Raw genomic sequence first — 55,377 nt, 5'->3', positions numbered from 1 at the left:
CAGGTTGAGCAGATCAAAGGGGTAACGGGGGGGAGCTCAGGCTTATGGGCTGCCCGCAGAGACCTGTGATTCCAATGAGAGCCTGGCACCGGTGACGCTCAGACCGCCCTGCAAGCTGATGCCGTTCTTGGCGGCAAGACCTCAGCCATCTTACCGCGATTTCTGCAGGTGTTTTGCTGCAGATGAAGATGCCGATCGGCCCTCGCAGCCGGTGAATTCTGAGACTGCACCTGCCAGTCAGCCCTCGGCACCAAGCTTTTCCAGTCGCATATATTTCGATTTTTTCGCATCTATTTCGAAAACCTACACCAGCTGCCTGTCGGCTCCCGAGCGGTCGAAAGTCAGCTAGCAGAGTGCGACCTCTCTGTTGCTAGCTCCCAGATTCGAGTTTTTTGCGTCCTCGTGGATCAATGAGTAGGACATTTGAGGTTGGCAGTTGGCGCTCCAATTCCGCAATACGATCATATAGCTCGAGAATGGTGGCGTCGGCCTCACTAAGTAGGCTGGCTAGGTGGTCACGCTGCTGCGTGATTTCCTCGATCCGATCTCGAAGCCCACGATTTCTTCTGCGGGCTAATAAGCTGACCTGACGTACTGACGGCGGTCGCTGCTCCGCGTGTCCTTCTACGTATTTTTGGATTTCAGCGATCAGTAAGGGGAAGCGAGCTTTTTTCAATGCAGATGAATCGCTGCCGGCCTCCTTCGCAACGTTGTTCTGGCTCACAGGCGTTCCCTTTGGCAGTCGTTCGGGGTTGTTGCTCTTCAGCCGTTCGAACGCTGCGCGATACTGCTCGCCGGCACTCATTCTCTTGGCCGGATCAGCGGGTTCATGCTTGCCGGACGACATGGCGATAGTTCTCCACACTACGTTTCTGGGCTTCCAACGAAGTCCTTAGCGGACTGCCTACCTCGGCAGCGGCTAGGCGCTCATCCAATACCGCCTCTAACACTTCGACTTCGTCGAGTTGCTCGGGGTCATACAGCACGTCTGCACAGGGTTTGGTTTCTCCGGGGGAGTCGCCCCCTCCGCAGCGAGCGATATTGTCGATGCCACCATAGGGACAAGGGACTCGGCTCGTGCAGATGCCCAACAAAATCGGCCGATGAGTGAGTGCTCCCTTCTTAGCCAGACTGATCGCTTTCTTGGCATCCAGAGCTGAGATCAGACGGACTATCTCTGATTTCCGTCTCTCACCGTGTGGGCTGACAAACCGGTTGCTCGTCAGCTGTTGCAGTTGCCTGCCCAACGTCTCGTACATAGTGCGGACATAGTAGGTATGGGCCTTCTCTTCCAGCCGTACCCTGGAATGGTTTTGCCCGTAGTAGAGACTCATGGCTCTGGCGACATGCTTTAACTGAAACTGCAGTGAAGCGTCGCTGACCAGGCCGGACGCCTGCATGTTCACTGCGCCGGTTCGCCGGAGTTGATGCCATGCCAACGGCCAGATTTTGCCGACCGTGAACTCGTCGGTCAGCGCCGGCGTCACCAAGCGAGCCAATTCAAGATCTTCCTGCGTAATGCGCAACTGCTCCGGGTCGAACAGCGTGTCGAACGACTGAAGCACATTGGAATAGCTCGGAATCGATGGCCGAATCGTGCGGTTGATCTTGGTGTGCTTCGTTCCCCACGGTTCGAGCCAATAATCCAGCAAGTAGCGCTTTGCCGGATCGCCAGACGCTGAGTCCTCGCCAGGCGTAGAAGCGCACTCTGCACGGAGGTTTGCGACCACGCGCATGGCTTCAACGGCCATCTGAGCCGACGGTGATGTGACCCAAACTGCCTCAGAGTCCGACATCGTCTTGGTCGTTCGTCCGCGCAGTACGTGGATTTCGCCAAACTGCGGATCACGCTCTATATCCAAGCAATCGACGCGCAGATTCCAGGCCTCTTCGACTCGCATCAGGCTGAAATTCAGCAGATAGCTAAGCCCAGCTCGACTCACGAGGTTGAGGTAGCGACTCAGTGTTTGAACGCGAATTTCACGGTCGCTTACTCCCATCCAGCGACGAAACAATTCTACCAGCCCCAACCGGTGCGCGGTGTCGATGAATGGGCCGTAATAGTGCCGCCCGCTATGCTTGCCGTTTGTTCCATCCGAAGGCCACTGAAATGGGTAGAACGACAGTGGTCTGTGGCGTCCTTGGAGACCAATGGAGTTGTGCCTATAGGCCGCCAGACAGAAGCGGAAGCACTCCTCCAACTGGTGACGATGCGCCAAAAAATCGTCCAGGCATTCGCGCAAGCGTTTGATTTGATAGTGCCAAATGCGCGGCGGGATATAGGGAGTCTGGAGCTTCTGGTGGTCGGGCATGGCCGCTGCGAGGCGTGCCAACCCTGCGCGATCCAACAGGGTGAAACCCAGCGCATCCCGCCGCTCGTACAGCTCATGCAGCAATGCCAAAAACTCACCTGACCGGGAAGCTTGGAGGATCTCCGGGAGACGGTCCGCGACACGCGGAAACTGACTCAGCTCGGATGCCAGAATGCCTTCTTGAGTGCACAAAACGAACAACCGACGCATCTGGTCGAAGCGCGTTTTCAGACCTCGGTATCCACGGGCTCCATTGGGACCGTATAGCCACCAGCCGGTTACGGTCCGCAATAAATTGGCGTTCGTAGGATCGATCGAGGCGACATATTTCTTAGCTGGGCCATCGCCGAAATTAAGAGTGACCCGTTTTCTCGACCACGGGTCGAGCCGCCAGATGGCATCCCCCCAACGACTCACCACCTTACTTGCGGCGTCGAGAATGACCGGCCAATCACGCTGGGGCGGCCAGACTGGCGGCCGATAGTTCGGTGCGTCAGGAACCGCCAAGGGCGAGTCGATGCCGAGGCCAAGTTCGGAGAGAATACTTTTCGTCATGCTGATCTTTGCCCCACTTCCGCCAATCGAATGAAACCATCCCAAGCCGGGTGGTAATCCCCCTCGCGAATACGCGCCCGCGCTTCTTCAACCCACAGCCTGCGAATCTCACTACTTTCTTCGAAAAAGTGCAGCTTGGCAGTCAGTCGCTGGATCACAAGCAATGCCGGATGCTCTGGAGTCGACTGCTTTCCGGAACTGGGCGGGCGGTAGCGTGCCAGCTCAAGCGATTTGAGGTAGCGCAGGCTACTCAGAGACCACACATGATCTTCACTTTCGATATCCCGGTGCTGGGTACAAAACAGGCAGCCAGCAGCATTGACGCAGTCGGGTTGCGGAGCATTCTGCGGCATAGTGCCGACTGGCTCCGGTGTAGCTGATACGCACCTGCCAGGAGCGGGTGGTGCAAGGGAGGGATCGGTTTGTTGATGGAAGCGCGAAATCTCCACCATCGCGATCTGTGGGTGGGGATCGGCATATACGCGTATCAGTGTTTCCACCGTATGTTGGGCTAACTCGGCAACCTGCTGCGGGTTCTGAGATTCCCGAAGCAACCAGTTGATGCGAGTCGCGCGTAGTTTGCGTGGCCTCACCACTGGCATGCCAAGCTCACGGCAGATGCGCGTTATGTTCGTGAACTGTGTCGCCTCTTCTAAGATTCGTCCGCCGCTGCGTACAAGCGGAAAGAGCAAACCATCCGGCTCCTGAGGAAACCATTCGGCACGCCATTCGAGATAGCGTTCAAACCACTCCCGGTAACTGGCGAAGATCTCGAACAGCACCTCTCCTTCGCGTCGTTTTTTGTAGGCACGGACTTGGTAGCCGTCCAAGTGGCTGGCGTAATGAAACTGCTCGACCCTAAGGGTATGTGCTTGCTGGAGGTTCAGGCCGGTCTGAGCAATGAACATCAGCATTTCACTCTCGATCCGTAAATTAACGAGGGGAAAACGAGTACGCAGAGTCCGATCTTCATCGTAGGCGGCACGCGCTGCCAGGGAGGCTTTAATTTGCGCTTGGCTTCGCGGTCTGGTACGGCGCGCCGCCAGTTTCTCGGGGCTCTGCAATCCCGACCATAGTTCCAGCACTCGGCCGGTGCGCAACGAAATACAAACTGGGAGAGAGGCCGTTGTCCCCTTCCAGGTTAATGCCTCGCATACGTCAGCTAGAAGGTATCCGAATGCGAAAGTGCTTTGCAGGTTCTGCTTGTCCGCCGTGCTCGTGTGTACTTTGCCTTTGCCGCGCGGCTTGCGGATACGCGTGCTTTTGCTCAGGCTCGCCTGGCGGTCTAATGCTCGGTCCAGCATCGTCGCCGTGAGCCTGGTGAGATCGTATAGAGAGCCATCGCTGAAATTGCGTTCGATTCGATGACGCTGGAGCAAATGCTCGCTCCAATGAATGAAGGTGCTGGCCGCTGTCTCAACACTGAGATTCACGTTTTCTGAATCTGCCCAAGCAAAGAAACGACGCAATGCACTGATCTTGTTCTGTGCCGAAAAACGGCTTCCGCCACCTGCAAGATCGTCAGCCATGTGTTCGTGCAGCCGCGAGACCAATTCGATACGTTCCGGCAAGGGACTGCCGAGTTCGCCTTGGACGATCTGACAGGCCACTCGCTTCACCTTTGCTGCCGCGCCTCCGCGAAACAGCAACGGCCGTAGGTCCCAAGGTGTTTCAGTGGCCCCATACTCAAGCATTGGAAAAGTGAGATCGATTTCGGAGCTATCCATCGTGTCGCGCCCCAAGGCCGATCCCGCTAAACGCCACCATGAAGCTATTTGAGAGGGCCTGCTTAATCGGCAATGCCTGTACGAAACGGATATATTTAAATGTGGTAGCTTCAGAGTTAGGCCCATGAAGCAGCGCATCGCTGACAGTCGCAATGACGATAGAAACATCGGCACAAGCTGAGAGCGCCAGACGTGCCAACTCGGTACCGAAAGTGCAGCGCGACTGATGGAAACGAAATTTTCGTAGCGCCTGTAGCCCTGCTTTGACACCTCGTTTTCGAAATTCGGACATCTCGACATTCACAGCGGATGACTGATCGGTGCCGCGTCTGCCATAGGCATTTCCAAAGCGGGTCAAGAATAGCAAGTCCCGATTCTCAGGAGACGCTTTCGCCTCTCGCTCCATCCTCCGCCAGCCTTTGGCATATTCCAGTAACTCTTCACGCAAGGCTTCGGGTATCCAGACCTGGCCCGTCACACCGAATTTTGTGTGCACTGGCGGATTCGCGCCTGGACCAACCGCTAGACGTAGCAGTCCATCAGCGGACGGGTCAGGGACAGCGTGCTCAAGAGCTTGAATTTTGAGATCACAGATGCTGCCGAGCCGCATCCCGGTAAAAAAGCCAAGAGCCAACATGAGGTACAGCTCGGGCGTGGCGTTCTCTGCAGCGAAATCCAGAATTGAATCGCGATCAGTCTCCGAGACCGGCAACAGCCCATCTTCAAGCGTTTGGCCTGGTCGCTTACGGTTCGGGATACTGAGGTCGGTGGTGGTTCCGCTGATCGATCGCTCGAACCCCACCTGGTCGAAGTATTTAAGGACATAGGGCTTATCCCGCCACAGCTGGACGTGTGGAGCAAGAAGCTCCCTATGCCTTACCCACCGATAGAACATGATGCAATTGCGCATGTACTCAGACGCCGTGGAGGGGCTGATCTGGCCGGCATCGCGCATCTTAATCAATGCTCCTCGGTACAACACCAGACAGCGGTCAGCTTTTCGAGCCGGAAACTCGAACCACTGCAGATCACGAGACTCCAGGAACTTCGCGTAATGCAGAAGGCCATTCAAGTTACTGGCGACGGTCTTCAGAGAAGCGTCACCAGTCGTTGCTCGTTCCACTGCCCACAGGTTTGCCTCCCTCCAGGGGGCATAATCCGCCCAAAAGATTTGGGGCAAGCCTTCAATGGATGGCCGGCTGCTACTGGGGGAGTATGCGACGGCGTTCTCTCCGCGAACGAGGTAGTGGGGAACGAAATGAACGTGCTCTAGCGTCGCCATTCAACGCCCCTGGATAGACCGATGATGTCCATGGTTGGCATTTATAGTTTTGGGTGCCCGCACTATACAACTTACTCTTATCGATCGAATACACCTCTGCTGCCGGCACCATCGATTCAATCAGCGACATGACGCGCTCGCTCATGTCGCCGTAGAGCGCATAGTTGGATGAGAAGGCCACAATGCCATGTCGCTGCAGTGTGTCCCTGCATTGGAAGTAAGGCTCGCCCATTTTGACGAACGGCTTCGCGTCGTATGACCTGGCGATCACGCAACTGTCGTTGTTGCTCAGCACCACGATGGGAGTCTTGGCCAGATCCGGCCGGAACACGCGCTCGCAGCTCGCATAGAACGAGTTGCAGTCGATCAGCGCAAACACCTGCTCACTGCGCATGGTCACGCACGCTGTAGCGGACCACGCCCCAGATCACCAGGTCATCACCTTCCATGACGTGCCTGGACGGGTAGGCCGGGTTCTCCGACTGCAGGATTACCACCCCGTTACGCCGGTATAGCCTTTTACACACCGGCTCAGTGTTGATGGCCGCTATCACAATGTCACCGTGCTCGGCATCACGACTACGGTCTACGATCAGCAAATCCCCGGAATAAATGCCGGAGCCCTGCATGCTGTCACCCTCAACCTGCACCAGGTACATATGCGGCGCCCGAAGGTCAAATAGCTCATCCAGGGAAATGTGCCGCTCAAGGTGATCTGCCGCCGGCGAAGGGAAGCCTGCAGGCACGCGGAACGAATACACCGGCAACTGCGTGGAGCCACCGATTGGCGTTCTCAGGAATGTGATGGTCATGGTGGACGGGTCTAACAAACTGTATAAACATACAGATAAAAGGTAGATTGCGCTAAGGTCAATGTCCGGGCAAGGGAACCCGATAAGCGTGGAGGTTGGGATGTGCGGGAGATAATCGATTTACAAGGCTATGGAAGCCTACCTCAGAAGACTGCCCCTATACCTGGAGGTGATTAACGGGAATGACCATGAGCGTATCGACCGCTATAACGTCGCGCCGTCACCTTGGTAAAGCTGGATCTGGCAGAAAGCTGCAGGCTACGCACAGATCGAGTCCAGACGGATGCCCGACTCTCTTGATAAACTAGCCGCCTGCCCTGGCTATCACCGAGCACTTGCTGTCGAGTTTTGCCACGGCGCGCCCTCGGATTGGTACAAACACCCTCGAAACCGCTGAATTTGGTACAAAACACGTTGAACGATATGACCACAAACCCAGGCTCTAACCCAGCAACCACGCGCCCTGAGCCTTCCCGTCGCTTCAGCGTTGCACCGATGATGGATTGGGGGCATGTTAGTCAATAGCCCCGGATTCATTGGACACACAAAGCCTAAGCTAGACCCTTGTACCATTTATGTACCACCCTTCTATCTGCGGCCCCTCCCAGATTGACAGCGTCGAGCCTGCTCGGCAATCTTGTATCCATCAAAATGCCACCATCAAGAATGAGGATTAATTCCAGTCTCCTGCTATTTCAATTCCTGGGTAAAGCTCAGCCATCAGTTTTCCACAGCGCTCTGCGAAATCTTCTTCAACCGTCATTGACTCTGGGCGTTGTTTTATTTTTCTTCCAAGCGCTTCACTTACAAGCTGAGCAGCCACAATGTTTGAAACCTTACTCTTGCAATTTTTTTCAAAAACAACCCAAGCCTGCAAAAAACAGACAGCAAATAACGTTTTCAAGACGCCACTACCCTTTACCTCCGACTCAAAATTCTCCTGAACCAAAGGTGGCTTGTGACTAGTTAGGGCTTTAGCCACTTTAACTTCGTCCTTTTCGTTAAAAACAGCATAGGGATCATGTGCAAATGTGTTTCGAAACGAGTTGGCCAACTCAAACAGCTTCCGAGTTCCCTGATTCAGCCCGCCTAACGCTGTCAAAAAATCAACTTTGAGCAGCATTGACACTCTTTTTAGCTCAAGCGCATCCGCTTGCGGCAGGCACTCAAACAGGGCCAAGTCAAGCATCTTATCTATTGAATAATGGCTCTTTACCACTAGCGCCAGAAAATCATTTTCTTCATCCAACAGATTAAAAAAATCCGCTTCCAGTGCTTTAGCAGTTGTAGACAATTTTGACCTCCATGTTTCCGTGCGCCTAGTAAAGCATAACATCGCGGTGCAATCATATGGCTAGCGAAGCGGTTATGCATCTTCTTGAGCTACAGATAATTTTGCGGACGTAGGCTACCTGCCGTGTAGGCGATTGGGCGATAGGGATTTGAACCCGCCCGTCTCTCTCAATAGGCCGCCATAGCCCAGAAAAGACAGCTACTCTGCCGTCACCTGCTGGCCCGTTTAGGCCTAAGGCGCCCTAGAATTTGCCCTAAATGTGCCCTAAAAATTCTCGTACCTGGAGCATGCGCATGGATGATCAAGCCTCAACCACAGCCGACACCCTTGAGCTGTTGTATCTGAACCAGGTCGCCATCAGAGCAGCCCTGGAAGAGCTCTCACTATGGGTAAGCCATCGCGGCTCAGTAAACATTCATGAAAACGTCATGGCTGCGTTAGCGACCCTCGATATCCATGCCGAGGCAATCTCATCTGGGGTAGAGCGCCTGCGGAAGTGAGCCTCCCAGCTAGCGCCGGTTTCAAGCCCACCGCTGACAGAATCCACCCGGGATCGCCCTCACTAGACATAGCTCCGTAAACCTTAGTCTTGCCGACCTGCCCTGTAAGCGGCCTTCTCGCTCTCTGACAGGGCGACGGTTCTCAGCACAGCGCTGGTCATTTCACTGGCTACAGTCTTGAAGCAAGCAGGACAGTCAATATCCTCCTTCTCTTTGCCACCTGGAAAATTTCCGCTCAGGTAGACAACACTAAACAGCTCACCGCAGGCCGGACAGGTATGGACGCTCACGACTGGTTTACTCCCATGTGATTGATGGCTCATTGTTATCACAACGGACGCCCTTCTGCGAGTCGCCAGTAGATTCGATGGGAGTCTCCAAAATCTAGGGTCACTCTCTAGGGGGGCCTTGACGGGCTGAGAGCCAGTGACCAGAGCACAGTGAAAGGACGGACATGTCAAAAAAGCATCTGGAAGCGAAGAAACGGCACCATTACGTGTGGGCTAACTACCTCACACGTTGGAGCAACGGCACCAATAAAGTCCACTACACCACCAAGACAGGTAAAATTGCTTACGACAGCGTACGTGCGATCGTTGCCGACGACTACTTCTACAAAATCAGCCCCCTAACAAAACAGCAAGTTGAAGTTATTAAGGGCTTTTCAAAGATGTCACCCGAAAATTTGCACATGCAGCACATGGAGTATCTATCTGACTTCTTGAAATTTCAGCTAGCCGAGACCGAATATAAAAAATCCGGTATTAAAAACACAGAAGTAGAACTTCACCTGCACGTCTTGAAATGCAATCTACTGGAAAATCTTCACGCTGCCCATGAGCGCGCAGCCCTTCCGATAATATCCGCCTTAGCAGACGAGAAGCTAGATACACTTGACGACAAGAAAAACATGTTGGAATTCTCAATATTTCTTGGACACCAAATCAGCCGAACGAAAACCTTTAGAGACAGAGTACTCCAAAACCTACACAGAAGCACTCCAACTGAAATCGCCATTGCTGACGCAATGAAAAACGCCTGGTGGTTTGTGAGTTACATGTATGGCATGAGCATCGGATATAGTTTTTTTACAGCCAGACGCAGAACTACTCAAGCAATCCTCATCAACGAAACAGAGATCCCTTTCATCACATCCGACAACCCGGCCATAAACATTCACTCCTGCGTTTCGGAAACCGAGATGACCCCACCTGAATACGCAGACTTTTACTACCCGATCTCACCTAGAGTAGCAATTACCATTTGCGACTCGAAGAGATTTCAACCAGGGAAAAACGTGATCAGCGAGTCAACCGTGAAAGAACTCAATAGCAAAATAGCTGGACATGCAATGATAAATATCATTGGAAACTCAGAGCAGGTCATCAGCGACTTAAAGAAAATAGTTGGGCGTTCTTACAAACAAAGACAATCCAACCGAGAATCCTAAAATGATAATCACCAAGGTCATTGGCGATTGCCCTAAATGCAAGAAACCCCACTGCTTTGGAAACGTTTCCGTCTTCGGGGATCACCTTCTCAGGGGATGCAGCGAGTGCAGCTATTCCATTCATTTGCCTTTGCCAAAAATACAAAAAAAAGTTTTGTATTTAGATCAGTTCTTTTTTTCCGGGGCATTCCGAGGCAATGATCCGCGCTTTGTCGACGCAGCTCATCGTGTAAAAAAAATCGCTCAGCTTCAACTATTAGTGGCGCCACACTCTTCCGTCCACGAAGACGAAACTTTCCAATGGCGCGGACATAAAGAATTTACAAGCGCCAAGTTACTGGACTTCATAAAGGAAGCGTCTCGAGGCCTCGAGTTCCACCCAGACTATGAGGTGGAAGCAAATCAAGTCACGAAAGCTTGGAAATCGTTCCTAGATGCCGCGCCATCGACCTATGCCATAGATCGTCGCGAAGCAATCAGCGGCGCACTCAACGAGTGGGAGAGCTATTACCGGGTTAATGTACCTGGCTACTACAAGGACGCAGAGCTATGTCGAGCACTGAAAGAAGAAGCGGTCGACACTCTCATAAAGGTGTTTGACGGATGGCAAAAATCCACCAACACCTTTGAAGAAGATGTTGACATTGAGACAAACGCCACTGCGGAGCTGTACCTAAACTCATACATCACCATGGTTAACAGAATAATAGACGGCGACGTTTTCGCCACATTTGACTCCCCCATCGTAAGCCAAGTCGTCGAGCAAATGATTGACTGGCTTCCTAAAGAACAGCCCCTACCTGAGAAAATCAAAACATGCATAGAATTCTTTAAGTCCGAACACTTCAAGCAAATCCCTTCAATTTACATTTCAGTACGAATCTATGCCACACTTAAATCCATGGTAAAGCTAGGCGCTTACGCAAACCGTACAAATGCTCGAAAAAAACTCAATGGCGTATTCGGAGATATAAAGCATATTTCTCTTTATGCTCCTTACTGCGATGCGTTTTTCATGGATCAGCCAATGGCCGACCTCGTCCGGCAGCCAAGCGTCAGCTTAGAAAAACGCTACGGCGTGCGAGTGTTCAGCTTAAATAATCTACCCCAGTTTTATGAATGGCTTGACCAACTCGAATCGGAAATGACCTCAGAGCACAGAGCCGCCGTAGACTTAGCGTACCCCCGATGAGGAAAGCGAGAGCTGGCTAACACGATATAGCCTGCAACTGAGCTTGGCTAGAGACGAAGAGGAGCGCGAGCTTTGCAGCCGGCTTACGCTCGTGGTCGGAATACTAACGCTAGAACAATTGTCCCAACACCGTCGGCTCCCAGTTCATGATAACCAGTTCGCCGGTCATCTCCGCTTTTCCCTGGCGCTGGTTCGTATTGGTATAGCGGATATCGACGCACTCGAAGTGAAACCCCTCAAACGCTCGGCGAATGTCTGGGTGATCGTTAATGCTCACCATTACCTTGCCCTTACTGCGGCGCATGAAGTCGGCCATGCGCTCATACTCTTCGAACGGGAACTCCACGCCATAACCGGCAGTTTTCCAATATGGGGGATCCATGTAAAAGAACGTATGTGCTCGATCGTAGCGCTCAGCACAGTCGAGCCAAGACAGATTCTCGACATAGGTGCCTGCAAGACGCTGCCATGCAACTGAAAGGTTCTCCTCAATGCGCAGCAGATTAATGGCAGGCCCCGTGGTCGCAGTACCAAATGTCTGCCCAGTGACCTTGCCACCGAACGTATGCTGCTGCAGATAGAAAAACCGTGCTGCACGCTGGATGTCGGTCAAGGTTTCAGGACGCGTCATCTTCTGCCATTCGAAGATCTGGCGGGAGCTGAGCGCCCATTTGAACTGGCGCACGAATTCCTCCAAGTGGTTCTGCACAACGCGGTAGAGGGTCACCAGGTCACCGTTGAGATCGTTCAGCACCTCCACTGGAGCGGGCTGGGGACGCATGAAGAACAACGCGGCACCGCCGGCGAAGACTTCAACGTAGCACTCATGAGGGGGAAAGAGAGGGATCAAGCGGTCGGCCAGGCGGCGTTTGCCACCCATCCAGGGGATAATTGGAGAGGTCATAGGTATGCAAGTCTTTACTGTATGGATAAACAGGTGTTAGGCTCGCCGCGCTTTGTGCACAAGGCAGAGGCTGCGGCTGGACTTGCAGGAAGGGTCTGCGGGTTCGGCGGGCCGGGCTGGATGTTGGCGCATTCACCCGGCTCGCCTCTTTTCATTTGGTGACTGTACGGACGTAGGCCTGGCAGGCTTTCAGTGCGATCAGTCCTCGGTCACCGTCGTCGGTGATACCGATAATTCGTTGAGCATGCGCTGGGTCAAGTCGGGTGCGAACGGATCCATGAACCACGCCTCCGGCGCCGGCGGCTTCTCGCACCCCACCGTCACCACCCTGGGCGGCAATGGCTCCGGCGTCGACAAGGACTGACAGCCGCAAGTCAGCAGTAGCCAGCCTGTCACGCATGCGAGCTTGAATCTGTTGTGCATCGTTCATCTCCTTCCAATGTGTTTTGCCCTGCTCCTGCAGGCGATCCTCCAGGTCATTGCGCTGCCTTTTCTGGTCAGCCAACTGCTCCAGGGCTGCGGCTGCAGCTTCCTCACGCTCACGACCGTACGCCCGATCCTTATCCGCCAGCTGCTGGACATAACCTGTAGCCTGCTCAGCCAGCTGCCTTCCGTAATCGCTGGCCTGCCACACCCAGGCCCCACGCCCGCCGGCATAGAAACCGACCGCCACGGCCAGAAGTGCGATACGCCAATTCAGCGGCATTACTGCAGCACCTCGAGCGCTCGCTTGTAGAGCGCCTGGCGATCCTTCAACCCATTCAGGCCACCATTGATACGGCGGGTGATCAGCTCGAACACCGAGTCATCGGCTTGCAGCACTTTGTCAGCGAGGCTATTGAGCCCCGCCCGCTGCCAGTACCAGCCGGCCGACAGCGATGCGTAGACCGGCTGCTCGAGCAGATTGGGGGTGTTGAGCAAGCGACTGTCACCGAACAGCGCTTCGCTGCAGGCTTCGTAGTTGTCGCGGCCGGTGATCTGGATAAGCCCACGTCCACGGTACCGCTGACCATCACCGTCAGCCGCCGGGGTGTTGCCGAGGCGCTCCGCCAGCCTTCCGGTGTCGTACTTGGCCAGGTAGGTATCATTACCAAGCTCTCGCACATACAGCAGCTGGCCTGACTCATGTCCGACTTGAGCAAGGAACGCAGCCATACGCCGAGGGGTGATGATCGAGTACTTGCCCATTGTGGCGTTGAGGCCGGGAACAAAAACGCCGGCTTTTCGGCCGGCGTTGGGGAGGATCTGTTGCAGCTGTTGTACAGAGATAGCCATTTAAGTCTCCAGTGATGGTCTGTTTGTCTGTGCGGTTAAAGCTGCACGACTTCGAGAGGTGTTGAGGTTTTCTTGTTCTTGCCAACGGCCTTGGCCTTGCCCTTCTTGCCGCCGTTGCATTCAACGGTGGTCGACCAGCCGGACTGGGTGAACACCTGCTCCAGGGAATCCACCAGGTACTCGCCATCAAAGCCATCCTTGAAGCCCCGGGCGTTGATCTGGCGTTCTGCGAACAGGTCGACACGGCCCGGCATTTCTAGGCGCACCCCGGCGGTCGAGCGATTGAACGCCGCCAGGCGCGCCTTGGCGGCCTGCTCGGCAGCGGTCTTGTTGGGGTGGATATGGCGGTCGGTATGGACCGGGGGCAGGCCGCCCGGGGCGTCGTCGTTTTTCAGTTCGATAACGTCCAGGGTGCCGGTCTTTGCGTTGTGGTGGGTAGCCTTGACGCTCTTGTGGGTCGAGCGGTCCCCGAGGCGGAACGAGTAACGGCTAACGTCCGAGCGGCGAATGATGACCGTCGGCAGCGTTTTGCCGCTGGCCGTGACGCCCGCCTGCCGCTTGAGGACCAACAGCTTGCCGTTGGTCACCTTGGCGGTACAGTCATGCAACCGAGCAATGCGGGTAATAAAGTTGTAGTCCGACTCACCCAGTTGATCCGCACGCGGCACAACGGTCTGCACATCGCAGGCCGGTACCCAGCCATTGCGGCGGGCCACGGTGGCGACAATCTCAGCCAGGGTCTTACCCTCGAAACTGCCGTTGCGGGTGGTCTTGCCACTGCCGCGCATGTCGCTGGCCTTGCCCCGTATGACCAGCGTATCCGGCGGGCCGGTCAATTCCACCTCATCGACCGTATAGCTGTTGATGCGGGTCAGCTGCGCGCCGTCATAGCCTAAGAAAATCTCGACCTTGGCACCCCGCGACGGCAGCGAAACAGCCTGGTCACGGTCATCAATACGCAGCTCGAACTCGTCCGACTCCATGCCGGGCTTGTCGAGTGTGCGCAGCATCAGCAAACGGTCATTGATCAGGCGCGTGATATCGGTACCGTCAGCGACGATACGAAATTGCGGTTTCATGGATAGCTCCGGTTAGGCGGGATGCTAGTCCCACAGTTGGACGGTCAGCTGGTCAGTTCTAGCCAGTTCGGGAAGGGTGATCAGCACCCCGGCACGGTAGGGTTGCGGCTCGACGGCAAGGCCCGGATTGGCGCCCAGCACCGCCTCCACCGTGCCGCTCAGGTGCCCGTAATAGTGGAAACAGATAGCGTCGAGTACATCGCCGTCAGACGTTCGACAAATCATCGCCATAGCGCGTGAGCTCCAAGGTGAATGCCTGCTTCCGCGGGATTCCGCCCTGCAGCAGCGTGGGTTGTTCTTCCTCGATATCGGTCAGGCACCAATTGCCCAGCACCTGGCCATAGCCGGTGGTCAGCCCCAGCGGCTGCAGCTGGCCACCGATGCTGCGCAATGTGTCGAGCTGGCCGAGGCCACCCCGGAATGAGGGGAAAATTGCGCCCTTGAGTGTCAGGCGCTCATCACCAATGCCTACCGCCTGCTGCGCAGAGCGCCGGGTGAGGCGCTCCTGAGCCGCCCAGCGGAACGAGGTTTTGCGCCGCAGCTCGTCAAAGGCCGCCGTGTCCAGGTTGAAGTAGAACGGCTCCGCCTTGACGCTCTGAGGCTGCAGGATAAGCAGGTGGGGAAACGCCTTGATAGCTTCTTTGGGCGGGTCTTCCTTGGGGCGGATCGAGGCGCTGGAGAACATTTCCGACAGCGAGAAATTGGACACCATGCCGCTGATGCCGCCGGCCTGGTTGTACTTGTCCGCGATGTTAGAAATGGCCTTCTTTGCCCGGTCTGCCTGCTCGCCAAACTCGGCCACCCGTTCCTGCACTTGCGTGACCGCGTTGCTGGCCTGGTTGTAAACGGCCAACACCTTGCCGACCTTGGCCTGGGCCTGGGCAATGCCGCCCACGACCCGGTTCAGCTGGCCACCAATCAACTCCCCCACCACCGGCAGGGTTTCCAGCTCGGAAACCGCCCCTTTCATTTGAGTAACAGCCCCATTCATGGGGCCAAGCATGCCGTCCACCGTGCGACGGCCAGCCTCTCCTGCAGCAGCAAGCGACTTTAGGCTGCCCTGCAGCAGCTCCATGTACGCCATCGTTTATCCTCCCTACAGGTGCGGCGCGTCGTACAGCTGACGCGCGTTAAGGTCGCGGGTCGCGTCCTCGATCATTTGCATGAAATAAGGCCGCAGCTCATAGGCCAGCGCTTGGCGGTCCGACACATCGCCTTTCACCGTCACCGGCATGCTCAGCTCAAACCGCTGGTCGAGCTTGAGGGATGCCGGCTCAGCCTTGACCGGCGCCGGCTTATCCGCTGCACGCTGGTAGTCACCCAGCATCTGGCCCGCCTGAGCCAGGCCAGGCCCGACTGCGCCGGCCGGTTGCAGGTTGCCCAGCAAAGCCGCCGAATCGCCGGCCGACGGCAGCGCGAGGGGGACCCCGGGGTAACGCACCTGGTCGACGGTCGGCGCCGGCACCCGGAACGAGTCCTTGGAATCGGGGGCCTTTGGATCGTAGGAAGCCACCGGCTTGGTAGGCGCTGGCTCCACCCGCAGCGACTCAGGATCGTTACGCGTAACGAGCGGCGCGACCGGCGGCCGCGTGAGCGGTGCACCAGGGAAACGCACCTGGTCGACGGTCAGCGCCGGCACCCGGAACGGGTCCTTGGAATTGGGGTCCTTCGGATCGTAGGAAACCGCCGACCCGGCAGGCGCCGGCACCACCCGCAGCGCCTCAGGGTCTTTACGCGTAACAGGCGACTCGGCGGGCGCAGCTTTCACCGCCCCGCCTTCGCGACCTTCTGCAGGCGCCCCCTGCTCCGCCGGCGCTGCCGCTGGGTCAGGCTGCACCTTGCTGGCAAACAGACTGCCGACCTTGGCGCCCAGCGCGTCACCGCCCAAGCTCCCAAGGATGCCGCCCACCAGGCCGCCAATGGCCGTGCCGACCACAGGAATGATCGAGCCCAGGGCAGCGCCCGTGGCTGCGCCGGCAATGCCTCCGGCCAAACCGCCCACCGCACTACCGACACCCTCGGCCTTCTGCTCAGGCGTCTGATCGCTGGCCACAGCGTTGCTTATCTGCAGCGCTGCCACCGCTGCGCCCAGCACCGGAATCCCCTTACCAAAGCGGGCTAGGCGAGCAGCACGCCCCACCAGGCCGCCCACACGGCCCCACCGACTGCGCCGTGGGTTGCGCCGTGCGGTATCGCCCAGACCGCTATCAATCGGACCGTCACCCTTACCACCGCCTGCCTGGGGATTGATGACGAACACGCGCTGCACCCCGGCAGCACCTGCAGCCCCTTTGGCGACGTTGTACAAGCCTCGGGCCACCCGGATAGCTGCCACGGCCTTGGTGATGGCGAAACCACCTGCAACCAGCGCTGTAGCCCCAAGAGCCAACGAAGGCACTTTTTCAGCAATCCAGCCGATGCCGTTGGCCGTCGTCCGTAGTACATCGGCGGCGCCGTCCGTCAGCGGCCGCAGACCGTCACCGATGGCACGTAGCGCGTCGTCAGCCGCGTTGGCGGTTTCTTTCCACCTCTGCGAGGACGTTTCGCGGCGCTCTGCCAGGTTCTGGTCGAGAATGCCCGCCGCGTCTGCGGACTGGGTTTTCAGGTCCTCATACAGCGCCTTGTTTTGCATGTAAGCCATGAGCGCGGATTTGACCTGCATATCCGCGAACAGGTCGCCGGTACGCATGGACTCTTCCAGCGACTGCATCATGCGCTTGGCTTTCTCGGGGTCCGTCTCCTGGTTGATTTTGGCCGCCGCCTCGGCCATGGCTGCGGCCTTTTTCGGGTCGGTCTTCTGGATATACTGCTGGGCAAGCGCAAAGCTCGACTCCAGTGTCGACATGCCATTCTGCAGCCCGGTGTTGAGCGACTTCTGGTAGTCGATACCGGCGTCCTTGTACGCCTTGACCGTCTCGCTTGAGCCGATCTTTTCCATCCAGTTCTTGAGGTTGTTGGCCGCCTCGTCGGCGCTGCCTGCAGCCTTGATCTGCACCTGCAGCATCGAGCCCAGCTGGGTGACGGCGTCCATGCCGTAGATACCCTGCTTCGCCATACCAGCCAGCAGCTCAGGGAACCACTTGGCCATGTCGCTGGCCTCGAAACTACCGGCCTGCCCCTGGTAGGCAATGGCCTCCAGTGCCCGCTGCATCTCCTGCGGGTCGGTAATCTTGGCGTTCTGCCCCAGGGCATTGATCATTCGCGCGGTGTCGTTACCGTCCGCGCCCTGACCCACCACAAACTTGGCGGCCACGCTGGAATAACGCGCAGCCTCCTGCAGGTCCATACCGGCACCCACCAGGTTGTTGAGGACACCGGCCACCTCGTTGCGCGCCAGGCCCGTGTCTTTGGCCGTGGTGATGATGCCCCGGTTTAGCTCGACTTCCTCGGCCTTGTTGGCCACCCCTGCCTTGATCGCGATATCACGCACGATCGCCTGATAATCGGCACTGACCTTGGTGGGCACAGCCAAGGCCGCGGTGCCCACCGTGGCCTGCACAACGGTGGACCGCAGGCCGGCTTTGCCCGCCTCGATCTGCTGCAGCCCCTTGGCCTGACGGGCAGCGGTTTGAGCCGTGCGACCCAGCGTGCGGTAGTGATCCTCCAGCCGGCCGACCTCAACGCCCTGTTTACGCAATGCATCAAGGTTGCGGTCCAGCTGGTTGCGCAAGCCTCGAGCGCTGGCCTCTCCCGCCTCGCTGGCTTTCTTCCACTCATCGCGCAGGCGCATGGTTTCGCCAATGACGCCCTGCAGCACCTTGGCCTCTTCGCCGCGCTTCTTGAGTTTGCCTATGCGGCCCTCAACGTCCTTGAACGCTGCACCGACCGTCGCACTGACCACCCCACCAATCACAAGGCCAATGGAAAACTTGTTGTTGGCCATGGTTTCTCACTCCCACGCAGGCACAGCCCGGCGGCTCACTCAGAGAGCCACCAGACCATGCGCGCGAATGGCATTTGCTCCAGCTCGCTGGCCGAGAAACCCAGTTCTCGCGCCAGGCGCTTGGCAAGCGACTTTTGGAATCCGGGGGTGTTAAACCCCGTCTTGGTGGACCAGGCGAAAGTAGGCCGCGCGCACACGGTTGTAATCGCGGGTGGTCAGCGAATGCAGCTCGGCCGGTGTGGTATCGGTCAGGCGCTGGAACAGCAACATTTCCAGCTTGCTGTTGTCGTCGCCGGCCTCGGCCTCCACCTCACGGCTCAGACGGATCGAGGGCGATTGCAGCGTCAGGAGGTCGACCTTCACGCCATCGCGCTCGATAGGCTCCATCAGGCGCACCACCGCGTGCTCCAGGGTCAGCTTGAGCCATGCCGGATTCTCGCCGCTGTCATCGCCCAGCAGTTCCTTATAGGCCCGCTGCAGACGGCGGTAGTCGCGCACCTGCAGGGCCGTCAGCTGATCCTCGGTCAGCTCGCACAGCGACCCCAGCATCAGCAATTCGCGCTGCTCGTCGTTGTCCCCGGCCTGGTGCGCCACCATGAGGTCTTCGCGCACGGTCGGACAGCGCATGGTCAGCGCCTGGCGCACCTCGCCGTAAACCTCCAGGGGCACGCTCAGGGACACAACGGCGCGACTGCCCTCGATGTTGAGCCAGGAAGGGGTAGTGTTGGTAATGGACATGCTCAGGCTCCTTAAATGGCGAGGTCAGCGCGAACGCTGGCCAGTTGGTCGACACCGTCGATAACGCGGATGCAGTTCACAGGGTCGATTTCGTAGATGACGCGGCCGCCGACTTCCAGCTTGTAGTAGCTCACCGCGATGCTGTGCTTCATTTCGGCCTTCTCACCAACCTTCCAGTCTCCCGGATCGATTTCCTTGAGCGCGCCGCGCAGGGTGGCGACCACCGCCTTGGTGGCCCCTCCACGCCCTTTGAAACTGCCCCGGAACACGCAGTTGAAGCCTGACAGGTCAAAGTCACCGAAATACTTGAGGGTTTCCCGGCGCATGCCGTTGGAGGTAAAGCTGGCCTCCAGCTTCTCCAGGCCCATATCCATCTCAATCGGCGCGTCCATGCCGCCGCCGCGATATTCGTCGGTCTTCATCGTGAGCTTGGGCAGGGTCAGCGATGGCACATCGCCCTGCAGGCTGACACCGCCCACCGAGGCACTCATGTTGAACAGAATTTCTGGAATAACAGCCATTGCGTGCCTCCTTAGGCTACGTCGAGAACTTGGGTCAGGTATTCATCGGTCACCTCGATTTCAAAAATCGGGTTCTCGGCAGGCGGCACATCGGTGAAGCGGATCACCCAGATGATTTTGCCTTGGGCCAGCTGGCTGGCCGTGTTGCGCTCGGCGTCGGCGTAGACCTCGAAGTCAATCACCGCCCCGGCCGCCTTGAGGTCGCGCATGAAGGCGTGCACCGTCTCGGTCACATCCTTGACATAGCTTTTGGTGATCCCGAGGTCGACGGCCCATTTCATGCCGGCACGCACGGCTGCCATCACCATGTCCACGGTGCGCACCCGCGTGACGAATGCCCACTTGCTATCGCTGGACAGCGTGCGGTTGCCCCAAAGGCGATAGCCCCCGTCGCGAATGATGGTGGTGATATTGGCGTTGTTGAGCAGGTTGGCCCGGCAAGTCGGGTCGTTGTCCAGGTACTCGACCGCCCGCACGGTGCCGGTGATGTTCTTGATTTCCTTGTTGGACGGCGAAGCCCAGAAACCGATGTTGGCATCGGTCTGCGCGAACAGGCCGGCCGCCACTGGCGACGCCGCCAGGTCCTCGTCGCCGTTACTGGTAACGCTCCACTTTTTGACGCCGGGGTCGACCATGTACATCCGCTTGCTACCAAACCCGGTGGCATAAGCAATGGCCGCCTCGTCAGTGGTACCCGGCCCGTCGATCAGGCCCAAGGCTTCCAGCTTGTCTGCCAAGGTATCCATGGCGGTGGCCACCGCCTTGGTGGCCGAGTGCTTGGGAGCCAACAACAGCCGTGGGTGCTGGTTGAACAGGCTTTTGGCATCGAGCAAGGCCTGCAGGCCGCTGCGCTTGCCATCGGCCGCCACACCGCCGATCACCGCGCTGGTGATGCTGGCCGGTGTGCCGGCAGACGTAACACCCACGGCGATGATCACGGCCTTGGCCTGGTCGAGAATCTGCAGACAAGCTTTGGTCATTGGCGAGTTAGGGCCGAACGCCGCCACGGCCTCGCGGTCACTAACGACCATCACCGGTGTATTGGGCTCAGCCAAGCCCACCCCTGGGGTGTAAATGTCGACAATGCCGATCACCGACGACGAGGGCACGCTGATGGTGCGCCCACCCAAATTGACCAGCGAGGTCGTCACGCCATGAAAAAAGTTAGCCATAAATGCTCCCTTATAGAACCGAAAAAACCGCCTAAGGGCGGTCGTGTTGAACAGCTGGAAATGTGTTGAGCGTTAGCCCGCTCGGAAGCCGATGGCGAACCAGTACAGCGCGAAGTCCTGTACCGAATTCGCCCACTCGCCAATCATGATGTTGAAGCTTTGCCCCGTGGTTTTGCCCTCCATGATCGCCGGGGTCAGCGTGGCCGCCGGCACCCCCGGGTTGCTCTTGTGGTAGATCACCGGAATGACAATGAACGGCGCCGCCGAGAACCCACCCGAGTGGAATCCCACCTGGTACTCGGTAAACTGGTTGGGCAAGTCACCCACGTTCAAGCGCCCCCACTGGGCCATAAAGCCGTTGTCGGTGTCCCAGTAGAAACCGTTCTGCGCCCCTGAGAACTGCGAGCGAACGGCCGCGTTCAGCGCGTTACGCGCACCGTCCGGCGTGTTGCCCCCGGTACCGCCACGTTGGATAGGCAGAATGCCGCTGACCAGTTTGCTAACGTCCATGCCCGCTAGGCTCAAGGCAATCGACAGATTCTGTGAACCGTCAAAAAGCCCCTGCCCGGTCACATCGCCGGTGAAACCTAGCGCGCGCGCCGTCTGCAGCTTGGTCGCGCTGCCAGCGTTGCCTGTAGTCGGCCGGCTCAGGGTACCGGTGGTGATCTTGCCCGCATCCAGGCTGGGAATATCGGCGGCCGTCAGCGCCGCCCCCTCCAGCACCAGGCCCTTGGAGCTGACCCGCACCTTGGAATAGGTACCGGCCTGCACACCGGTGCTGCCCAGGCTAAGGGTAATGGCCACATCCTTGGCGCCGTCGAACTGAGCCTGCCCACCCACATCACCCTCAAAGGTGAACAGGCGCGGTGTCTGCAGTTTGGTCGCGCTGCCGGCGTTGCCGGTGGTCGGCCGGCTAAGGGTGCCGGTGGTGATCTTGGTCGCGTCCAGGCTGGGAATATCAGCTGCTGTCAGCTCCGCCCCCTCCAGTACCAGACCCTTGGCGCTGACCCGCACCTTGGAATAGGTCCCAGCCTGCACCCCCGAGTTGGCCAGGGTGACATTGATCGCCGCGTCACCGGCGCCGTTGAACTTGGCCGCACCGGTGGCATCACCCTTGAGCGAAATGGTGCGCTCGGTGGCCAGTGCGCGGGCCGTGGCGGCCTCGCCCTGGCTGATGGCCTCCTGCACCACCGCCAGGGTGGCCGTTACCGTGTTGGGGTCCTGCAGAATCTGCACATTGGCGGTGCTGCTCACCTGTATCAGCAGGCGGATCACCTGGGTGCGGCCGCTGCCCTGCTCCTGCAGCGGCTTGAAGGTCGCCGGGTAGCTGGCCACCGCAATCAGCACGCCGGTGTCGTCGTACAGGCCGACCTCGCGCACCCACCAGCCGCCGACCTCCGGCTGCAGGATGCCCTCGGCCACGATCACCGGCCTGCCGCTCTCCACCGAGAGGCGGTTGAGGTTGACCCGGAACACCTCATGAATCAGCTTTTTCTGCAGCTTGGAGGGTAGCGGCGTACTGCCGTTGCCATCCCCTACCGCCATGCGGGTGATCTTGAGGGTGGTCTTGGTGGCGATGGCTTTCGCCAGCGCAGCCGCGCCCGCGTCAGTCAGCATGGCGATGTAAATCGCGTCTGTATCTGCCATTGGTTCGCTCTTGAAGTAAGGGGCCTGCCCTCGCGGCAGGCCGTAAAGCGCTAAGCGGGCACAGGCCCGCCGTAGATGTTGGCCCCGACGCCCAAGGTCCGGTACTGGATGTACAGGCCCAGGCCGCGCAGGATTTCCCCGGCCCAAAAACCAAAGAACATCCCGTTATCGGTCCCCAGGCGCGGGTCGGGGGTCCAGCTGCCATTCATGGCATGACCAGGAATGGGGGTTACCGTGTAGTTCGCCTGCAGCTCGTCCATGCAGGCCTCGATTAGCACATCAAGGTCAGCCACCTGACTGCCGGCCATCGCTGCCAGGCAGGCACCGGCGAGCCACAGCCCGGTCATATGCCCGGTAAAGTCATCCTCCACCGGCTTGGGCACGCTGTTGGTCGGGAAGTCGGTCGGCAAGATGCCCTTGGAGTCCTTGACGAACTGCACCAGCCAGCGCAGCCAGTTCTCGGCGTAGGCGACCAGCTTGGGCGGCACGGGCTTGCCCCGGTGCACCAGCTCGTACCACGCCCTGCAGGCGCCCATCATCGCCCTGGGCTGGTAGCCGGCCCAGGCGTTGCCATCGCCCCAGTGATACTGGGTCCAGGTGTCGGCCGGGCCGTAGCGGTAGTTATCCCAGCGGTTCCAGATATACGCCGCCGCACCAGGTCCGAGGACACCGAATTTCTGCTGGTACCACTGCTGCGAGTCGTACAGGAAATCGACCATATTCCCCAGCTCGACGCTGTACGTTTCCGGGTCCAGGCAAAAGATCAGCGGGTATTGATAACCGGGATAGGGCATGCCGTGCCACGCGCCAATCTGCTCGGTGCCGTCCGAGTAGATATTGGAAAACGGAATCACCCCAGGGCTGTAGGCCAACGAGTCGTTGCGATAGCTGACCACCGTGCAATCGCCCACCAGGCCGCGAAATGCCTGCTGACCGTTGAGGGTCAGCCGGTACAGCATCGTGTAGCCGTCCACCCCGTCGTACAGGTCGGGCAGCTCGTTGATGCAGTAATACTCAAACGTCAGGTTCGTGTCGGCATCGTTGTCCAGCAGAATGTCCATTTCCGCCAGCTCGTCGTAGTTCGGCGCTGACGGGTTCGGCCGGCCGGCCGCGTTGGGCTGGTAGCCTGACAGCGTGCCGTCCTGGGGGCGAATCTGCACGGTGGAAAACGCGCCATCGGTGGCCGGCAGCATCCACCACCACCGCCAGCCGTCCTTGTCCTGAATACGGACGTTGAAATTGCCGTCCGCCCGGTAGGTAATGCTTTTTAGCGGCGCCTTTTTGGTCGGCTGCAGGTAATTGCCGATCACATACCACCCGCCATTGCCGCCACCCGGGAAGAACGAGCGCACCACGTTGCCCGCCCGACCGGGAAAGATCACCGGCACATGCCGCTCTTGCGACGTAATGTCGGCCGAGTGCACCACCGCGCGCAGGTCCGCCATGATGTATTCGGACCCATCATCCTTGGCCACCCGGTAAAACTGTGACAGTGGGATATCGTGCTGCAGCACCTGCCAGCTGGAGGTCGACTCCGGCAGCATGTAGCAGTAACGGGTGCCGGTGTTTTCGACTTTCTCCGGGGCAATCGTGACCTCAACCTTGGCTGTCAGCGCGCCGTTTGCCTGGTCGACCCCGCCGAAACTGGTCCGCACCTTGGAGTCCTTGCTGACGCGGAACCACACCGATTGCTGCTCGATGGATACCTGGGCGCCCATATCGGTCTGCAGCGTGATGTAGCCCTGCGAGTCACGGCCATACTCCCGTTTCGCCTCGCTGGGGTAAGCGAACTCGTAGGAAATGCCGTCTGTAAACGGCGTGGCGGCCACCGTGCTCTGCCGGAAAAATCGGTCAGTGGAGTCAATCAGGGTGTACTCATGAGCCGTGAACAGGCAGGCGTCCATGGCTTTCTTGTAGCGTTCCTCGCCGGTGATACGCCACAGCAGATAACAGGCGTCCATGTACCACAGCTCGCCGTCTGCAGCGTTGCCCATCTGGTTGACCCCGCCCAGCAGCGGTACATGCAACGGGCGGTTGTGCTGTACCGCATTGCGCGGGATCAGGTACCCGCCATGCTCGACCGGTTGCCGGGTGGCGTAGTTGAACAGGTGGGTGCCGTTGAGGGTGGTGTCCTTGAGTTGCACCCGGCCGATATCGGCGCCGGTGTGCCCTTCTGACAGCACCCTGCCGTCGAGGGTGATTTTCTGGCCGGTGTGGGCAATGATCCAATCCACCTCATACACCGTGCCGTCCTTGTCCCAGTCGGTCGATCCGTCTTCACGCAGCGCACGCACGCCGGCATTGATCGCCCCCCAGGCCAGCGCCCCGTCAAAGGCAAACGTCGCTTTGTCCAGGTATTCGCCCCAGTGCGGCGCACCGTGCGGAATCGACAGGGCGCCATTGGTGAAGGCGAACGGCACACCCTTGAATCCGCTGTGCGTCGGCTCGACAGGGTCCACCGGCCAGTTGGCCAGCACCGGCTCCTTTGAATTGATGATCCAGTTACAGATACGCCGCTGCGGCGTGTCAGGGATCGGCTGGCCCGCATAGAAATACTGCTCGTAGGCCTCCCAGTGCCATATGGCGGCCTCCAGATAGCGCGGGTCCTGAGTGGCCAGGTAGGCATGGGCATAGCCCAGGATATGCAGCGCCTGGCCCTCGGTGGTGCCGTCGCCGTTGGGCTGGTACTCCATCTGCGAATGGGCGATGAAATGCCGGTTGTTCGAGAGGACGCCCTGATTGTTTTGCACAAAGTGCTGCACCGTCGCATCGACGGTGTCGCCGGTGTTGTTGCGCAGAAAACGGTGATGGCCCTCGATCAGGCTGACGGCATTGGCCAGCGCCGTGCGCTGGCTGACCGGCCGCCGGCTGTTGAGCGGATTAAGAAACATTGAGCCATCCCCCGTCATAGAACCCGGACCAGCGCACCCCGTCCCACAGGAACGTCAGCAGGTCGGCCGAGCCCTTTTCAAACGACAGCACCGGCGGACGGTTGGCCGGCCAGCGGACGTTGCTCGGGAATGTCACCCGGTTCGCTCCGGTGCCCTGCTGCAGGCGCACCGAGAACGACCAGGTGTAGCCCGGTGGCACTGCCGAGTTGGTGAAGGTCAGCGCGCACTGCGGCTGGTCTAGCGTCACATCGAAAAAGGACACCCCGGCGGTATAGGCCACATCCAGCGCCAAAGCGCTGCCAGCAGCGGCAATGGCCTTGCGGCGCGGCAGCAGCAACCCGCCGGTCAGGTCGGTGATCATCTTGGCCAGCGCCAGGTAGGTCGGAGACGGCCCCGAAGCCGTCTCGACCGTGGCGTCAGCAGGCCCATGCACAATGTCATAGGCCGTCTTTGCGGCGGCTTCCATCAGGGCGATGGCGGCCGCCTGGCGGTCGGATAGTTCGCTCATGGCTTTTCCAGTAGTTCAGGCATTCGGTGGTTGGTGAAGTAATGCAGGTCATTGGCCAGCATCATCAGCTCCAGGTCAGCAAAGGCCTCGGCCTGCAGGTCGGCCGATAGAATCTCGGTTTCATCACCTGAGGAAACGGCCGCGCCCATGTAGAACTGGCCGTTGGGGCTGTAGGTGATGCTTAACCCGACCAGGTGCCGGCTAACCGGCTTGGTCGACAGAATCATGCGCTCCAGCTCGGCAATCCCACGGTCACTGAGGCCGGTATTCAGCAGCGCCAGGCTCAGGCTAAACGTGCCGGGCGGCCCCATAGGGGTCAGGTCGAACCACTCGACAATGTCGATAATGTCGGCAAACGGCGAAATGACCTGCCGCAGCGAGGCGATGGTGCCTTTGCGCTGGTGGACCTCGAACGAGTCGCGCACCGTCTTGCGCTTGATTTCCTCGGACCATGCCGGGTCCCAGCGGTCCACGCTGCGCTCAATCGCCAGCCATGGCAGCATGTCGGCCGGGCAGGTTTCTGGCCGCTTCATCGAGCGCAACACGTTGGCCAGGTCGGCCGGTTCCAGCCCCACCTGCGCCAGGGCATCCTCCAGCCCGGTGCGGTTGATCGGCAGCAGGCTGGTGTCACTCATCGGTACCACCCATCACAACGCTGGAGCCGATGCAGTTGGATGCCTGGTGGTCCTCGATCACATAGTCTGCAGCTGGCTTGATCAGCTCCACCCGCTGCACGCGGGGTACATGCAGCGCGGCATGGATGGCCGAGCGGCGAATATCCCGCCCCAGCCGGCGCTGCGCGTTGATGTAGGTATCCAGTGAAGTCTTGGCCTGCGCCAGGGCCAGCTCGTTCTCGGCACCCGGAAACATATACAGCACCGCTTCAATCTCGTAGTTGACCAGCTCGGCCGACTTCACGAGCACCCGATCACCTACTGGCCGGATATTCTCAGGCGTCAGCGCCTGGGCAACCTTGTTGAGCAGGTCTTGGGTAGCCACCCCTCCGTTGACCCGACTCAGGATGCTGACCAGCACGGTGGCCGGCGACGGGCTGCTAGCCTTCACATCCGCCACCCGCCCATCAGCGGATCGGGCGTGAAACTCATACGCACCGGCCGGCCCGGCCACCGCCATGCCCTCGAAAGCCAGCAGGGTGCGCTCGGCCAAAGATTCGTCGCTTTCCAGCTGCTCGGCCACCGGCGGTACCGCGCTCAGGTCCTCCGCCACGATCACCAGGCGCTTGACGTTGTAGTTGGCGGCCAGCTGATCGAGGTCGGCGCCCTGGGCGAAGGCAATGAACTGCGACTTGGCCGCATCGTTGATACGGGCGCGGGTCATCACCTTTTCATAGGCCGCACGCTCCAGCAGCTTGACCACCGGATCAGATAGCAACTCGGCGTTCCAGTTGTTGCCCATCAGGGCGCGAAAGCCCGTCAAGCCTTCCTGATAGAACGTCTCAAAATCCAGTTCCTCGATCACCGTAGGCGCCGGCAGGCTGGCCAGGTCGATGGTGCTCATATGCTTACCTCAAGGTTCACGCTGTCCTCGGAATAGGTGCCAGTGATGCGAAAGCCGATCTGGCCACCCACCGCAGAAACCACCTGCACGCTCTGCAGGACCAGGCGCGGCTCCCAACGCTGGAGCGCCCGCGCAGCCTCGGCCTGCACCGCGCTTTTCCAGCCGGCGTTAACCGGCTGGTCGACAAACCGGCGCAGCTTGCTGCCGTAATCCGGCCGCATCAGGCGCGACCCCACCGGTGTGGTCAGAATGTCCACGATGGACTGCCGCAAGTGATCGACCCCGGACAGCACGGCGCCGGTGTGGCGGTCCATTCCAATCATCGGGAGTTACTCCTGCACGCGCTGGAAATCCGGGTGATCATCGAAGGTGGCCAGCGCCTCGTCGTCCGAGGCCGGCACCCGCACCTCGAAATTGACCACATCGAACTGGGCGCCGTTGGGGGTGAAAATGGAGCGGGAGCGGAACGCCGCGTCTCGGTACAACACTCGTTGGGGGTTGACGGCCACAGGGGCCTCCGAAGCGGCCGCAGCCGCCTTTTGGGTCGCCATGGGTTCCTCCTGGCATGAAAAAGCCCGCGCGCGGCGGGCTGGTAGTTATCAGGGCTACGGCGCATGAGCGCCCGCCTGCTGTAAATCAGTGCATGTGGTTGGCGGTGTTGCCGGCCGTGTCGATGATTCGGGCGTCACCGTAGATATCGCCCGTTACGCGTAACGCGCCTTGAATCAACATCGGCCCAGTGAAACGCAGCATGGGCGCCATCGCTTCAATGGCCGATTCCGTTACGGTAACGACCGAGCCGCCCACCTTGATATCTACCTTGCCGGCCGGCAGCTCGATGCTGTAGCGCTTGGCCTGCCAGTCATAGGTCAGTGAACCGCCGTCCTCGAACAGCCAGCGCTGGACATGGTCGCGGTCATCTGGCGCCGGCGCAGGGCCGCTGTACAGCCCCGGCAGGAATGTGCCCTGGCTTACATCACCGCTGGTACTGATCAACACCCCCTGCTCATGCAAGCCAGGGGCAAGCCAGTGCCGCGCACCAGGGGCGGCACCCAGGCTATGCCAGCGCACCCAGGCGCTGGTCCATTCGCCATCCGAAACCCGGCACACCGGCGGATCGGCGGCGAGGTCAAGCGCGACGACCCGGCATTTGCGAATCATGCCGGCGATCATTCGGTCATGCTCAGCCAGCGGGTAGCTCATCCGTAATCCTCCCAATCTCGACATAACCTTGGGAAAGCGGTCCCACATCTGCAGTAGTGCCTGCAGCGGCCGGGCCGAGCTCAGTGGGCCACGGCCACTCCTCTTCCCCGAGATAGATGACCTGAGTCCACTCGACGACCCAGACCGCGAAGGTATCCAGCTCAGGACGGCTCCAGTCACGCTCTGCACGGACAAAGTCAGCAAAGCCGATAGGGAGCCCCCACGATTGCCCACGAAGTAGAACCGCAAGCTGCGCGGCAACGAAGGCAGCAACGTGGAGGCAGTTTTTCTCCTCTACCGGAACAATTGCACGGGCCTCAAAACGCGCCTCCACGGCGGTCTCGCCAGTCCCCGGATCCATATCCACATGGTCGAATCCGGCCAGTTCGAGTACAACGGCTGGAGGTGGAACGACCTCAATCCCGTCAGGCATGGTGCCGACGTAGGCCAGCCCTGGAATGGCGTCTTTGATATGTTGCTCGATAGCGGCATATAACTGCTCAAGAGGTATTGGATCATCATCCATTGCCTAATCTCCGTAGATACTTCAACAGCTCGAAGTTCAGCTCCTGCTCCATCACCACAAGCAACCGCTGATGCGCCTTTCTCGTCCATGACTCAAAATGCGGCCGCACCTCTTCCAGCGAGATCTTTGCCTTAGCTAATGGAAAACGGCTGCCGTTCTCACCGACCCATCCTGAACTCGCACCGCCTCTGGCAGAGACTTGGCTGGTAGGATAATCATCAGCGTTGAAGTGCTTACTGGCAGTGCGGATCCAGATATCCGGCTTACTGCCATACACAGTCCGGAAAAAAGCACCCTGGTACGAACGTCCGGCTACGGATACACCTGAGCGGGATTGTCGAGGGCGGCCTGCTCGACTGGCTTCGATGGGATTCAAACCGAACCACAGCTTGCCTTGGCCATTGCTGGCCACTGGGAAAGCTCTCAGGCGCTGACGAACAGCCGTAACCGCGATTCGCTCTTGTTGGCTCACAGATCTGGCAATGTGCGTGCGCAACCAACGAAGCGTCTTATTGATTGCCCGTCGTTCTGCCGCCTTGATGGCTTTCGGCATCAAAGCGGCGAACTTAGCGAAGTTTGAAGCCTGCTGCGCATTCGCCTGGAGTGTAATGAGACCTGAACTAGACGACTGTTTCTGGTAACTGCCTACGCTCATCAACGCACCTCACGCAGAGTCAGGTTGATCCAACCGGTCCCGTCAGGCTTCCTGCCCGCGATGACGTAACGGCCACCACCATCCTCAGGTGCAAGCCTGACCACCAAGTGCATCCCCTCCTTGATGCCATTCGCGTGGACGATACGAACGGCAAAAACAGGTTCGCGCACCCCGGTGTTGATCTGGCCAAGCTTGGGCTGGAGCCACGGCGCCGAAAAGAACCCCGGTACCGGCTCAGCCATACCTTCGATCTCAGCCTCGTCTCCCAGGACATCCAGTAGCGCACGGTCCATGAACGCCACCTGTTCACGGAAGCCCATGATCAGTCACCGTCGTCGGGTTCGTCCTTACCTGGCAGCTTGCCGCGAGGAGCAATCTTTCCCTCTTCGATAAGCAGCTCCAGCACTTCCTTGTCGGACGACATGAAGACCTCACCCTTTTTGAAGACCTTGGCCCCCTCCTGGATGCAGCCGTCCACCACCACGTATTCGACCTTGGCAGCCATGTCACACCACCTTGGCGAAGAGGAAGGCGTTCGGTTCCAGCAGGCCAGGCAACGGCGCCGCCTGAACCTTCAGCCAGCGTTGGCTTGGCTCCTGAGTGACCCAGCTCTTGGGGAAGCGCGCGGCTTCAACCAGGCCGCTTTCGATGGCTTCAAGATCCTGAATCGCCGCGTACAGCATGGCGTTACGAGTGGCGGTAGAACCTAGGATCAGGCCCCCGGCAGGAATCATTGGCTTTTCACCAGCCTCATCGTCCAGGTACCACTCGTCGTACGCGTAAAGGTCCACACCCGGGTCATTGAGGTAGCCGAGGTAAGTTACGCCGTCAGGGAGCTCTTCCGGCTTGATCAAGCCCAGGTCAACACGGCGGGTGTTCAACTGCTTGAGTACCGCATCGTTGCTCTGGAAAGCATCCTGTGCCTCCGCGCTCAACACCGCGACGTTGGCCGAACGCCCCGAGTCCTTGGCGATCAGGCGCCGCCACTGACGCAAGTTACCGATGGGATCGGATCCGGCGGTGTTCCAACGGCCAGTGGCCAAGGAGACCTTGTGGGTGTCTTCCATCAAGAAGTCGATGGTGTCATCAACCCCATCGCCGACAACCCGGATCCGACCAGTAGTCAGCGCTTGAGAACACATCCATTCCTCACGACGAATGATCTCGCCCTCAAGCTCAACCAGGTCACGGCCGAGCCGCTCGCCCGCTCGCTCAAGTGCGGTGCGCGTCGAGAACGGGGTTTCACCTGCGCCGCGTTTCAGGATCTGCTCTGCCCGGGTGACACGCTTGGGCTGAATGTATGGCGGCTGGTAGGTCGACGAGGCGAAGCCGGTACGCTGCGACACGCTGCCAGGCAGGGTCGGGTGAACGAACGGCGCCATTTTGCGCTGCCCTTTCACGATGTCGATGGTCACCGTCTCGGTGGGGAAGGTTTCAGGGGCGCCGGCATTAAAGAAGGTGTTCATGAGGAAGCGTCGCGGCGTCGCCAGCTGCTCGACAGCTTCCAGCATGGTCAGGGTGTCGAAGATATCCATAGAGGCTCCAATTATCGAACGAAGAGGCAGAGAGGACGCAGAGCGGCTTTCGCAGCCGCCAGAGTAAGGCCCTCACCGAGGGTGAGCTGGTTGCCCAGCACCTGGCCGGTCAGGCGAATAGGCGCGCTGTGAGCGCCATCGGTGGTGTCCACAGCGCGGTCGAGGATCGCCTTGGGGGCCTGCGATCCGTCCTCGGCAGCGGTTTTGCACAGCAGGTACTCACCAGAAGCGGTGACTTGGCCTAGCACTGCACCGCGCGGCAGCTGCTGGCCAGCGGCGATGACGCCGGACTCCATCACAACGGGGAAGTCCCCCGCCTCGAGCTGGGAAGGCGTAAAGGTATGGGTTACAGGGTTTGGCATGAGGAGCTCCTGGTTAACGGCGCGAGGCGCCAGAGACGATTGCGCTAACGGCGGCCTTACGCTCACCAGCCTTGCCGCCTTCCAGCGGAGTGGTACCGATCACGCCTTGTGCATCACCCTTGATGCCTGCGAGAGAAATACCGCGATCTTGCGAGGCCTTGAACAGCACCAGAGCCGTGGCCTCAACCGAGCTGCCATCATCGATCGCAGCGCCGATTTCCTTTTCAAAGCCTTTGACGGCCAGAGCATTAATGCCCTTGATACGCTCACGCTCGGCGGTGGCGGCCTCGGCTCGAATCGCTGCGATGTCAGGCTGATCGGCTTGGACGATCTCGATGGTGTTGGGGTCGGTGCCAGCTGCAAGGGCGGTGCGCAGTTCGGCCGTGGTTTTGACGGTGGTCATGGTGTTTGTCCTTGGGAAAGTAGTGGCCGGCTTGGCCAGTTCAGTGATCAGGGATTCCAGCGAGCCCACCCGGTGAGCCAGGCCGTGCTTGACGGCGTCGGCACCGACGCGGATGCCGCCGTGGTCGCCCATCTCGGGCACCTTCTCGGCCGCTACGCCGAGGTTGCGGGCAACCTTGCCCACGAAAACGTCGGCCATCGCGTCGATGGTCTCGCCCATCTTGGCGCGGCCTTCCTCGGTGCCGAGGTCAGGCCGCTTGTTTGGCGCGTTGCGACTGACGATCTGGTAGCGAGTGCGACCGGTCTTCTTCTCGTCTTCGATCACAGCCTCGACAACGACGCCGATGCTGCCTGCCAGGCTGGCCTCATCAATGACGATCTCGCCTGCCGCCGAGGCGATCCAGTAGGCCGCGCTGGCTCCGATGCCACCGATGTAGGCAACGATCCGCTTGCGATCCCGGGCTGCGAAGATCATCTCGGCCAGTTCGTTGATGCCCGACGCGACGCCACCAGGACTGTCGATGTTGAGCACTATCGACTTGACCTTGGGGTCATCCAGCGCACGCTGAATGTCGGTCGCAAGGATTTGGGTGCTGGTGGCGCCGCTGATCTCGGTAAACAGGTTGGCGTACCGGAAAATCGGGCCGGTGATTGGAACCACCGCAACATTGCCGCGCATGGTGACTCGCCGGGTTTCATCCAGCCGCTCGCCGCGCTTGGTTGCCAGCGCCACCGGATCGCCCATGCGGTCGGAGATGGTCAGCAGGTTGTCCAAGGCGTCGGGCATCATCAGCCAGGGCTGCGATGCAGCCAGCTCAAGTGCTCGAGGCATGCTTATTCCTCTTGGGGTTTAGGGTCAGGTGGGGACTCAAGCCCACCTTTTGGCAGAGCCTGTATGTTGTGCTCGCGCCGGTAGGCAACCTCTCGGGTACGCTGACGGATCACTTGCTGCCAGGGCTCTCCGGTCATGGCCGCCGTTTCCAGCGTCTCGTTGCTCACGCCGATCTCGATGCGTTTGCCCGCTGCATTGGCTTCCTTGAGCTCGTCAATCGCGCCACGGGCCGGACCAATCCAGATTGCCTGGCAATAGGCCTTGCGCTTGGCCGAGTCGTTGTAACCGGGCAGATCCACCAGGCCTCTGGCCACAGCCTCGTCGATCACCAGCTCGCGGCTTGGCTGGCAGAAGTCACAGGCCAGCCACCAGCGGCGCAAGCTATAGAAGCGCCAAGCCTGCAACATGGCTGCCCGGGCTGCGCTGTAGCTGCTGCTGTAATGCAACAACAGTTCCTCCAGCGGCAGCTCCAGCGCCGCGCCGATTTCCTTCACGACTGCGGTGAAAAACGGATCGAACTGCGCGTTGGGCCTGCTGGGGTTGGCGATCATCGGTTCCTCACCCACGCCCAGGTCAACGATGGCCCCCTCGCCCAGCGCAATTGCACCGTCGGAGGTGTCATCACCGCCTGGTTGCTCTTCTGTCAATGCGGACATGGGCAGGTTGTTATTGTTGAAGTTGTCGCCCTTCTTGATGAACACGGTGAACATTGCCGATATCACCGCCGCCATCAGCTCGGCGCTGCTGTAACGCTCCAGCTTCTGCAGTGGCTCAAGAACCGGTGACAGGTAGGGGGCGCCGCGCTTCTGCCCAGGCCGCTCTTTGTCAGCCATGACATGTAGCACCCGACGACGCCCGGTTTCAGCACCGAACACCGTCAGCCGCTCCCATTGCAGCGACTTGCCCAGCACATGCTCGCCCGGGTAGCCGGTGCATACGTGGTAAGCCACTGGCGCCCCCAGTCCGTCGAACTCGACGCCCTCTACTAGGTCCGCCCGGTCCATTCCGCCGTTCGGGTTGCCTACGCGGTCCGACTCGATCAACTGCAACCGCGTGCTGAAGATGCAACCAGGCCGCTCCTGATCGGGGCTGGCAACAAATACGTCACCTGCAACCATCGACGAGACAAGCACCAGAGCCTGTAGTTGGTAGTGGTTGAGCGATGCTTCGGCATCGCACTCACGTGGGTCATCGGCGTACAGCGACCACAGACGGTCCAGTTGGCCGTTGAGCTGCTCTGCCTCTTCTTCAGTCAAGCCCAACGCTTCATGGTCGACCTGGGCACGGCAGACGAGCCCGGTACCCACGACGTTGGTGCGCAATCGGGTAATCGCCGCGCGGGCGATCAAGTGATTGCGCATCGCATCGCGGGAGCGGGCCACCAACATGCGGCGCTCGCTATGGTTAAAGTCACGCCGAGGGCTACCTAGGCCAGGAATCCAGCTGGCAACGCTGCGCAGTACCCGGGAGGCGCCACGCCAGCGGGTTTCGACGCCACCGCCACCGCCCTGGGCGACGATCTGCTGCCCCTCGACTGAAGCTCTGGCCACACGAATAGCTTCGGTCATCAACTGCTCGGCAGCCGAATCCCGTTTTCGGAACGGCCACATGGTCAGATCCCCACGTAGGAAACGCGGTTACGGCCACGGCCCTGCCGGGCCGCCGTCTCTGCGGCAACCTCGGTTGCATACTGTTTCTCCAGCAAGCGCAAGCTGTTCAGCTCAGCCAACTGGACCTCTCGATCCTGTCGACGCAAGCGTTGCCCGTTTTTCAGGACATTCGAGATCGCCGCCCGGACCTCGTCGAGACGTTGTTGTGCATCTGTCATGGTGAACCTCGGTTAGCTGACGCGGCTCCGAGTGCCTCTGCCACGCGCTACCGCACGGCGGGGAACCGGCGCCACCGCCTGCTCAGTTGTGAAGAGGGTGGGCTGAAGCAGTTGCTGCTCCAGCTGGTCCCATTCGTGATCACGCAGCAGGTGCGTCTTCAGGCTGCGAGCCGCATGCAAGGCGTACACCTCGCAGTCCAGCGCTTCGTTGCGCCGGCCTGCTTTTTTCTGCCAGACCATCTTGCTGGGGTTACGCGGGTGCGGCGCCAGCACCTCGTTGGTCACCTGCTCGTAGTAGTCCGAGCGGATCTCGCTGTACCAGTGCATCCGGCCCGGCCCTGCCCCCTTGAGCTTCATCCGGCCATCGATAAGCGTCTTGGCCTTGTGGGTACCCACGATGAAAACGCGCAGGCCGTACTTCGAGGCCTTGGTGTTGTCCTGGCTGGTGTCTGCAGACTGGGCTGGCTTAGTAAAGATTTCCCGGTCCCGGCTGTCGATGGACGCGCCCTTGATCGCCATGATGTTGAAGCGCTGGCGATCTCGAACGTAGGTGTACACCGCATCGCTGGTGTTACCGTCAGAGCTGTCGATGCTGACTGCTGATACGGCAAGCTGCGCACCGCTTTCGGTGGGTATGGGTGTCGCGATGACCTTGTCCAGCTCAGTCCACACCGGGTCGTGCGGATCGATGGGGTTGCCTGGTAGCTCGCCCCAGTACAATCGCCAGGACTCCTCGCCCCTCCCCCAACCAACCATGACCAGGGCGAGACGATCACCCTGAACGTCGACGCCGACCGTGACCAGCAGCGTGCCCTTCGGGGCCGTCAACTCGGCATAGGGCTCGGCGCGCTTCTCCAGCTCGTCCGTCTTGGGCGCGTCGCTCTTGTACTCGTAGCTCTCACCCATTGAGCTGTTGGTGAAGGCAATCATCGGACCGATGTTGCCCAGCCGCGTGGCGTATTCCGCCTGCAGCTTCTTCTCCATAAGCACCTCAAATCGAGAACCGTGGAACTTGGCATAAAGCTCGTTGAGGATGTATCCAGCGATACCGCGAAACTCTGCCGTAGCCTCCCAGCGCCCATGCACCAGGTTGGCGTTCTTCTGATGGTCGTCCCATATCTCGCCGCAGTGCGGGCACGCGTAATAAGCCGTTTCCGGGCGACGCTTACCGTACACCTCGTGGAAGTAGTGCTCGTCCTCGTCACAGTGCAAATGGTCGAAGCTCAGCGCGTGCGACTGACCGCAACCGTGACACGGGACCAGACCCACGCGCTTGTCGGAAAGCTCAAGCTCTGCGTCGATGGCCGACAGGCCCTTGATGGTAGGAGTGCCCCCGATGATGATTTTCGACCGCCGGAACGTCTTGAGACGCTCTTTTGCCAACTTGATGCTGTCCCCCTGCCCCCGCAGGTTCAGGTTGCAGTCATCAGGCTCTTCGATGGCGACCCGTGGCACTGGCGTGGACTTCACGCTGGCCGGGCTGTTGGAGCCCACCATTTTCAGGAAGCCGCCGGGGAACCGCTTGAAGTCCTGGCGCTGTTGCAGCTTGCGACTACGCAGGTCGACCTTCTTCCGCAGCCGCTTGGTCGCCTCAATCATCGGCTCCAGCTTTTCCGCAACGTACTGTTTGGCCGCTTCTGCCTTGGGGAACAGGATCAGAATCGGCGTCGGGTCGAGATCGATCCACTTGCCGATGGCATTACCCAGCACCCCCGAAGTCCAAGCTACCTGGGCCGACTTGCGCCCCACGATCTCGAACACGTTCGGATCGTCAAGCGCCTCAAGCGGCCCACCTGGCCAGATCAGGTGCGGGGTCATGTCGAAGCGATACTTACCTGGTGCAGCCGACTCCTCGGGAGCGAGCCACCGAAATCGGTCTGCCCACTCGGCAATGGTCATTCTCGGCGGGGGCGCCCACTTGCGGCAGACGCGGCCCATGGCTTTACTCGCCGTCTTCTTCAGAGCCCTCCTCGTCGTCCGACTCGTCAGAATCCCCAGCGAGATCGTCGTCCTCGTCATACTCGGACAACCTCCTCAGTATTGATTCGATGGGCTCGCGGATCAGCTGGTCATCGACCTGCACGCCGTACTTGGCCGACAAGGTCGCCGCCAGCTCATCAGGGAAGGTATTGAGCAGCTCGATCTTCGCGGCGGTGATCACCGCTTCGAAGCGCTCAACCATTTCGGCCTCGATCACGACCTCACCCAGCTCTCGGGCCAATGCGATTTCTTCGCGGTCACCACGCAGGCGGTCGAGGCGGTCACGTGTCGATTCCTTCTTGCCGTTCAAGGCGGCCTGGCGCATCAGCCACTCAATCACCACCTGGGTGTCGTACTGGTTTTCGTTGCCACGGCCCACGCCGAACTCGATTACTGGCATGCCGTCCTTCTGCCAGCGGCTCAGGGTCCGCTCATCGCGACCGATGATCTCGCCCAGCTCAATCTTGCTGACTGTCTTGCCCATCACTAAGTCCTTGAAAAGACGGACATCCCTGCAGGAATTTCAGCTGCAGGAAAACCGCGAGTCTGCGCACCCGTGTAGGGGGCGGCCCCGGGGGAGGACCCAAAAATCGAAGGGCGCCGCACGCCCCAGTCCCCGGTGGGGATCACTGCCCCGCCTCGCCGCCGGCCGGCGGCACCTGCCCCAGTCCCAGCCGCTTGGCGGCCCAGCGCATGTAGAGGTTGATAGCGACATCGGCACCGGCCATCGCAGCCAAGCAACCAACCGCTGCTGCCGCCCATACCGAAACGCCGAGGGCGTACAGCAGCATGTTGGTCGAAAGACCGCAGGTAACGCAGGCACCAGAGCGCAACGCCAACCGGCGAATCAGCCCCCAACCGCGAGCGCCCGCCATATCCGCCCGCCACATCTCTCCCGAAACACCGCCGACCAGGGACAGCACGATCACCATCCAGATCGGCAGTTCGGCTAACGTTTGTTGCTCGCTGTTCATGTAAGCCTCATTGGCAAAGCACGGCGCCGGAAAAAGAAAACCCCACCAGTTGGCAGGGTTCTCAATGCGCCGACATATCGGAGCGGGTCGCACAGCACAGTGCTTGTGGGGGAAGCGCCTAAGCGCACTTTTCATATCGTGGCGTCTTTTTACATGCCATCGGAAAAACCGAAAAGAGGTCATTTTCGGTACTCCGTCTTGACGCTACTTCGACGCATCCTCGGCGCACACTCGGCGCATTGTGAACCGACGAACGGTATGTCGTCTGTTTGGCCCAGATCGAGCCATCAGAATGGCCAGCACCTGTAGGTGCAGTGACTTGATCCAGTTCCGGTAAGTCCGGTCGGCACTCTCCGCCAGCCCGACCTCGCGCATTTGCTCACGGATGGTTGCCCCATGCAGATACCTGAAAGTGGCCAGTTTCGCCAGGGTTGCCCCGCGCTCGTCACGGCGGTCTAACTCCGCAACTGCTGCATCAATCTCCGCTGCTGAATGATCCAAACCCGCTCCACCAATAAGTACCCTCGCCCCGGCAACTCCGCCACGAGGAGCTGCGCCCTTCCACTCCATGATGCTGCCCATCTGACTACCCAATCCGGCCTGATGCCCGAGGAGTGCCCGCTGTTCCCCCCAGTGCTGCATCAGTCCCTCAACCATTTGTAGGCGCTCGGCTTCGTCATTCATGAGTCTGCTCTCCCAAGATCCCCAACCCAACACAAAAAACCGCAACCCAACACAAACCCAACACAGTTAAAACTCAATAAATTCAGTGCCTTATCAATAGGCGTGTTGAGTGTGTTGGGTTTGTTGGGTTTTTTAGTCCTCGCATAGGTTTTTTTATAGAGCCGTTGTGCCGAGAGAAATATTTCACGCGCACGCGTGCGCGTGCGCAAACCCAACACACCCAACACAGAGGTACGGGAAGCCTTGAAATTCGGGGGTTCAACCTGTGTTGGGTTACACAAACCTACCCAACACAAACCCAACACACCCAACACAGGGGCTTTTGGCTTCATGCAGCCACCCCCTTCACGTGCTCCCAAGCATCTACGTTCCACCCTGCAAGTTTCGCCTTGCTGCGCCAGGTGATAACGGCTTGCCCCAGCTCGGCCGCATTGAACGATGGGGGGAGGGAAGCATCGGGATCAGAGGGGAAGAAGAACGCCGCAAATCGACGGTTGTTTCCGTCCGTCCACGGAATCGAACGCGTCTTCTCCACCGTTGCGCTGAGCATCAGTGAGAACTTCGTCTGACTCATTGAGTGCTCTTTGTTACGCGAACACCATTCAATGAACAACGCGTACAAATCTGTAGCGAGGCAGCAACCCCAAAGACCTCGTCCAAGCTCTCCAGTTTGCCAGAGATTCAGGAAAGTTTGCCATGCTGTTCGGCTTAGCGCGACCAGACGTTGTCTCGCCTCCGTCTTCGGAGGGCGAGTACGCTGATTGAAATCGCCGAGGTCGAGCGCGAGCAGCCAGCCGTAAAGCGCCGCTACACCACCGTTGGCCAACTCCCGGCCTATGGCCTTTTGGCGCTCTACCGGCAGCGTCTGCAACGGCCACATCACCAGCATACGACGATCATCATCACTGATAGGCCAAGGCATGATCTCGTTGCTCAGGAAGACCGCATTCATGTGGTTGGCTTCTTCCCATCCATTGATGAACTTAGACTCCATGCGCACGGTCTTGCCAGTGATCATGTGCTTGATCTTACCCACTTGGTTGTATCGCTGGTCGCGGCTGACGACCTCCTCGAATACAGCCCACAGTTTGCGGCTCTGCCAGGCGTTGAAGCTACCTTCCAACTGCGTCTGCCCAACAGTCGCAGAGTACTGGCCGTACAACTGGCCGAAAACATCCGCAAACAGCAGGCTCTTGCCCGATCCCTCCATGATGGAGTGCATTAGCACTGCTGTATCCATCTTGGCCCCCATATTCTGGAGCGGATACGCCAACCAATTCGTCAGCCAGCCCAGCGCTTCCTCATCATGGTTGCAGAGGAACGAGATCAACCAGCGCAGATTCTCGCAGGCTGCATCATCACGCACCGGCTCCAGAGGCAACCCTTCGAAGGTGTTGATGTAGATGTTGGGATCCTTGGTCATGGTAGGATCGAACACGATATGGTCGACGTCCACCACGCGGCGATCCTGGCTGTTGAGCCACCACTTGTAATCTTCCCCCATCGCCATTTTCACGGCGCCTTCGGCGATACGGCGTTTCTTCTCTCTGTCCCAAACGTCCTTGGTACCATCGATGTACACGTATCGCTCGATTGGGTCGAGCTTCAGTGCACCGCCTTTCTTGGCTGAGAGACGACGAACCTGATCAAGCTCCTGGGCTTGCTCGGGCGCGATCAACTTCTTGTCGGTACGCTCCATCCACTCCTTCGCAAGCGGCTTGCCTATAAGAGCTTCGAAGCCGCCACGCTTCATTGGCTTCGCCTTGTCCATGTCCCAGACGTTTGTGGTCCCCTCGACTAGGGCGAAGCGGCGCATTGCGGTGGCAATGTCCATGGTACTTCCCCCCTCCCCCCCGTTGACCGAGGAGGCGGCCGCGCCGGGCTCGCTTGTCGCGGGCGTCGCGTGGCGGTGCACCTCTTCGCTTGTCAGTCCATCTTCAAGGTGGCCAACAGGCTCATTAGCCGATGGGGCTTGGGTTAGCTCTCCAATGGGCGGAGGGGCCGGCGGTCTAGACTTCGCATCCAGCCCTAACATTCGCGCCGCCGCTTTGGTGGCCTCTCGTTGGTTGCCGTCGTGCACAAGGATGCAGTACACATCGAAGGCATCATTCTTGTGACCGTTAGCCAGCGGATCTGAGCTGTGGTGCGAATAAAGCTTGCCCTCCGAGATCGTCACACCAGGGTCACCACTGCTGCTGTGAGGGCAGAGCCACTTGCTACCAATGCGCTTGTAGCCGTGCCCCTCAATCAAAGTAGCGATATCGTAGGTTCGGTTGAACTCAGGAATGACTTCAGGCAATGAACTACCTGACGGCGCAGTGGCTGGACGAGGGTGCGGGGACGGTTGGGAGTCCGCCGGAGCCGACTTAATAGCCCACGGGCAAACCGCGAGCGCCTGGGGCTTGAGCTGGTCCCAATTTAGCCAGATGTTCAACAGCTCGGCGGGCAGATCAGGAAGGCCGGCGGCAGATGGCGGTATGCGCCACGTGTACGGCTGACCGGTGCCTGGGTGAATGGACGGCGGCAGAACGTCTTGCACAGCGCCACCACGTAGCTCGAAAACGGTGATTTTCTTAAAAGGCTCAGTCGCCATCTTAAGAGCCGCCTCGCGTGTCGCGTCACCAGCATCCTTCGCCGCCACCATTTGAACAGTGAGCGCTTTCAAGATCGAACCATCCGGGTCGGCCTGGTTTGGCCACGCCAAAGAGCGCCGGCTCAGCTCAACCCCATCCGGCACCCGAAACATCACACGGAAACGCGCAGGGTTACCTACGGCGGTTGGGTATGCAGCTGCGAGCGCCTCCAGATCCAGCCCAAAGGCCTCGCGCAAAGCAATACGGGACAGCGCGACATCATCCACATCAAGCGAACAAACACGACTGGGGCCGAGTACAACACCAAGGTTGTGATCGGGATGCTCCAACCAGAACGCCTCTGCAGCGTCTGCATCGGTAATATAGCCGTCAGGGGTATTCCAAGCCTTACCTTTTGGTCCTTTTTCGCCCGGCTCAATGGGCACCAGGGCGAGGCCAAAGGTTTCGATGTAACGGCGCGCCCATCCGGCCGTAGTTGCGACTGGGCGCTCACTCATCGACGGCGCTCCCGCAGCTCCTGGCAGTCGACGCAGGAATCGCAGCCCTCGACGGTCTGCTGTCGAGCCAACGGAATCGGCTCGCCGCAGTCGTCGCAAAACTGTGCGCTCGGCTTGCCAGGCAGACGCGCAAGGCGCTGCAACGACAGCTGGAGAAAGTACTCGACCTGATCATTCGCGAAATCGACTGCATCAGCCATTGACCTGGTCCTCCATAGCCTGACGCGCACCTGACGTAATCGCCAGCACCTGGCGGATAACATCCAGGCCACACGCCTCAAGCTTCTGCACTTCGTGCAGCTCCCACACGTTGTCAGCAGCACCTTCGTGCATGCTGCTCACGAACTCAGCAGCTTCCTTCAGCAAAAGGCCAACCGCTTTCAACTGCTCGTTGGTTGCAGGGATCGGGCACGGTCGGTACCAAACTACGCCGGCCGCACGCCCCAAAGCGTCGAGGACACGTCGGTCTGCGGTCCACTGCAGCACCTCTTCCAGCTCGTCTGGGGTGAGCCAGCGGCGTTCTTCGTCGTGCTTCAGCTTTTTCTGGAGAGCGTCGAGATCCATACCCATCTCAAACGCCAAGCGGGTGATCCCACCCTTATAATCGCGACCGGCGCGGTAGAGCGCCTGCTTGAGGGATAGTGCCGGCCCTACTCCCGGCAGAGTGTCGATACGACTCATAAACCGTTAAACCTCGATTAACGGTGTAGTCACAGAGGTAAGTACGCCCTATCCTGTGAATACGACCGAAGTGCTGTGCTTTGCGTGCTGTGCGGGCATTTCACGCGGTTCTAGTCATCCGGCGAATCTTGTGGTGAGAGGCAACCGGATGGCGGGTAAAACGGCGCTCTGCGCCGTGCTTGCTGAGCTAGGAATTCTTGTGGTGAGAGGCCCTAGCTCAGCAGTCCTTACTTAGGCTGCTTTTCAGCGACCTTTTTTTGCTCTTCATAAAACTGCTCAATAGCCTTGCCGATCTCATAGCGGACGGCCGCGCCTTTGGTTGCTCGGTAGATCGTTGGCTGTGTGACACCGACTCGATCTCCGATCGCACGCTGCGAAAACCCCAGATCAGTCAGTTTTTGAAGCATCTCTTGAATGGTCATTGCACCCACCGATGCGTTATCGAATTGGAATGATAATACCCAAGCGAATTGATGCGAGCAATACAATTCCGATACGCAAACGAATCAGAGCATAGGCCGTGATAGGAAAGCGCGTAGCACAGCGAATGCATGAACTGCAGTGGTCTGAAGGGGAATTGGGAAGACGGTCAGGGGTACCGCAGCCGACCATCCACCGAATCCTCACCGGCACCTCTGCAAGCCCACGCCAGGCGAACGTCGAAAAGCTGGCGAAAGCCTTGGGCGTCACCAGCGAGTGGCTTTGGAAAGGCGGGGAAGCGCCTGAACTCGTTATCGGCCCCAACTCCAACATCGAACCAGGACCACGTATTCGCGGATTTGTACCGCTGATCTCATGGGTACAGGCGGGAACGTGGTGTGAAATGCAGGATGTTCTCGAACTGCAGGATGTAGAAAATTGGTTGCCTTGCGCTGTATCTCATAGCAACGCGACATTCGCCCTGAGAGTCCGAGGCCTATCAATGTTCAACCCACATGAGCGGCGCTCGTTCATGGACGGCGACATCATCTTTGTCGACCCGAACAAGGATTATGAGAACGGCTCCCTGGTAATCGCCAAGCTCGCAGACAGCAAGGAAGCCACGTTTAAGCAGTTGGTGCTGGAGGGGCAGCGCAGATTTCTCAAGCCACTGAACCCATCTTGGCCTGACCCAATTATTGAGCTGCCCGAAGACGCTTCGATCTGTGGTGTAGTGGTTTCCAAGCTGGAAATCTTCTAACCACACCGCCCATACGATCAATACGAATTGGTATTGACCGTATAAATTCGTTTGAGTATTGTCTGGACCGCTACCCTCTCACCACCGAGGTCCAGATATGCCAACTGCACAGCACAGGAACGGGTGCAAGATCTACTTGCACCCCACCTCCTGCACCCACCCCGCCATCGTGGAAGCGTTTCAACGCTCGACCGGTCTGAAAGTGATCGTCTCCCCTGGGGGCAACGTCCGCGCTGTCCCTGACGGGAGTGCGGCATGAGCGAATTCACCATCAATCTACGCCGCGTGATGCTGCTGGAGCGCACGCTGGAGAATGGCGGGAACACCACCTGCCCGCTGCGGCGTCCCGAAACAACTGTCGACGCTCACATTCAGGTGGAAAACGACTGCCGCGATCACCACCTGCAAGTGCGGTTCGGCCCCTATACGGGCTCAATAACCCTGCGCCGTGGTGACCCCACTAAGTACATGTCCCTGCGCGATTTCCTGCAGGACGTAGCCAATGGCCGAACAGAGTCGGGCTTACAGACCCAACGCGCTATCGCCTTGATGGAAGCGCTGGATTGCGTGAGCGATGTTCTCCCGGAAGGCCTACGCGCCTTCATCACCCCCACCACCGACCAAAAGCAACCGTTTGGGACCGTTGTCACCAACGACCAGGGCGAGATCCGCGCGACGGCGTACGGCAGCTGTAAGTACACGCTTGCCGAAGCGGTGCGCGCCAAGCTCGGCCGACTCCCAGTGGGGCACGGGGAGCACCCATGACCGACACGCTTCGCCAGTTGCGCAATGAGTGGACAACGCCCTGCCCGACATTGACTGCCGTGCGGGAGCGCTACTTCCCGCACATAAAGACAGATCGCCGGTTCAAGGAGTTGATCAACGCCGGAAAGATTGGGCTGAAGCCCACAAAGCTGCATCACTCAGCCCGAGCGCAGTACGTGATCTACCTGCACGAACTCGCCGACTACCTCGACACCCAAGCGAAGAAGACGGCGTAACAGAGGCGGCCCCGGCCATCAGGGGCAACGTATCAGCACCAGGCCACCACCACACTTCAGGCCGGTGCTGGACACTTCGGAGCACAGCACATGCAACCTCATCAACAAGTACTCGCCCTGGGCATCCTGTGGTTGGCCACCCTGACTGTTCTGCCCTTCCTGTTTGCGAAAGCTCGCCATCGCGCCTTCAACCGAGGCCTGCACACCGGCAAACAGCGCCTGAAAGCCGATCTGAAATTGCAGATCAAAGGCCTTCAAGACGACTTGGACGAAGCCCGGATCCAGACCGAGGCGGACCAGCGCAAGCATCACCTTGCTGTCGCACACCTCAAAGGCAGCATCCGCGAGCTGGAAGCCCGGATCATGTCCTACACCGGGTTGGCAGTGACCAGGGCAGATTACGAGCTGCTCATCAGCGCTATCGAAACACTGAATCTGACTGAGCGGACCCTGAATGCAATGAAGGCAACCCAACAGGCATCACTCGCCGGCTTGCAAGCTACCCGATTGGGAGGTCTGGCTAAACGGATTCACACCCAACTGCGTGAAGCCCCAACCAGTGACGCAAACGCGGAGGAGGCAGCATGAGCCAGCACGACGATCCCGTACCGGCCGCGAAACCCAACGAAGCCGCGTGGCTCGGCCAGGCCGGGCTGTACCGCACTCGGTTTGACGCCGTGTGCAACTTCGAGCAGTCCGTCACGGCAGTTTCCGTCGACGAGCTATTCGAGCTTGCCAGTAAACAGGTAGTTAGCCAGCTCATTGACCGCTCCAAACTACCCAACCTGCGGGGACAGCATGAATGAGCTGGCTCTTTTCGCAGGTGCTGGTGGAGGGGTTCTTGCCGGCCACATTTTGGGATGGCGCACGATCTGCGCAGTTGAACGTGATGCCTACGCCGCACAAATTCTGGCGCAACGACAGAACGATGGAGTTCTGCCGCCTTTCCCAATTTGGTCTGACGTGCGCAGTTTTGACGGTCAACGCTGGCGAGGCCTTGTTGATGTCATTTCTGGCGGCTTCCCGTGCCAAGACATATCTAGTGCAGGTCCCGGCACTGGAATCGAAGGCTCTCGCTCTGGACTTTGGAAGGACATGGCTCGAATCATCAGCGAAATATTGCCCGAAGAGGTCTTCCTGGAGAACTCACCAATGCTTGTGGGACGAGGACTTGCCATGGTCGTTGGTGACCTTACCCAGATGGGGTACGACTCGGAATGGTGTCTTGTATCAGCGGCGGATCTCGGAGCGCCCCATAGACGTGAGCGCATCTGGCTCCTTGGAAGGAGAAACGACGCGCCCCCTCCAACACTGGCCAACTCCTGTCGCGAGCATGTCCAAAGGCTCGTCACCCAATGCACTTCAACGCAGATCGGGCGCCAACCGCTCAAAAGATCGCTTGGACCATACGGTAATGGCCCTTCACGGTGGCCAACTGAACCCGGACTGGGTCGAGTGGCTGATGGGGTGGCCTTCAGGGTGGACCGCCTTAAAGCCCTTGGAAATGGTCAAGTTCCACGAGTGGCAGCAACAGCATACCGCGGCCTACGTTCAGGGGATTGGTCGCACCGCTTTGGTAGCGACCATGAGTCCCGTGGGCACAGACACTGACAGCCCAAATCAACCAGGCCATGCTGATAGCGCTTCATTAGGGAGAAGCAAATGAATACGGCATTTATGTTGATGGCGCAGTACAACGGACTCGCGATCATCCCAATTGATCAGGTGTGCACTGACTACTTCACACATCTAACGCCTGAAATGTTTCAACGCAAGGTGCTGACCGGCCAGATTCAAATACCTATCACCAGACTTGAGGCAAGCCAGAAAAGCGCTAAGGGAATCCACCTCGCTGACTTGGCTTTATACCTAGACCTACAACGAGACGCTGCGCGCAAAGAATGCGCACAGCTAAACAAATCCTTTTAAAAATGACCCAGCTTTAAATCTGCCGGGTAATAAGACAAATCAAACACAAAAAACACGCAGCCAAAAACGGATCAGGGCCGCCGAAGGATAAACTTATTACCCAGCACAGAAATCCGACGAGCATGCTTCTGGAGCGTCAATGCAATTTCGCACGACTCAAGAAACTTATGTATCTCATGGCACGCCTGATAAATATTACTTTCAAGCACAACAACCTCACTCCCGAGTTGCTTTCTTGCCTCATCAACATCAATTACGAAATTATGATCCTTATAATGGTTAGTAAAATAGTTCGCAAGTTCTTGCGACGACTTCCGCCCAATCACAGGAGTAGCAGGCATATCCGTTTTTTTAGAGTCGAGCAAACTAATGGCGTATTGACTGTATGATTCTGCAATACGGTCGTAATGACCCAGCGCTTGGACATCCATGCCACTACCAATTAAGTATTTGGCGAGCATATCCGAAGCACCAGGATACTTCTCCGCTAACTGTGCGATTTTGTCTAAGGCACTAGAAAACGCGAGAGCGGGATACTCGTTAATCTGCGGGTCTATAGGGCCAAGCTCACTCATTGCGCCCATGTGGATTTCATCTGCTCCTAATGAGAGCAATGTAGCCGCTGATTTCGCCTCACCTGGAACACACACCAAAAATTTTGAGGTCGACTTGCGCCTACAAAGCTTACTGATCAGATAAGCAGGCTCCACCTGGCCGCCCGGACTTTTCAATACGAGCAAAACATTTTTTTTTGAATCGCAGTCGAGCAACCTTTGATAAACCGCACTAGCGTGAGTTCTATTAATGAGGGTATGATCATATAAGAAAACAACCTCATAATCATCAAGGACAGCATGAGAGTCGATGATCGCAAACACTTCTTGTTCGATCAATTCTATCAGATTCTCGCCTTCCAATCCCTTCTTAACCAAGGCGGTGACGGAAGGACTTTTCCAGGCCTTGCGCGCTTGGCTAGCTTTCGCCTTGGGTCGAAACTCGGAGATTTCTACAACCCCATCAAGCCCCTCGGCAGCGGCGCTAGCAGCAGCATCATCGGCATTCTGCGGGTCACTACTCTCACGTAGCTTGCTATGAACCGATTGTACGAATTCTTTGATGAAGTCATTTAGAGGCATCGGCCCGACGTTGAGGGATTCTCCTTCGCCATGCGACGCCTCACCGCCAACCTCTGATTGCGAACCCTGGGTTGGGATGCCCTCAGACAGGGGGGCTTCACCCTCTCCCGCTGAGCCGGACCGTTCACGGGCAGGCTTTTCAGGCAGGTTCTCTAAATCTTCACTAGGTGTGTCTATGGTCACCCGTCGGCCCTCAACGAAAAAAATTGCCAACGCATCAATTTTGCACCATCATGGTGTGCATGCATATGGCCATCATTGTGCCGCCCTTAGAGGAGAAATTCAATGTCCCGCATGAGCGTGAATCTTTCACCAGAAATGGAGTTGTTGGTTGAAGAGACGGCCAAACGAGAGGGAATTTCTAAAGGAGAGGTCATCCGCCGGGCTTTTGCGCTTTTTAAAGTCGCAGAAACGGAGAAGACTAAAGGAAGATTTCTAGCAGTGGTTCGCGAGAACGATGATAACGAACCAGAAATACTAGGAAGGATTCTAGGTCTTTGACAATGAAGCCGGACAAAGAAAAGTTTTCACTCGACGACCAAGATGTTGGCGTGTCCGAGTTCAACATGCCTGAAGCCAAAATAAACCTTGCCAGGTGGATTTTGGCTTCATTTTTCGTTTTGATCCTTCTAGCTTTCGCAACTACCCTGCTGCCTGATACCGCCATCAACGCTCGCAGTGGAAAATTCGTAGAAAGCATTTTCCAAAGTATTGTACCAATGGCCTCGATGGTAATTGGTTATTACTTTGCAAAGGATTAGCCATGGCTACCTATCTCATAATTTACGAAACCCAATCTGAAATTACGCAAAAAATTCTAGATGGCCTAATTAAAAACCTCGGCGAATCGATGCAGATTACGAGTAATCTTTGGGCGCTCAAAACCGAGATCCCCGCCAAGGAACTCAGAAACAGCTTGCGTGATCAATTATCAAACAAAGACAGATTAATGGTCGTCAAGTCAGGCAGAGAAGCCGCATGGTATAACTCTTTGTGCCCCAACAATTGGATTGTGGACAATTTCTAATGCACTGACAGAGCCCATGCCGACTTGGTCGGCATGGGTTCTAAGCCATCCAATTTCATTACGATCAGCTACGTGAAGTTATAATACATAACTTCATCGCGACATATGGCAGCTACCCCCATCCAATCAGCATGCCCGAGCACCTAACACCACTTTTGAACAAACGATCTTATCGAACCATCTCCAACACTGATACCGATCATCTCGTCCACGCAAATGCGTATAACGCCGTAGCGAATTCCAATCACGATGGCCGGACACACTTGAAACTCTAGGTATATCCCAATCCATTTCAAACAGTCGGCTAATCCCTTCGTGACGCAGGTCGTGAAAGTGTAAATCGTCGATACCTTTCATCTTGCACGCTTTGGCCCAAGCAGTACCGACAGAGTCAGTGTTGTAAGGGAAGATTTCAGGACATTCACGCGGCATGCTCTGTACGATCTGCCATGCTTCATCTGGCAAATGACACCAGACATCGTTACCAAGCTTCTGACCAGGGTTTTTCATATCCCTAACTTTTACCGCCCGGCGGTGCTCATCTAGGTCATCCCACAATATTCGCGTAATCTCGTCCATTCGTCTCGTCGAAAAGATCGCGAACGCCACCACCTTGGGCATATGGATGACTGACGGCCTGCGCTGTAGCATCTCGAAGAAGTGCTCCATCACCTTATCAAGCTCATCCAATGTAGGCCTGCGGTCTCGCTCGCGACTCCTCATGTTGTAACCAAACTTCTTCAGAACGAGCCGAGCGTCGGGCATTGCCAGCGGATTGATCTCATACCCCCAAGCCGCCCTGGCCAAGGACAGAACCGAACCCAAGTGAGCCAGATCATTGCCCGCAGTCTGAGGTTTTACCGCTCCCCCCTCGGACCCCATACGCCAAAGCGCATAATCCACCAGGAGCTGCTGGCTGATGTCCGAGTCGATCTTCTCCCCCAAGTAACTTTTCTTGATTGCATTGAGAGTTAGCCGCTTGGTTTCACCGAGAGGCCGGGCTTTCTCCGCCTCGATCAGGTAGCGCTCGATCATCTCCTTGACCGTGTGCCCCTTGCGGCTGGCCCGCTCGATAGCACCAGGTACCGCCAATTCGGTCTCTCGTCGCTTCGCCCAGGCTTGAGCGGCCTGCTTGCGGGCGAATGTCTGAGCTTCTTGGTAAACTATGACACCCTTTTTCTTGAGGCGGATCTGGACGGTGTAGCTAACCGTCCCATCGGCCTTTTTCCTTGCTCTGATCGTTGCCATGATTTTCGGTGGTACAAGCATGGTTGGCGGTGGTACATCGTACCACTGTCACACCAAAAACGCCCCAAAACCCCCAAAAACGGCACCAAAATGCGTAGACCAGAATGCCCCTAGAATCAGCCTCAAAGCCACAAACCACGCGCCCTGAGCCGTCACGCCGCTTCAGCGTTGCGCCCATGATGGACTGGACAGACCGCCACTGCCGGTTTTTCCTGCGCCTGCTTTCCAAAAACACCCTGCTCTACACCGAAATGGTCACCACCGGTGCCCTGCTGCACAACGACGCCCATCGTTTCCTGCGCCACGACGTCTCCGAGCACCCGCTGGCGCTGCAACTGGGCGGCAGCGTGCCGGCCGACCTGGCCGCCTGTGCCCGCCTGGCCGAGGAGGCTGGCTACGACGAGGTCAACCTCAACGTCGGCTGCCCGAGTGACCGGGTGCAGAACAACATGATCGGTGCTTGCCTGATGGCCCACCCGGCGCTGGTGGCCGATTGCGTGAAAGCCATGCGTGACGCGGTATCGACCCCGGTAACGGTGAAGCACCGCATTGGTATCAACGGCCGCGACAGCTACGCCGAGCTGTGCGACTTCGTCGGCCAGGTGCGCGAGGCAGGTTGCCGGAGTTTTACCGTGCATGCGCGCATCGCGATCCTGGAAGGGCTGTCGCCGAAGGAGAACCGTGAGATCCCGCCGCTGCGCTATGACGTGGCAGCGCAGTTGAAGGCGGACTTCCCGGACCTGGAGATCGTGCTCAACGGCGGGATCAAGACCCTGGCCGAATGCCAGGCACACCTTGAAACCTTCGATGGGGTGATGCTGGGGCGTGAGGCGTACCACAACCCTTACCTGCTGGCGGAGGTGGACCAGCAGCTGTTCGGCAGCGAGGCGGCGGTGGTCAGCCGCAGCGAGGCGCTGGCGCAGTTGCGGCCTTATATTGTCGCGCATATGGAAAGTGGCGGCGCGATGCACCACGTTACCCGGCATATTCTGGGGCTGGCCCAAGGGTTCAAGGGGGCGCGTCGCTTCCGCCAGCTACTGTCGGCAGATATTCACAAGGCGGCGGAGCCGTTGGCGGTGTTCGACCAGGCGGTGGAGCTGTTGCAGGGGCGGTAACCCGGCCCTGACAAGCGCCGCATTATCTGTGGGAGCGAGCGTGCACTGATACCAGTCAGTCAAGCGATTTGGGGCCGCTTTGCGGCCCATCGCCGGCAAGCCGGGCTCCCACAGGTACGGCGCAGACCCTCAAGATTTCGCGGTACCTGTGGGAGCGGGCGAGCCCGCGAACACCGGCGCAGCCGGTGCCAGCCTCCGCGTTGAATTCTTCGCGGGCACGCCCGCTCCCACAAAAGCCGAGTGGTCGTCATGACACCGCACGCCGTTTTTGTGCATGCGGAACCTCGGGGCCGCTTGCGACTCGAATCTTCACCTTTCGCACCGCGCTTCGCGGGCCCTTGAGTGGCCGTCGGGGCTCGGGTAATGTCGAGTCATTGCACAGGACAGAGCACGCCCATGACCTCCAAGCTGGAACAACTCAAGCAGTTCACCACCGTGGTCGCCGACACCGGTGACCTGGACGCCATCACCCGCCTGAAACCGGTCGATGCCACCACCAACCCGTCGCTGCTGCTCAAGGCTGCGGCCATCCCGGGTTACGCCGAGCTGCTCAAGCAGGTCAAGGCCGATGCCAAGGGTAATGTCGACCTGGCTTGCGACAAGTTCGCAGTGGCGGTGGGCTCGGGCATTCTCAAGGTCATCCCGGGGCGTATCTCCACCGAGGTGGATGCCCGCCTGTCGTTCGATGAACCCGCCCTGCTGGCCAAGGCGCGCAAGCTGATCGAGTTGTACGAAGCCGCTGGCGTTGGCCGCGACCGCGTGCTGATCAAGCTGGCCTCCACCTGGGAAGGCATCCGCGCCGCGGAAAAGCTGGAGAAGGAAGGCATCCAGACCAACCTCACCCTACTGTTCTCCTTCGCCCAGGCCCAAGCCTGCGCCGATGCCGGGGTGTTCCTGATCTCGCCGTTCGTGGGCCGTATCTACGACTGGTACAAGAAGAGCACCGGCAAGGAATACGTGGGCGCCGAAGACCCGGGCGTGCAGTCGGTCACTCGCATCTACAACTACTACAAGGCCAACGGCTACAACACTGTGGTCATGGGCGCCAGCTTCCGCAATATCGGCCAGATCGAACAGCTGGCCGGCTGCGACCGCCTTACCATAAGCCCAGAGCTGCTGCAGCAGCTCAGCGACGACCAAGGTAACCTGCCGCAGGTGCTGAAGCCGGGCAATGCCGGCGAGCCCAAGCAGCAGCTGAACGAAAGCCAGTTCCGCTGGGCCATGAACGAAGATGCAATGGGTACCGAGAAACTGGCCGAGGGTATTCGCCAGTTCGCGCGGGACCAGGAGAAGCTGGAGAAGTTGATGGCTGAAAAGGCCTGATACATTTCGGGTTTGCCTGACGGGCGGGAAGTGTTCAGCATTTTCCGCCCGTTTTGTTTTGCCGAGTCATAGTTGTGTATTTGTTTCTCGGACCTCTTCGCGGGCACGCCCGCTCCCACAGGAACCTCCACAGTGCTTGAAAGCGCCGCCATACCTGTGGGAGCGGGCGTGCCCGCGAAAGGGCCCGCATAGCCCCCCGAGCTGTCGATGACCTCCCCTACCCCATTGCCCCTCGTACTCGCCGGCCCGGTACTCCGCCGCCTGGAACCCCAGCGCCTGGCCATCTGGCTGGTCGCCACGCAACCACTGCAACCCGAATTCATCTTTCCGGCAAGCGAGGCCCGGGTCGATTGCCAGGTGGTCGCGGTGGGCCAGCACGCCTTCATCCACCTGCTGGATATCCACTTCGCCCAGCCACTGCCCTGCAACCAACTGCTCGACTATGACCTGCTCATCAATGGCCAGGGCATCGCCGACTGGGCGCCATACTTGCTCTACACCGGCACCCAGCGTCCAAGCCTGGTACTGCGCGATCGGCTCGACCACCTGCTGCATGGTTCCTGTCGCAAGCCGCATTTCCCGGCCGCCGACGGCCTGCTGTGCGCCGACCGCCTGCTGCAGGGCTGCGAAAAACCCGCAGAGCGCCCCGCCGTGCTGCTGATGACCGGCGACCAGGTCTATGCCGACGATGTCGCCGGCCCGATGCTGCGCGCCATCCACGGCCTGATTGCGCGCCTGGGCCTGTTCGACGAGCAACTGGAGGGCGCGGTGGTGCCCGACAGCCAGGCGCTGTACCAACACCCGGCCTGCTATTACCACCGCGCCGACCTGCTGCCGGCACAGGAACGCAACGAGACCCTGCGCGAGCGTTTTTTCGGCGGCAAGCGCAAGCCGATCTTCTCGTCCAGCAACGCCGACAACCACCTGGTAACCTTCGCCGAAGTCATGGCCATGTACCTGCTGGTGTGGTCACCGGTGCCCTGGCAACTGGTAAACCTGGACATGCCCAACGGGCTCACCGCCCCGCGTCAGGCCCGTTACCGGCAGGAGCTGCCGCTGATCCAGGCGTTTGCCGGCGACCTCGGCCAGGTAGCGCGGGTGATGGCCCACCTGCCGTGCCTGATGATTTTCGACGACCACGACATCACCGACGACTGGAACCTCTCGGCGCAGTGGGAAGAAACCGCCTACGGCCACCCCTTCTCTCGGCGGATCATCGGCAATGCACTGCTCGGCTACCTGCTGTGCCAGGCCTGGGGTAACGACCCGCAGGGCTGCAAGCCCTTGGTCGGGCAATGCCAGGCGTTGAACAGCCAGACCCAGGATGAGCTGATCGGCGCACTGCTGCGCTTCCAGGGCTGGCAGTTCAGCCTGCCCACCAACCCGCCCTTGCTGGTGCTGGACACCCGCACCCGCCGCTGGCGCAGCGAAAGCAGCCTGGCCAAGCCGTCCGGCCTGCTCGACTGGGAGGCGCTGAGCGAGTTGCAGCATGCACTGCTGGACCACCCGTCGGCGATCATCGTGTCGCCTGCGCCGATTTTTGGCGTGAAGCTGATCGAGACCGTGCAGAAGCTGTTCAGCTGGCTGGGCTACCCGCTGCTGGTGGATGCCGAGAACTGGATGGCCCACCGCGGTGCAGCGCAGGTCATTCTCAACATCTTCCGCCATTCGCGCACGCCGGGGCACTACGTGGTGCTGTCCGGCGATGTGCATTACTCGTTCGTCTATGAAGTGCTGATCCGCCACCGCCAGCGCAGCCCACACCTGTGGCAGGTGACCAGCAGCGGGATCAAGAACGAATTCCCGCGGCGCCTGCTGGATGTGCTCGACCGGCTCAACCGCTGGCTGTATGCACCGCGCTCGCCGCTCAACTGGTTTACCAAGCGGCGGGAAATGGAGGTGGTGCCACGTACGCCCAGCCATAGCAAGGCTGGCGAACGGTTATGGAATGGGGCGGGGCTGGGGCAGGTGTTCTTCGATGAACACGGGCGGCCGGCGCGGGTGTATCAGCTGGATGCGGGCGGGGGTGAGGCGACCGAGTTTACGCGGCGGGAGTGATCAGGCAGGTAATGCTTGTGTTGGCCTTGCTGGCCTCTTCGCGGGCACGCCCGCTCCCACAGGATCACCACAGGTTTCGAATGCAGTGCAGGGAGAGTGCATAACTCAAGGCTGATGCATAACCTGTGGGAGCGGGTTCACCCGCGAAGAGACCGGTACAGGCCGAAGATCAGGTCCGCTCCAGCGCACTGACCAGGTCATGGAAAGCTTCGCGGTTGGAATCGTTCAGGCCCATGAGGATCTTGTGCGCCTCCAGCACCTTGGAACGCACCACGTCTTCGTTCTGGTCCTGGGACGGCAGGTCGGTCAGGCATTCCGGGCACGGAATCGGGCGATCGACGATGTTGAACACCTGATCGAAGCCCATCGACTGGAGCAACCGGGAAATGTCCGGGTTGGTGGTAACCACGGTCGGCAACAGGCCCACCTTCTGGCGCGACAGGATCGACAGCTTGGCCAGCAGGCCCAAGGTAGTGCTGTCGATGCTTTCGGTTTCGGTCAGGTCGATGACAATCGCCGAGAAGTTCAAGGCGGTGAAAATCTTCTCGATCGTCGCATCCAGCGCCGAACACAGGGTCAGGCGCACTTCACCGACGAATTTCAGGACGAAGGTACCACTCTGCTCGGCGAACTGAATTCTACCGGTACTCATTGAAGGTTCCTGCTTAACACCAATAGGGCGATATCATCCGGCATCTCCCCAAGCGTAGCCAATCCAAATCGTTGACGCAGCCCATCCAGGCTGCCACCTGCTGCCCTGACGATTTCCGGCAGGGCGGTTTCTTTATCTTTGAGCGTGTCACCCGGCAAAAGGTCCAGAATGCCATCGGACATCAGGCTGAGGCTGAACCGCGGCGGCAGCTCCACTACCAGGTCCTGGTAGGTGGCCTCGTCGAACAACCCCACCGGCAGGCCGCGGCCTTCCAGGTAGCGGGTGTGCTCGGGGGTGTGCAGCACCGGCAGCGGCAGATGGCCGCCAACGGCGTAGGTCAGCAGGCCGGACTCTTCGTCGATAACTCCGCCAACCATGGTGACATGCTTGCCCAGCTTGCTGTTGATCAGGCCGCGGTTGATATGGCTGAGCACTTCCGAGGGCTTGAACTCACGCATCTTGCTGCGCTTGAGCTCGAACATCAGCCGTGTGGTCATGAATTTCAACAACACGGTGACAAACGCCGACGACGCGCCGTGCCCGGAAACATCAGCGAGGTAGAAGGCAATACGCCGCTCGTCCACACGGAAGTAATCGACAAAATCGCCCGACAGGTACAACGACGGGATGATCTGGTGCTCGAAAACGAACTCGCTGGCCACCCAGGGGCTTTCCGGCAGCATGTTCATCTGCAC

General features: G+C 58.9%; 61 protein-coding genes and 1 pseudogene (1 of these 62 cut by a window edge). 16 read left to right on the top strand and 46 right to left on the bottom strand.

Annotated elements, in window-relative coordinates:
• Window positions 1-370 precede the first annotated feature (370 nt).
• From CAF70_RS15565 to CAF70_RS15535, 7 genes and pseudogenes are all read right to left on the bottom strand, one after another.
• Window positions 371-847, bottom strand: a complete 477-nt coding sequence (locus tag CAF70_RS15565; RefSeq protein WP_164497661.1) for a hypothetical protein — start codon at window positions 845-847, stop codon at window positions 371-373.
• Window positions 828-2,867 carry a hypothetical protein gene (locus CAF70_RS27930; RefSeq protein ID WP_256573295.1) on the bottom strand — a complete coding sequence of 680 codons (2,040 nt, stop codon included), beginning with the start codon at window positions 2,865-2,867 and terminating at the stop codon, window positions 828-830. The genes CAF70_RS15565 and CAF70_RS27930 overlap by 20 nt, the downstream gene beginning before the upstream one ends.
• On the bottom strand, window positions 2,864-4,594 hold the full coding sequence (locus CAF70_RS15555; RefSeq protein WP_085625658.1) for a site-specific integrase: 1,731 nt from the start codon (window positions 4,592-4,594) through the stop codon (window positions 2,864-2,866). Before CAF70_RS15555 ends, CAF70_RS27930 begins: the two co-directional genes overlap by 4 nt.
• Entirely contained in the window at window positions 4,587-5,876 is a 1,290-nt protein-coding gene (locus CAF70_RS15550; RefSeq protein WP_047338304.1) for a site-specific integrase, read from the bottom strand. Before CAF70_RS15550 ends, CAF70_RS15555 begins: the two co-directional genes overlap by 8 nt.
• Window positions 5,877-5,949: 73 nt before the next feature.
• A pseudogene (locus CAF70_RS15545) lies at window positions 5,950-6,270 on the bottom strand (DNA polymerase V subunit UmuC); the annotation flags it as partial.
• Window positions 6,260-6,688 (bottom strand): LexA family transcriptional regulator, encoded by a 429-nt coding sequence (locus CAF70_RS15540; RefSeq protein WP_085625585.1) that lies wholly within the window; start codon window positions 6,686-6,688, stop codon window positions 6,260-6,262. The gene CAF70_RS15540 and the pseudogene CAF70_RS15545, both read right to left, overlap by 11 nt.
• Window positions 6,689-7,361: 673 nt before the next feature.
• Complete coding sequence (locus CAF70_RS15535; RefSeq protein WP_085625584.1) at window positions 7,362-7,982, bottom strand: hypothetical protein; 621 nt, start codon at window positions 7,980-7,982, stop codon at window positions 7,362-7,364.
• A 293-nt stretch (window positions 7,983-8,275) separates the two neighbouring features.
• Here CAF70_RS15535 and CAF70_RS15530 point away from each other — a divergent pair, with 293 nt between their 5' ends.
• From CAF70_RS15530 to CAF70_RS15520, 3 genes are all read left to right on the top strand, one after another.
• Window positions 8,276-8,482, top strand: a complete 207-nt coding sequence (locus CAF70_RS15530) for a hypothetical protein (RefSeq protein WP_085625583.1) — start codon at window positions 8,276-8,278, stop codon at window positions 8,480-8,482.
• 454 nt (window positions 8,483-8,936) lie between these two features.
• A complete protein-coding gene (locus tag CAF70_RS15525) occupies window positions 8,937-9,932 on the top strand; it encodes a DUF4238 domain-containing protein (protein ID WP_085625582.1) in 996 nt (331 codons plus the stop codon).
• Window position 9,933: 1 nt separating this feature from the next.
• Window positions 9,934-11,124 carry a hypothetical protein gene (locus CAF70_RS15520; RefSeq protein WP_085625581.1) on the top strand — a complete coding sequence of 397 codons (1,191 nt, stop codon included), beginning with the start codon at window positions 9,934-9,936 and terminating at the stop codon, window positions 11,122-11,124.
• Window positions 11,125-11,233: 109 nt separating this feature from the next.
• Here CAF70_RS15520 and CAF70_RS15515 read toward each other — a convergent pair whose 3' ends face one another.
• The 35 genes from CAF70_RS15515 to CAF70_RS15345 form a co-directional block, all read right to left on the bottom strand.
• On the bottom strand, window positions 11,234-12,028 hold the full coding sequence (locus CAF70_RS15515) for a DNA adenine methylase (protein WP_085625580.1): 795 nt from the start codon (window positions 12,026-12,028) through the stop codon (window positions 11,234-11,236).
• A gap of 151 nt (window positions 12,029-12,179) precedes the next feature.
• Window positions 12,180-12,734: a lysis system i-spanin subunit Rz gene (locus CAF70_RS15510; RefSeq protein WP_085625579.1), complete on the bottom strand. Its 555-nt coding sequence runs from the start codon at window positions 12,732-12,734 to the stop codon at window positions 12,180-12,182.
• Window positions 12,734-13,303 (bottom strand): glycoside hydrolase family 19 protein, encoded by a 570-nt coding sequence (locus tag CAF70_RS15505; protein WP_085625578.1) that lies wholly within the window; start codon window positions 13,301-13,303, stop codon window positions 12,734-12,736. The genes CAF70_RS15510 and CAF70_RS15505 overlap by 1 nt, the downstream gene beginning before the upstream one ends.
• A 35-nt stretch (window positions 13,304-13,338) precedes the next feature.
• Complete coding sequence (locus tag CAF70_RS15500; RefSeq protein ID WP_085625577.1) at window positions 13,339-14,382, bottom strand: phage late control D family protein; 1,044 nt, start codon at window positions 14,380-14,382, stop codon at window positions 13,339-13,341.
• 24 nt (window positions 14,383-14,406) lie between these two features.
• Window positions 14,407-14,613 carry a tail protein X gene (locus CAF70_RS15495; protein WP_029615568.1) on the bottom strand — a complete coding sequence of 69 codons (207 nt, stop codon included), beginning with the start codon at window positions 14,611-14,613 and terminating at the stop codon, window positions 14,407-14,409.
• Window positions 14,588-15,466 (bottom strand): phage tail protein, encoded by an 879-nt coding sequence (locus CAF70_RS15490; protein ID WP_085625576.1) that lies wholly within the window; start codon window positions 15,464-15,466, stop codon window positions 14,588-14,590. The genes CAF70_RS15495 and CAF70_RS15490 overlap by 26 nt, the downstream gene beginning before the upstream one ends.
• A 12-nt stretch (window positions 15,467-15,478) precedes the next feature.
• Window positions 15,479-18,265 (bottom strand): phage tail tape measure protein, encoded by a 2,787-nt coding sequence (locus CAF70_RS15485; RefSeq protein ID WP_085625575.1) that lies wholly within the window; start codon window positions 18,263-18,265, stop codon window positions 15,479-15,481.
• A gap of 150 nt (window positions 18,266-18,415) precedes the next feature.
• Window positions 18,416-19,003, bottom strand: coding sequence for a phage tail assembly protein (locus tag CAF70_RS15480; RefSeq protein ID WP_085625574.1), 588 nt, complete (start codon window positions 19,001-19,003; stop codon window positions 18,416-18,418).
• A gap of 11 nt (window positions 19,004-19,014) precedes the next feature.
• A complete protein-coding gene (locus CAF70_RS15475; RefSeq protein WP_085625573.1) occupies window positions 19,015-19,524 on the bottom strand; it encodes a phage major tail tube protein in 510 nt (169 codons plus the stop codon).
• A gap of 11 nt (window positions 19,525-19,535) precedes the next feature.
• Window positions 19,536-20,696, bottom strand: a complete 1,161-nt coding sequence (locus tag CAF70_RS15470; protein ID WP_085625572.1) for a phage tail sheath family protein — start codon at window positions 20,694-20,696, stop codon at window positions 19,536-19,538.
• A 72-nt stretch (window positions 20,697-20,768) separates the two neighbouring features.
• Window positions 20,769-22,343, bottom strand: a complete 1,575-nt coding sequence (locus CAF70_RS15465) for a phage tail protein (RefSeq protein ID WP_085625571.1) — start codon at window positions 22,341-22,343, stop codon at window positions 20,769-20,771.
• 50 nt (window positions 22,344-22,393) lie between these two features.
• A complete protein-coding gene (locus CAF70_RS15460) occupies window positions 22,394-25,234 on the bottom strand; it encodes a phage tail protein (RefSeq protein WP_085625570.1) in 2,841 nt (946 codons plus the stop codon).
• Window positions 25,224-25,742, bottom strand: a complete 519-nt coding sequence (locus tag CAF70_RS15455) for a hypothetical protein (protein ID WP_085625569.1) — start codon at window positions 25,740-25,742, stop codon at window positions 25,224-25,226. Before CAF70_RS15455 ends, CAF70_RS15460 begins: the two co-directional genes overlap by 11 nt.
• The gene (locus tag CAF70_RS15450; protein WP_085625568.1) at window positions 25,739-26,377 is read right to left on the bottom strand and encodes a phage tail protein I; all 639 of its coding nucleotides are present in this window, start codon (window positions 26,375-26,377) and stop codon (window positions 25,739-25,741) included. The genes CAF70_RS15455 and CAF70_RS15450 overlap by 4 nt, the downstream gene beginning before the upstream one ends.
• Complete coding sequence (locus CAF70_RS15445; RefSeq protein ID WP_085625567.1) at window positions 26,370-27,260, bottom strand: baseplate J/gp47 family protein; 891 nt, start codon at window positions 27,258-27,260, stop codon at window positions 26,370-26,372. Before CAF70_RS15445 ends, CAF70_RS15450 begins: the two co-directional genes overlap by 8 nt.
• Window positions 27,257-27,583 carry a GPW/gp25 family protein gene (locus CAF70_RS15440; protein ID WP_085625566.1) on the bottom strand — a complete coding sequence of 109 codons (327 nt, stop codon included), beginning with the start codon at window positions 27,581-27,583 and terminating at the stop codon, window positions 27,257-27,259. The genes CAF70_RS15445 and CAF70_RS15440 overlap by 4 nt, the downstream gene beginning before the upstream one ends.
• Window positions 27,584-27,589: 6 nt before the next feature.
• Complete coding sequence (locus tag CAF70_RS15435) at window positions 27,590-27,811, bottom strand: hypothetical protein (RefSeq protein WP_085625565.1); 222 nt, start codon at window positions 27,809-27,811, stop codon at window positions 27,590-27,592.
• 85 nt (window positions 27,812-27,896) lie between these two features.
• Window positions 27,897-28,463, bottom strand: coding sequence for a phage baseplate assembly protein V (locus CAF70_RS15430; RefSeq protein WP_085625564.1), 567 nt, complete (start codon window positions 28,461-28,463; stop codon window positions 27,897-27,899).
• Window positions 28,444-28,989 carry a hypothetical protein gene (locus CAF70_RS15425; protein WP_085625563.1) on the bottom strand — a complete coding sequence of 182 codons (546 nt, stop codon included), beginning with the start codon at window positions 28,987-28,989 and terminating at the stop codon, window positions 28,444-28,446. Before CAF70_RS15425 ends, CAF70_RS15430 begins: the two co-directional genes overlap by 20 nt.
• The gene (locus CAF70_RS15420) at window positions 28,982-29,644 is read right to left on the bottom strand and encodes a hypothetical protein (RefSeq protein WP_085625562.1); all 663 of its coding nucleotides are present in this window, start codon (window positions 29,642-29,644) and stop codon (window positions 28,982-28,984) included. The genes CAF70_RS15425 and CAF70_RS15420 overlap by 8 nt, the downstream gene beginning before the upstream one ends.
• A complete protein-coding gene (locus tag CAF70_RS15415) occupies window positions 29,644-29,964 on the bottom strand; it encodes a hypothetical protein (RefSeq protein WP_085625561.1) in 321 nt (106 codons plus the stop codon). The genes CAF70_RS15420 and CAF70_RS15415 overlap by 1 nt, the downstream gene beginning before the upstream one ends.
• 2 nt (window positions 29,965-29,966) lie before the next feature.
• Window positions 29,967-30,149, bottom strand: coding sequence for a hypothetical protein (locus CAF70_RS15410; RefSeq protein ID WP_085625560.1), 183 nt, complete (start codon window positions 30,147-30,149; stop codon window positions 29,967-29,969).
• A gap of 1 nt (window position 30,150) precedes the next feature.
• A complete protein-coding gene (locus tag CAF70_RS15405; protein ID WP_070384268.1) occupies window positions 30,151-31,179 on the bottom strand; it encodes a major capsid protein in 1,029 nt (342 codons plus the stop codon).
• Between the two features lie 11 nt (window positions 31,180-31,190).
• Window positions 31,191-31,541 carry a head decoration protein gene (locus CAF70_RS15400; RefSeq protein ID WP_085625559.1) on the bottom strand — a complete coding sequence of 117 codons (351 nt, stop codon included), beginning with the start codon at window positions 31,539-31,541 and terminating at the stop codon, window positions 31,191-31,193.
• Between the two features lie 13 nt (window positions 31,542-31,554).
• Entirely contained in the window at window positions 31,555-32,775 is a 1,221-nt protein-coding gene (locus CAF70_RS15395; protein WP_085625558.1) for a S49 family peptidase, read from the bottom strand.
• A 2-nt stretch (window positions 32,776-32,777) separates the two neighbouring features.
• Window positions 32,778-34,385 (bottom strand): phage portal protein, encoded by a 1,608-nt coding sequence (locus tag CAF70_RS15390; RefSeq protein ID WP_085625557.1) that lies wholly within the window; start codon window positions 34,383-34,385, stop codon window positions 32,778-32,780.
• A gap of 2 nt (window positions 34,386-34,387) precedes the next feature.
• Window positions 34,388-34,603 carry a hypothetical protein gene (locus CAF70_RS15385; RefSeq protein WP_085625556.1) on the bottom strand — a complete coding sequence of 72 codons (216 nt, stop codon included), beginning with the start codon at window positions 34,601-34,603 and terminating at the stop codon, window positions 34,388-34,390.
• Between the two features lie 12 nt (window positions 34,604-34,615).
• Entirely contained in the window at window positions 34,616-36,502 is a 1,887-nt protein-coding gene (locus CAF70_RS15380) for a phage terminase large subunit family protein (protein ID WP_178076391.1), read from the bottom strand.
• 43 nt (window positions 36,503-36,545) lie between these two features.
• Window positions 36,546-37,067, bottom strand: a complete 522-nt coding sequence (locus tag CAF70_RS15375; protein WP_085625554.1) for a terminase small subunit — start codon at window positions 37,065-37,067, stop codon at window positions 36,546-36,548.
• 142 nt (window positions 37,068-37,209) lie between these two features.
• Window positions 37,210-37,557 carry a phage holin family protein gene (locus CAF70_RS15370; protein ID WP_085625553.1) on the bottom strand — a complete coding sequence of 116 codons (348 nt, stop codon included), beginning with the start codon at window positions 37,555-37,557 and terminating at the stop codon, window positions 37,210-37,212.
• A gap of 204 nt (window positions 37,558-37,761) precedes the next feature.
• A complete protein-coding gene (locus CAF70_RS15365) occupies window positions 37,762-38,241 on the bottom strand; it encodes a hypothetical protein (RefSeq protein WP_256573294.1) in 480 nt (159 codons plus the stop codon).
• Between the two features lie 328 nt (window positions 38,242-38,569).
• On the bottom strand, window positions 38,570-41,332 hold the full coding sequence (locus tag CAF70_RS15360) for a bifunctional DNA primase/polymerase (RefSeq protein WP_085625552.1): 2,763 nt from the start codon (window positions 41,330-41,332) through the stop codon (window positions 38,570-38,572).
• On the bottom strand, window positions 41,329-41,532 hold the full coding sequence (locus CAF70_RS15355) for a TraR/DksA C4-type zinc finger protein (protein WP_085625551.1): 204 nt from the start codon (window positions 41,530-41,532) through the stop codon (window positions 41,329-41,331). Before CAF70_RS15355 ends, CAF70_RS15360 begins: the two co-directional genes overlap by 4 nt.
• Entirely contained in the window at window positions 41,525-42,013 is a 489-nt protein-coding gene (locus CAF70_RS15350) for a phage regulatory CII family protein (protein WP_085625550.1), read from the bottom strand. Before CAF70_RS15350 ends, CAF70_RS15355 begins: the two co-directional genes overlap by 8 nt.
• Before the next feature lie 227 nt (window positions 42,014-42,240).
• Entirely contained in the window at window positions 42,241-42,435 is a 195-nt protein-coding gene (locus CAF70_RS15345) for a hypothetical protein (protein WP_085625549.1), read from the bottom strand.
• A 98-nt stretch (window positions 42,436-42,533) separates the two neighbouring features.
• On the opposite strand from CAF70_RS15345, the gene CAF70_RS15340 reads away from it, so the two are divergent.
• The 7 genes from CAF70_RS15340 to CAF70_RS15310 all read left to right on the top strand — a co-directional run bounded on the left by CAF70_RS15340 (window position 42,534) and on the right by CAF70_RS15310 (window position 46,123).
• Window positions 42,534-43,193 carry a LexA family transcriptional regulator gene (locus CAF70_RS15340; protein WP_085625548.1) on the top strand — a complete coding sequence of 220 codons (660 nt, stop codon included), beginning with the start codon at window positions 42,534-42,536 and terminating at the stop codon, window positions 43,191-43,193.
• A gap of 255 nt (window positions 43,194-43,448) precedes the next feature.
• On the top strand, window positions 43,449-43,958 hold the full coding sequence (locus CAF70_RS15335; RefSeq protein ID WP_085625547.1) for a hypothetical protein: 510 nt from the start codon (window positions 43,449-43,451) through the stop codon (window positions 43,956-43,958).
• Complete coding sequence (locus tag CAF70_RS15330) at window positions 43,955-44,194, top strand: pyocin activator PrtN family protein (protein WP_085625546.1); 240 nt, start codon at window positions 43,955-43,957, stop codon at window positions 44,192-44,194. Before CAF70_RS15335 ends, CAF70_RS15330 begins: the two co-directional genes overlap by 4 nt.
• Window positions 44,195-44,284: 90 nt before the next feature.
• Window positions 44,285-44,782 (top strand): hypothetical protein, encoded by a 498-nt coding sequence (locus CAF70_RS15325; protein ID WP_085625545.1) that lies wholly within the window; start codon window positions 44,285-44,287, stop codon window positions 44,780-44,782.
• The gene (locus CAF70_RS15320; RefSeq protein WP_085625544.1) at window positions 44,779-45,000 is read left to right on the top strand and encodes a hypothetical protein; all 222 of its coding nucleotides are present in this window, start codon (window positions 44,779-44,781) and stop codon (window positions 44,998-45,000) included. The genes CAF70_RS15325 and CAF70_RS15320 overlap by 4 nt, the downstream gene beginning before the upstream one ends.
• Complete coding sequence (locus CAF70_RS15315; protein WP_085625543.1) at window positions 44,993-45,805, top strand: DNA cytosine methyltransferase; 813 nt, start codon at window positions 44,993-44,995, stop codon at window positions 45,803-45,805. The genes CAF70_RS15320 and CAF70_RS15315 overlap by 8 nt, the downstream gene beginning before the upstream one ends.
• A 51-nt stretch (window positions 45,806-45,856) precedes the next feature.
• On the top strand, window positions 45,857-46,123 hold the full coding sequence (locus CAF70_RS15310; protein WP_085625542.1) for a pyocin activator PrtN family protein: 267 nt from the start codon (window positions 45,857-45,859) through the stop codon (window positions 46,121-46,123).
• 71 nt (window positions 46,124-46,194) lie between these two features.
• Here CAF70_RS15310 and CAF70_RS15305 read toward each other — a convergent pair whose 3' ends face one another.
• On the bottom strand, window positions 46,195-47,442 hold the full coding sequence (locus CAF70_RS15305) for an ATP-dependent Clp protease proteolytic subunit (RefSeq protein WP_143491610.1): 1,248 nt from the start codon (window positions 47,440-47,442) through the stop codon (window positions 46,195-46,197).
• Between the two features lie 102 nt (window positions 47,443-47,544).
• On the opposite strand from CAF70_RS15305, the gene CAF70_RS15300 reads away from it, so the two are divergent.
• Genes CAF70_RS15300 through CAF70_RS15290 form a run of 3 tightly spaced genes read left to right on the top strand, consistent with a single transcriptional unit; the run spans window position 47,545 to window position 48,286 of the window.
• The gene (locus CAF70_RS15300) at window positions 47,545-47,760 is read left to right on the top strand and encodes a ribbon-helix-helix protein, CopG family (protein WP_085625540.1); all 216 of its coding nucleotides are present in this window, start codon (window positions 47,545-47,547) and stop codon (window positions 47,758-47,760) included.
• 2 nt (window positions 47,761-47,762) lie between these two features.
• Complete coding sequence (locus CAF70_RS15295) at window positions 47,763-48,020, top strand: hypothetical protein (RefSeq protein ID WP_085625539.1); 258 nt, start codon at window positions 47,763-47,765, stop codon at window positions 48,018-48,020.
• A gap of 2 nt (window positions 48,021-48,022) precedes the next feature.
• A complete protein-coding gene (locus tag CAF70_RS15290; RefSeq protein ID WP_085625538.1) occupies window positions 48,023-48,286 on the top strand; it encodes a hypothetical protein in 264 nt (87 codons plus the stop codon).
• A gap of 126 nt (window positions 48,287-48,412) precedes the next feature.
• On the opposite strand, the gene CAF70_RS15285 is transcribed toward CAF70_RS15290, so the two are convergent.
• On the bottom strand, window positions 48,413-49,534 hold the full coding sequence (locus CAF70_RS15285) for a site-specific integrase (RefSeq protein WP_085625537.1): 1,122 nt from the start codon (window positions 49,532-49,534) through the stop codon (window positions 48,413-48,415).
• Between the two features lie 104 nt (window positions 49,535-49,638).
• Here CAF70_RS15285 and dusA point away from each other — a divergent pair, with 104 nt between their 5' ends.
• The 3 genes from dusA to CAF70_RS15270 all read left to right on the top strand — a co-directional run bounded on the left by dusA (window position 49,639) and on the right by CAF70_RS15270 (window position 54,030).
• Window positions 49,639-50,649, top strand: coding sequence for a tRNA dihydrouridine(20/20a) synthase DusA (gene dusA, locus CAF70_RS15280; RefSeq protein WP_085625536.1), 1,011 nt, complete (start codon window positions 49,639-49,641; stop codon window positions 50,647-50,649).
• A gap of 396 nt (window positions 50,650-51,045) precedes the next feature.
• Window positions 51,046-51,972 carry a transaldolase gene (gene tal / locus CAF70_RS15275; RefSeq protein WP_085625535.1) on the top strand — a complete coding sequence of 309 codons (927 nt, stop codon included), beginning with the start codon at window positions 51,046-51,048 and terminating at the stop codon, window positions 51,970-51,972.
• 207 nt (window positions 51,973-52,179) lie between these two features.
• Window positions 52,180-54,030, top strand: coding sequence for an alkaline phosphatase D family protein (locus CAF70_RS15270; RefSeq protein ID WP_085625534.1), 1,851 nt, complete (start codon window positions 52,180-52,182; stop codon window positions 54,028-54,030).
• Between the two features lie 169 nt (window positions 54,031-54,199).
• On the opposite strand, the gene rssC is transcribed toward CAF70_RS15270, so the two are convergent.
• Both rssC and rssB read right to left on the bottom strand, forming a co-directional pair.
• Window positions 54,200-54,682 (bottom strand): anti-sigma factor antagonist RssC, encoded by a 483-nt coding sequence (gene rssC, locus CAF70_RS15265; RefSeq protein WP_051098867.1) that lies wholly within the window; start codon window positions 54,680-54,682, stop codon window positions 54,200-54,202.
• A protein-coding gene (gene rssB / locus CAF70_RS15260; protein ID WP_085625657.1) for a two-component system response regulator RssB crosses the window boundary here: on the bottom strand, window positions 54,679-55,377 show its 3' portion. The gene runs 483 nt beyond the window's last position; only the last 699 of its 1,182 coding nucleotides appear in the window; its start codon lies beyond the right edge, outside the window; its stop codon occupies window positions 54,679-54,681. Before rssB ends, rssC begins: the two co-directional genes overlap by 4 nt.

Origin of the sequence: Pseudomonas sp. B19(2017) (assembly GCF_002113165.1) — a bacterium.
GTDB lineage: Bacteria > Pseudomonadota > Gammaproteobacteria > Pseudomonadales > Pseudomonadaceae > Aquipseudomonas.
Note: the sequence above shows the minus strand (reverse complement) of the source record. Positions and strands in the feature narration are given on the sequence as shown.

Coding starts and splice junctions, on each gene's coding strand:
- CAF70_RS15330 (WP_085625546.1), top strand. CDS start 43,955: ATGACCGACACGCTTCGCCAGTTGCGCAATGAGTGGACAACGCCCTGC.
- CAF70_RS15325 (WP_085625545.1), top strand. CDS start 44,285: ATGCAACCTCATCAACAAGTACTCGCCCTGGGCATCCTGTGGTTGGCC.
- CAF70_RS15455 (WP_085625569.1), bottom strand. CDS start 25,742: ATGAGCGAACTATCCGACCGCCAGGCGGCCGCCATCGCCCTGATGGAA.
- CAF70_RS15410 (WP_085625560.1), bottom strand. CDS start 30,149: ATGGCTGCCAAGGTCGAATACGTGGTGGTGGACGGCTGCATCCAGGAG.
- CAF70_RS15420 (WP_085625562.1), bottom strand. CDS start 29,644: ATGAGCGTAGGCAGTTACCAGAAACAGTCGTCTAGTTCAGGTCTCATT.
- CAF70_RS15470 (WP_085625572.1), bottom strand. CDS start 20,696: ATGGCTAACTTTTTTCATGGCGTGACGACCTCGCTGGTCAATTTGGGT.
- CAF70_RS15355 (WP_085625551.1), bottom strand. CDS start 41,532: ATGGCTGATGCAGTCGATTTCGCGAATGATCAGGTCGAGTACTTTCTC.
- CAF70_RS15290 (WP_085625538.1), top strand. CDS start 48,023: ATGGCTACCTATCTCATAATTTACGAAACCCAATCTGAAATTACGCAA.
- CAF70_RS15390 (WP_085625557.1), bottom strand. CDS start 34,385: ATGTGGCCGTTCCGAAAACGGGATTCGGCTGCCGAGCAGTTGATGACC.
- CAF70_RS15395 (WP_085625558.1), bottom strand. CDS start 32,775: ATGCCTCGAGCACTTGAGCTGGCTGCATCGCAGCCCTGGCTGATGATG.
- CAF70_RS15310 (WP_085625542.1), top strand. CDS start 45,857: ATGAATACGGCATTTATGTTGATGGCGCAGTACAACGGACTCGCGATC.
- CAF70_RS27930 (WP_256573295.1), bottom strand. CDS start 2,867: ATGACGAAAAGTATTCTCTCCGAACTTGGCCTCGGCATCGACTCGCCC.
- CAF70_RS15445 (WP_085625567.1), bottom strand. CDS start 27,260: ATGAGCACCATCGACCTGGCCAGCCTGCCGGCGCCTACGGTGATCGAG.
- CAF70_RS15430 (WP_085625564.1), bottom strand. CDS start 28,463: ATGAGCTACCCGCTGGCTGAGCATGACCGAATGATCGCCGGCATGATT.
- CAF70_RS15460 (WP_085625570.1), bottom strand. CDS start 25,234: ATGTTTCTTAATCCGCTCAACAGCCGGCGGCCGGTCAGCCAGCGCACG.
- CAF70_RS15350 (WP_085625550.1), bottom strand. CDS start 42,013: ATGAGTCGTATCGACACTCTGCCGGGAGTAGGGCCGGCACTATCCCTC.
- CAF70_RS15500 (WP_085625577.1), bottom strand. CDS start 14,382: ATGAAACCGCAATTTCGTATCGTCGCTGACGGTACCGATATCACGCGC.
- CAF70_RS15335 (WP_085625547.1), top strand. CDS start 43,449: ATGAGCGAATTCACCATCAATCTACGCCGCGTGATGCTGCTGGAGCGC.
- CAF70_RS15550 (WP_047338304.1), bottom strand. CDS start 5,876: ATGGCGACGCTAGAGCACGTTCATTTCGTTCCCCACTACCTCGTTCGC.
- CAF70_RS15510 (WP_085625579.1), bottom strand. CDS start 12,734: ATGCCGCTGAATTGGCGTATCGCACTTCTGGCCGTGGCGGTCGGTTTC.
- CAF70_RS15495 (WP_029615568.1), bottom strand. CDS start 14,613: ATGGCGATGATTTGTCGAACGTCTGACGGCGATGTACTCGACGCTATC.
- CAF70_RS15385 (WP_085625556.1), bottom strand. CDS start 34,603: ATGACAGATGCACAACAACGTCTCGACGAGGTCCGGGCGGCGATCTCG.
- CAF70_RS15505 (WP_085625578.1), bottom strand. CDS start 13,303: ATGGCTATCTCTGTACAACAGCTGCAACAGATCCTCCCCAACGCCGGC.
- CAF70_RS15375 (WP_085625554.1), bottom strand. CDS start 37,067: ATGGGCAAGACAGTCAGCAAGATTGAGCTGGGCGAGATCATCGGTCGC.
- CAF70_RS15345 (WP_085625549.1), bottom strand. CDS start 42,435: ATGACCATTCAAGAGATGCTTCAAAAACTGACTGATCTGGGGTTTTCG.
- CAF70_RS15480 (WP_085625574.1), bottom strand. CDS start 19,003: ATGTCCATTACCAACACTACCCCTTCCTGGCTCAACATCGAGGGCAGT.
- CAF70_RS15450 (WP_085625568.1), bottom strand. CDS start 26,377: ATGAGTGACACCAGCCTGCTGCCGATCAACCGCACCGGGCTGGAGGAT.
- CAF70_RS15520 (WP_085625581.1), top strand. CDS start 9,934: ATGATAATCACCAAGGTCATTGGCGATTGCCCTAAATGCAAGAAACCC.
- CAF70_RS15565 (WP_164497661.1), bottom strand. CDS start 847: ATGTCGTCCGGCAAGCATGAACCCGCTGATCCGGCCAAGAGAATGAGT.
- CAF70_RS15270 (WP_085625534.1), top strand. CDS start 52,180: ATGACCTCCCCTACCCCATTGCCCCTCGTACTCGCCGGCCCGGTACTC.
- CAF70_RS15475 (WP_085625573.1), bottom strand. CDS start 19,524: ATGGCTGTTATTCCAGAAATTCTGTTCAACATGAGTGCCTCGGTGGGC.
- CAF70_RS15515 (WP_085625580.1), bottom strand. CDS start 12,028: ATGACCTCTCCAATTATCCCCTGGATGGGTGGCAAACGCCGCCTGGCC.
- CAF70_RS15540 (WP_085625585.1), bottom strand. CDS start 6,688: ATGACCATCACATTCCTGAGAACGCCAATCGGTGGCTCCACGCAGTTG.
- CAF70_RS15315 (WP_085625543.1), top strand. CDS start 44,993: ATGAATGAGCTGGCTCTTTTCGCAGGTGCTGGTGGAGGGGTTCTTGCC.
- CAF70_RS15415 (WP_085625561.1), bottom strand. CDS start 29,964: ATGGGCTTCCGTGAACAGGTGGCGTTCATGGACCGTGCGCTACTGGAT.
- CAF70_RS15530 (WP_085625583.1), top strand. CDS start 8,276: ATGGATGATCAAGCCTCAACCACAGCCGACACCCTTGAGCTGTTGTAT.
- CAF70_RS15440 (WP_085625566.1), bottom strand. CDS start 27,583: ATGATTGGAATGGACCGCCACACCGGCGCCGTGCTGTCCGGGGTCGAT.
- CAF70_RS15365 (WP_256573294.1), bottom strand. CDS start 38,241: ATGAATGACGAAGCCGAGCGCCTACAAATGGTTGAGGGACTGATGCAG.
- CAF70_RS15380 (WP_178076391.1), bottom strand. CDS start 36,502: ATGACCATTGCCGAGTGGGCAGACCGATTTCGGTGGCTCGCTCCCGAG.
- CAF70_RS15425 (WP_085625563.1), bottom strand. CDS start 28,989: ATGGATGATGATCCAATACCTCTTGAGCAGTTATATGCCGCTATCGAG.
- CAF70_RS15285 (WP_085625537.1), bottom strand. CDS start 49,534: ATGGCAACGATCAGAGCAAGGAAAAAGGCCGATGGGACGGTTAGCTAC.
- CAF70_RS15400 (WP_085625559.1), bottom strand. CDS start 31,541: ATGCCAAACCCTGTAACCCATACCTTTACGCCTTCCCAGCTCGAGGCG.
- CAF70_RS15320 (WP_085625544.1), top strand. CDS start 44,779: ATGAGCCAGCACGACGATCCCGTACCGGCCGCGAAACCCAACGAAGCC.
- CAF70_RS15295 (WP_085625539.1), top strand. CDS start 47,763: ATGAAGCCGGACAAAGAAAAGTTTTCACTCGACGACCAAGATGTTGGC.
- CAF70_RS15490 (WP_085625576.1), bottom strand. CDS start 15,466: ATGGCGTACATGGAGCTGCTGCAGGGCAGCCTAAAGTCGCTTGCTGCT.
- CAF70_RS15465 (WP_085625571.1), bottom strand. CDS start 22,343: ATGGCAGATACAGACGCGATTTACATCGCCATGCTGACTGACGCGGGC.
- CAF70_RS15360 (WP_085625552.1), bottom strand. CDS start 41,332: ATGAGTGAGCGCCCAGTCGCAACTACGGCCGGATGGGCGCGCCGTTAC.
- tal (WP_085625535.1), top strand. CDS start 51,046: ATGACCTCCAAGCTGGAACAACTCAAGCAGTTCACCACCGTGGTCGCC.
- CAF70_RS15435 (WP_085625565.1), bottom strand. CDS start 27,811: ATGGCGACCCAAAAGGCGGCTGCGGCCGCTTCGGAGGCCCCTGTGGCC.
- CAF70_RS15405 (WP_070384268.1), bottom strand. CDS start 31,179: ATGGATATCTTCGACACCCTGACCATGCTGGAAGCTGTCGAGCAGCTG.
- CAF70_RS15370 (WP_085625553.1), bottom strand. CDS start 37,557: ATGAACAGCGAGCAACAAACGTTAGCCGAACTGCCGATCTGGATGGTG.
- dusA (WP_085625536.1), top strand. CDS start 49,639: ATGCCCCTAGAATCAGCCTCAAAGCCACAAACCACGCGCCCTGAGCCG.
- CAF70_RS15555 (WP_085625658.1), bottom strand. CDS start 4,594: ATGGATAGCTCCGAAATCGATCTCACTTTTCCAATGCTTGAGTATGGG.
- CAF70_RS15485 (WP_085625575.1), bottom strand. CDS start 18,265: ATGGCCAACAACAAGTTTTCCATTGGCCTTGTGATTGGTGGGGTGGTC.
- rssC (WP_051098867.1), bottom strand. CDS start 54,682: ATGAGTACCGGTAGAATTCAGTTCGCCGAGCAGAGTGGTACCTTCGTC.
- CAF70_RS15525 (WP_085625582.1), top strand. CDS start 8,937: ATGTCAAAAAAGCATCTGGAAGCGAAGAAACGGCACCATTACGTGTGG.
- CAF70_RS15300 (WP_085625540.1), top strand. CDS start 47,545: ATGTCCCGCATGAGCGTGAATCTTTCACCAGAAATGGAGTTGTTGGTT.